The organism is Microseira wollei NIES-4236 (assembly GCF_020521235.1).
Taxonomy (GTDB): Bacteria; Cyanobacteriota; Cyanobacteriia; order Cyanobacteriales; family Aerosakkonemataceae; genus Microseira; species Microseira wollei.
Map to the genome: position 1 here is coordinate 1 of NZ_BLAY01000025.1, position 57,671 is coordinate 57,671.

Genomic DNA, 57,671 nt, shown 5'->3' on the forward strand with positions numbered 1-57,671 from the left:
TAATCAGAGAATCATTATTAGCAATATTAGTGGGAATGCCATCAATTAAAAGTCCTCGATCTCTGTAAATACCAATGCGTTTTCCACCCAAAACGGTTGCTACCGCTGTGTTTTCAGCTACACTACCCAAGCGATCGCTACCGATTGGTTCTTGTCGCACCTGAATTTTGAGGTCGCCGCTGGTTGATTCAACTAAAGTAAATTCACCCACCGCTTGGAAGTCGTGATATTGTTTGTCAATAGTTACTATACGGGGGTCGTTGTAGGTAGAACCGCCATCATCGGGTTTTTTGGGTTTTTCGTCATCGTCAATAATTATGCCTGTGGCATCAATTGTAGTAACGGTATCTTTGGTAGCAAAGCTGGAACCGTCTTGTTTCTTGAGCTTAACAGTAAAGGTTTCAGTTCCCTCATTCTGTGTATCTCCGGTTGTTGGCACAGTAATATCAGCGCTGATTTGTCCTGCTGGGATTGTTACTGTCCTTTGACCAGGGAAATAGTCTTCACCTGCCGTTGCCGTTCCCTTTTCATACTCAACTATCAAGTTGACTGCTTCATTTGATGGTTCGCGACGCGATACTGTGAATACTAGATTGTTTCCTTCTGTTGCACGCGCATCTGAGATTGAAAATGGCAGGTTGTAGGGAATTTCGTACTCAATTTCTACTATTAGGTTCTTAGGAGCATTTTGATCTGGATTTTTATCATCTTGTTCTGCCCCCTCTATTTCCTTAGTGTTAATTGTTTTCAAAATTTTTAATTTTGGATCGGGATCGCTAGGTTTTGTAGGAGGGCTACCTATTAAGGGTAATGGGTCGGTAGCAAAACCATCTTCTGGTATCTTCAATGATAAGAGGGGGCCAAATTGTGAACTACCGGATAATTTTCCAATTTCAAAACTTGCTCCTGCTTGAAGAGCGCTAACATCAATTCCACCTTGAATCACAGGGCCAATGTTATTTTTTACATTGCCGAAAAGCTCATACTTTGCTTTTACTTTTACAGTTCCGGAACCTTCAGAAGGAGCTTTAAATTCAAATTTATTATTTGGGTCGCCTAAAGCTCCCTTTTGCTCAGATTGTCCATCTACTGACATTGTGACTTCCACCCTGTCAGGATCGAACGTAAAGTCTTGCTGAAGACCCAATCCTATATTAGCCTTAATGTCTAAAAGATCGTAGCTTAATTTTGCACTAATTCTTTCTTGCGGCAGAGAAGCTTCTACTTCATTACCTAGCACTCTCAACGCAGGAAAAGAAAGAGCAAATATTCTGTCTAAATCTCCTTCTAACTTTACAAAACTGTCTGATCTACCAGAAGCAGCAATATCTGGTAGAAGCGGATCGCTACTGTCACGAGGAGTTTTGGGTTTTATTTCTCCGTCCTTAATTTTAGGTGTTGAAGCACTAATTGAACCTGTTCCATCAGGAAAGTCAAACTTACCTGATGGATATTTAATCACATCAAAACTCAGCTTGGCTTGCCCCCCGCTGCTTTCTATTCCTATATCAGGCTTAAAATCAGAACCAAAAGGATTTTTTATAGTAACATCTTTAAACGTAACTTTGTTTAGATTAGCCTCTAGCTCAAATCCGGCATTAGGCAACTCAAATCCTTTAGTTTTTTCCGTAAAATTTGCTTCTGAAGTTTTTACACCTACTCCTGGTATTATGGAAAAAGTTTCCCCTAAATCAATGTCTTTTGGTAATTCTACGGTTAGATCAATCGGATACTTAAAGTTAGCTTCTCCATAATTTCCTGGCGTTACAAAGACAGAACCTTTTAATTCAGACTGTAAGTCCCAATCAAATTTAACGAAAAGATTATCAACGATTCCCCCTTGGGGGTTTATTAGTATCGGTTTAAATAAGTCTGTTTGTATTCTGTTAGAGCCAATACCGCCCCAATTTACAATTTTTCCAGCAAAAAAATCAAGCGTATCTTTTTGAGTGGTCATTTCAGCCTGCTCAATCGCTACCACTCTCCCATCCAAAACGAGGACAACTGAATCATCCTCTGTCTGTAATTGCGATAGTTCAGGCAGAGTCAATTGTTTCCCTTGAATCAGATCGGAAAAAATTTCGCCTTCATCTCCAGCAGCATCAGTTGTATTAATCTGCGAATCTATATAATGACCGTATTCTTCGAGGAAAACAGATGCAACAGCTTTCACATTCCCGTTATTCTTCTCGACAAATTCTTGCGCTAAATAAATCGTGTTTGTAGCAGCGGCAAAAGCACCATTGGCTCCCGCGAGATCAAATTGCGATCGCACCTCAATCCCCGGCAATATTCCCAAGTCTCCATTTCTCCACGATTCTGCTAAAAATGCAGTTTTATTGCCATCTAAACTGTCGCCAAATGCTATTTGCATATTAGCAATCAAATCTGGCTCGTTCGCAAATGTTTTGAGCAAATTCTCAGCAGTTTGCAGCGCTGCTTGTAGAGTAGGCATCTCACCTTCCACAATGCCAGTTACAGGATCGTTGCTATCACTCTGCCAGTTTTCCCAAGAATGCTCGAATTGATAGCGATCGCTAAATGCTGCTGCTTCCCGATACTGCTTTAAGTGCAAACTACTATCGATACTCGTTCGAGGCGTAGAAAAGCCGAGCCGCTTTTGTTCCATATGCAGCGAAAGCGGCTCAAAAGATAATATTTCTCGATCGTTTTCACCTATGCCAAAATTCCCAATAGTTCCCCGTTGGGTGAGCGTTTCAAACCCATCCATAATCTGCTCCTGTATCAACTGTAAATTAAAAACCTTAGTAAGTGAAAGGATTGTAAGTAGCAATTTTTCGCTAGTCAATACCCATTAATAAAAATTAATAATTAGGCTCTGTGATAAGGAATGTAACAAAGCGAATTAGAAATAGTAGAATATCGGTTCAAAAATGCTGAAATCCTTGGTTAAGGCTAATAATTTTATCAGGATAATCGCCTCTAGCATCAACTAACAGCACTTCCGATTCAGTTTTAATTGTTCCAACAATGGCGGCTTTTTTATCTAATTTATTGACCAATATCTGAGCAAATTCGAGCGGAAGACACAAAACTAATTCAAAGTCTTCGCCGCCGTATAATGCCCAATTTAATGCTTGTTCTGCTGAGACAAAATTGAGTAAACTATCGGAGAGGGGAATATGCGTTCGCGTAACCACCGCCCCCACTCCACTCGCCCGACAAATCTGCACAATTGCATCCGCTAATCCATCGCTGCTATCCATTCCAGCAATGGGTAATTGGGAATTGGTAATAGGGCATTGGTAATTGTCTAGAATGTCCCACAAAATGGGTAAAACATCTAATCTGGGTTTGGGGCGTTGATGAGCTTTAATTAATGCTTTTTTATCGCTCTCTTTAAGATTTTGTCCTAATTCTGGGTGCAACAATAATTCTAATCCGGCGCGGGACGAACCGTGAACGCCTGTAACTACAATTGCATAGCCCGGTTGTGCGGCACTGCGGCGGATAATCCGATTGGGGGTAACTTCGCCAAACGCAGTGATGGAGAGGGTGACAACGGGCGATCGCACCACATCTCCCCCCACAATCGGGGTATTGTATTGTCCCAAACATTCGCTCATCCCCTCATAAACCTGCTCCACCCAACTCACCTCTGTATCCCCCGTCACAGCCAAACCTACGGTAATTCCCAGAGGAGATGCGCCCATAGCGGCTAAATCGGATAAATTAGCAGCAGCCGCACGCCAGCCTGTATCTTGGGGAGAGGTGGTGCGATCGCTAAAATGCACCCCATCGACTAACATATCGGTAGTAACAACAAGCTCGTACCCAGGCTGCAACGGCAGAACAGCCGCATCATCACCCACTATTTCAGCGGGACAAAACCGCTGCAATCGTTGCAATAACCCTTGTTCCCCAACATCCCTAATTTTCATAAACTGTTTGTAGTAGGGACTTTAGTTTCTCAAAGCCTAATAACCAAGGACGTTCGTCCTTACTACGAACTGAACTGAAAACCCCGATTTGATTGAGCATTTTAATGGTGGTGGCGGTGCCGTACTCTGCTGGCTAACGCACCCTACTACTAACAACCCTGCGAAATTTATTTCAGCGCTAATTGTGGGCGAATCAAATCTAAAATCTGCCATCTCAAATCTGAAATCTGAAATTATTAATCACCAATCTCCTTTTGCCAAAGACGGAGGTAAACGCAATTTAGGAAAGCGATAAAAAGGTTCGCCATCGCGATCGAATTCCAGAATTGCACCAAAAGTCTTAACCTGTAGATCCAGGTACTGCTTAGCCAACTGGGAATCAACAGTTGCAGCCGCAGCTAGCTGGATCAGGGAAATACAACTATCTTGCTCTTTTAACAACTCATAGAAAGCTACTTCTAGTCGCCGTTGCTTCTGCTGATCGCCAGTTGCCTTAATTATAAATAAGCCAGCCGTTCCAGCAAGCGCGAGGATTAATATAAACTCAACAATCGCCATGTCAGGTAAAAATCTAGGCTAATTTATATTTTGCAATATTTTACGATATCGCTCCCAGACAATAGCCTGAGAGCGAAATTTTGGGCAGATATTGCCCTAGGGCTTAATTTAAGCAGCTTGAGGCTGAACCAGATTTTCTGCCCCTCGAACTACCTTAGCCGATTCGATCGTATCGCCTGCCCGCAGCTTTTCCAACACTTCCTTCCCTTCCGTCACGTAGCCAAACACTGAATAGCGACCATCGAGCAAGTTGAGTCCGGCGGGAGTGAGTTCGGGTTCAAATAGGAAAAAGAAAAACTGAGACGATCCCCCATCTGGAGCGAATTCGGGACGCGCCATTGCGACAGCACCATAGGCAGAAAAGGGTAAAACCGGCTGTTCGCGGAAGCGTCCGGCATCTTCTAGGGTAATACCATAAGTCGGTGCCCGGTCGCCTTTAACCAGAATTTCTAGGGGAATGGCGCGGTATTTGCCAGTAGCTGGATCGATAAAACCTTGATCCGGGCCGGGTGGATCTCCAGCTTGCAGCACGTAAGATTCTTCAGCGCGAATAAACTTCATCCCGTCGTAAAAACCGCGCTCAACTAAATCTACAAAATTCCCAGCAGTCACGGGGGCGCTAAAGCCATCCACAATTAAGGTAATAGAGCCTTTATTGGTTGTCATTTCGATGGTGGCGCGACCTTTAAGCTGAGGCAAATTACTATATTCGGCGGGAACTTCATAGGGGAATTTCTGCACCATCAAATCTTCTAGATCCCCGACTAAATTCAGCGCCTTGGAACGCTCAACAGAAATTTGGTTTTTATCCTTGGCTTCCTTAGCGTTGGAGAGGGCGGTTAATTGCCCTTTCAGTTCCTCGATCAAAGCCTCAGCTTTTGCTTGGCGTTCTTCAGGGATGCTGGCTAGCAATTTCTCAGGACGGGAGAGAATCGAACCCGCTTTGCTAATATCGCTAGAAATAGCACTCCAACGGCGATTAGCGCGCAGTTGGTTGGCAATGTCTTCCAAACTCGATTGCAAGTCTCGCACCGGCTGATTGTCAATTGGTAGGGCATACCGCAATAGCGCTCTACCATCGGTGATAGGATTTCCCACAGGTAAACGGCTCTGGCGGTAGGCAGCAGAAAGCCCCAAAGAGAGCGTTACCAGCAGCAGCATCGCGATGCCGGTTAAGAGCCAGCGTTTGGCAAGCTCAAAGAATGGAAGACTAGAACGAGGCATAAATAAAGTTTTAAGTACACACAATCTTACATCTTGCCATAGAGGGGAGGACGCTCGCTTGGCGGGGACACTCTGACGCGGGAAATGAAGATAGGGAAAATGGGGAAGATGGGGAAGATGGGGAAGGTGATGCAGGTGATGAAGACGATCGAGATAGGGAAGATGGGGAAGAAATTACTTCTACTTCAATCATCTCCCTTGTCTCCCTTGTCTCCCTCATCTCCCCATCACCATAGCCCCCCTGCCCCTTTTGCCCCTGTTTGATCCCTAAGAGCGGTACAATCATTAAGCCGATCGTTCTGCCTGTGGGAAACAAGGTTCATGATTTCGAGTAACGATTTTCGACCCGGCGTATCAATTGAATGGAATAATGGCGTTTGGCGGGTCGTAGAATTCCTCCACGTCAAACCAGGTAAGGGTTCTGCTTTTGTGCGAACCAAGCTGAAAAACGTCCAAACTGGCAACGTGGTAGAACAAACCTTCCGCGCTGGTGAAACGGTGCCCCAAGCCAATCTAGAAAAGAGTACGATGCAGCATACCTATAAAGACGGCGATGATTACGTCTTTATGGATATGGAAACCTATGAAGAAGCGAGACTTTCTGCTAAACAGATTGGCGATCGCGTCAAGTACCTCAAAGAAGGCATGGAGGTGAACGTCATCCGCTGGAACACCCAAGTGATGGAAGTAGAACTGCCCAACTCGGTTGTATTGGAAATAGTTCAAACCGATCCTGGTGTCAAGGGCGACACCGCCACCGGCGGTAGCAAACCCGCTATTGTCGAAACGGGCGCGCAAGTGATGGTTCCCCTGTTTATTTCTATAGGCGAGCGCATCCGCATTGATACCCGCGAAGATAAATATCTAGGTCGCGAGTAAATTTTAGAGGTGAGATTTTAGATTTGAGATTGGGGAATGTCGTTCCCAGGCAGATCCGTGGGAACGAGGGTAATGGGTAATGGAAAAAACAATTACCACTTACCAATTACCCATTACCTGTTACCAATTACCTTCAAAACGAATTTAACGGGGTCAGACTTATTGTGGAATTGGACTTGAATGCACTCCGCGAACTCCTGGCGGTTTTAAATCAAACCGAGATTACCGAACTGACACTCAAAAGCGCGGACTTTGAATTGACAGTGCGTAAGGGTAGCTCATTGAGCGATCGCCCACCCGAACGCTTATCACCCCAAGCTTTAGCTTTCGACCAGGAGAGTCGCGCGATGCTCCCTGACCCGCCAGTGCGCCCTACAACGGCTGCTGCTGGCGCGGTAGGCAGTTTTGCTTCTGCTCCACCGGGATCGCCGCCACAAGCTGAGTCGAAATGGGTGGCAATTAAGTCCCCGATGGTGGGGACATTTTACCGCGCCCCCGCTCCCAACGAACCGCCGTTTGTGGAAGTGGGCGATCGCATCCGCGTTGGGCAAACGATTTGTATCATCGAAGCGATGAAGCTGATGAACGAAATTGAAGCCGAAGTCTCAGGACAGGTAATGGAGATCCTCGTTTCCAACGGCAATCCCGTGGAATTCGACCAAATTTTGCTGCGGATTAATCCAGACTGAACATTACTCTATTGCTATAGAAAAGGAACTGTTGACACTCGGCGACCTGAAGGTACGCAGATTCTTGCATCTACAGATTCCTCTCCCTGGGAGAGGAACCCTTCATCAAGTTTGGGGGTGTGCCAAGCACCCCATCAACTAGACCGGATGAAGCCATTACAGCACCATCCTTCTTTAGGTCTAGCTGACATGAGAAACCATCCCATTGTGCTAGGTTTCTCGCAGCATTTAAATCAGCGTTGTGGTAGTGACGGTTAGGGCAATTAAAATGATGTCCTTTCCTGGTGCCAATAGTGCCGCAAGTAGAGCAAGATTTACTGGTATAGGGAGCCGGACGCTTAATAAGTTTCAATCCTTTCAAAGCTAACTTATAATCAAGCTTTTGTTCCAAAGAATAGTACGCCCAAGAATGCCTTGATTCACCACTATCAGAACGATTTTTTTGGCTCTGCTTCATCGAGGAGCGACACCCTTCTAAGTCTTCAACCACTACATCAGCATTCAGGTATTCTGCAAATCGAACAATTCTTCTACTGATAGTGTGGTTAACGGCTTCCATCCACCTGCGTTCCCGCTTATTCCACTTCTTTAAGGCTCGAAATTTCTTGGCTGACTGCAAGGATTGACGGCGTTTTTGGAAATGGCGACGACGATGTTTAACTTCCTTGCCCTTAAAGAACTTTCCGAACCCCGATCCTGGTGCTACCACTGCTATATTGTTTTGCCCCCTGTCGCATCCAATTCTGTTAATCGTCTGCACTGAAGGAACTTCCAAGGTGACAGAGATGTAGGCATACCATTTCCGGCGATGACAGATGATTTTAGCCGAACCTTTATCAAGGAAAGTATCAGGATTTAGCAGCCTATCTAGTATAGCCTGCCAGTGGGTTGACGCCACCATTACAGGAACTCGTTTTATCCCCTTAATTGTTGGGAAACTCAAGCTATAAGTTTCCCCAAATTTGTGAATTTTCCAGTTCTGTTTATTTATTTCTGGAGGCAAGCATTTGTACTGTTTAATTTTTTTCCCAACCCCAGAAGTGGTATGCCGAATTGTTTGATTGGCGAGGGCAGACATGAGTGAAGTTTCTATCCCCGCTGTGGTTAACTTCCGTCTTTGGGGGAGAGGGATGGTTAACAACCAATTTGCCAAACGGGTGTTTTCCTCGGTCATCTCGCCAAACATACCTGCTTTGGCTTGATTGAGGTCAACAAATTTAAGTTTTAGCGTGATAGTAACTTGATTCATATTACGATCTTAGCATAATTCTTACCCAGATAGGTAAAATATGAATGCGGTTAAAACCGCTCCTGTCCTTTTTTATCCCCGCTTTAACAAGACGGGGCTTTCAACCTCCCGCTTCTCTTGGTAAAATTTTTGGGGATCGGTCCTTTTTGATAAATTCAATGAGACAAGCGCAACCTGTACCGCAAGAAGTTGTGCAACAAGTGGCTGAGTACTTCAGCATTTTGAGCGAACCAATGCGCCTTCGGCTGTTAAACTTACTTCGCAATGGCGAGAAATGCGTGCAAGAGCTAGTAGATGCGACGCAAACGAGTCAGGCTAACGTTTCCAAGCACTTAAAAGTGATGTTGCAGGCAGGTATCCTCAGCCGCCGCAGCGAAGGCACCTCCGCCTTCTACAAGGTGGAGGATGAGTTAATTTTTGAGCTGTGTAACCTGGTATGCGATCGCCTAGCTACCCGCATCGAACAACAAGCCCGCCACTTTCGCGATTTTAGCCTCGCCAGCAAACAATAGTTGGGTAATGGGTAATGGGTAATTGGTAATTGGTTGGAGTCTATACTTATCAGTTGAACCATTACCCATTACCGCTAAAGCTGAAAATCCGCGTCAAAACTTTGGCGAGTCATCGGTTGGTCGATGGTTAAACCTTCACCGCCTAACTCTGTCAAGGGTTTCCCCTCGACAGATATATACACTTTGGCTTTGGGGTTTAAACTGGTTGCGGTGTAAATCACCTGTCCCAAGCGGCTTTGCATCGAAGCCGTACCGCCGCCCCTCGTGAATTCTTGGGACAAATCGACGGATACGGTATCATTTTTAACCGCCAAGCTGCGGAGTTTGGTTCCCTGGGGAATGCTGGAAGAAACACCCGCATCAGCACCCGTAGATCCCGATAACAAGCGGTTAAACGCTGCTTCTAGAGACTGTTTTGGATTTTGGTTTCCCGTCTTGGTTGACGCTACCGGACGACCAACCAGGTGTATTTTATTATCCTGAGCTTCAACTAAGTAAACTTGAGCCGTCTGCTGTTGTTCTTGCTGGACAACAGGGGACGGAGTGAGAGTATTATTTGTTACCGTCTGGTTTTCCCTTCCACAACCAGTAACTAAAGCCAGGGTCACGACACCCGCAATGACGCTGCGAGGGATACGACAGAGTAGTTGTTGTTGCATGATGGGGTTCTCCTTCCAAATAAGCAGACTGGGTGTGAGGAGACCGAAATAGAGCTATGTGTTTGGCAACGGCTAGTTGTTGACCTTCTGGAGCGAAGGTGAGGGCAAAACTCGTACAAACGCCGCGATCTCCAGTTGATCTGGATTTATCTTTAATTGTAGAAGCCTTGCTGTAATTCCGGACTGTTCCAATTGACCGAGATCGAACTGTTCGGTTAAACTCTGGCTCAGCGGGCCAAGCAGAAAAGAAGGTATCTCGTTATTATCGATCGATGCACTTGGCTCGATTAATTGCAACCGCCGCCCCGATACAAAAGCTATCCCAGACTCAAGTCTAATCGGTAATTTCCTCCCATTGGCGGCATCGGTTTGGGTTTCGCCCTCCTGCTGTAACTCTACCTGGAACCGCAGGCGGTTGTTTGCCAAAAATTCTACCCTGGGATTGACGAAAGTGTAGCGTTGCGAACCTTGATTTAAAAAAGCACCCGCATAGCGGGTTACCAGGTTCTGCAACAGCGCCTTGATTCTGGGTGTCTGTAAAGCTTTGTTGATATCCCCTGCGGTTAAAACTAACCGCACCCCAGCTTGCAAAGGTTGGCGTAAAGCTGCGGTAGGCAACTGTCCCCGCTGTCTCAGACGCTGTATATTAACGTCAACGGGGTCGGTTTCTAATTCTAAAGCAGCGATGCGAGCTTCGGGGATGAGCCACAATCCGCGTCCAGCAATTCGCACCCGTTCTAGTTTACCTTGCACCAACTGGTAGCTGGGAACGTTGTCTACTCGGACTTGTAATTGTTCTACTCTGTCAAACTGGGAACGGATGGTATTTCTAGCAATACTCTCTACGAAAAACCCAGCCGTAGACAGCAGACCAAATACCGCAGATAAAAGATAGGTAATGATTTCCATTGGGAATGGCTAATGGCTAATTGCTCATGGCTCATTGTTAATTGTTATTGGTTTTTTGGCAATTAGCCATTGTTAAGAATAAATTTCACAGATGTAGGGGCACGGCGTAGAAGGATTTTTGGTTTTTATTAAAAGTTTGTCTAATGCTGTGCCCCTACTTTAGGATATCGCTGCCTCGATCCACTGCTTGAGCGTGGATACTACTTCATCGATGGGAATTTCTTGGGATTTGTGGGTAGCGCGTTCGACAACTTCGACTTTACCCGATTGCAGCGATCGCCCGGTGACAATCCGGTAAGGTATGCCAATCAAGTCGGCATCTTTAAACTTTACACCCGCTCGCTCGTTGCGGTCATCCAGCAGCGTGTCAACTCCCGCTTGATTTAATGCTGTATAAAGTTTCTCCCCGACTTCTATTTGTTGGGCGTCGGATACGTTGGGAATGCAGATAATCGCGTGGTAGGGAGCGATCGCTACAGGCCAAATTATCCCATCTTTGTCGTAAGATTGCTCCACCGCCGATTGTGCTAATCGCGACACGCCTACCCCGTAACATCCCATCACCAAAGGCATTTCTTCCCCTTGTTCGTTGGTGTAGGTAGCCCCCATTGCTTTCGAGTATTTTGTCCCCAGTTGGAAGATATGACCGACTTCGATTCCCCTGGCGCTTTGCAGGGTTTGTTCCGGGTTGTGGTTCGCGCGATCGCCCGGTCTAGCTTTCCGTATATCTACTATGCTTTCTGCTAACTTAAATTGCTCTCCCCAATTCGCTCCCACTACGTGATAGCCAGACTCATTAGCACCCGTGACGAAATTCTTTAAATCAACCGCAGTTTTATCAACTAAACGCAAAAACTTGGCTTCCACCCTTGGCCCCCCCAAGGCATTGGGGGGTTGGGGGGGATCCGAGGTAATATAATCGTCTGGGATATCTGGTGCAATATAGCCTAAAGGTAAAGACTTCGCCGCCCATTTTTGCTGTGCTTCCGCATCGGGTACTTGCAGCGCTAAAACCGTTTTAGCATTGTATCGCTCTGCTTGCCGTACTAACTCATTTTGCAGCTTAACATCATTAACTTCTTGGTCGCCGCGAATGCTGACCAATACCAGCACCGTAGTCCCGTTATCATAAACAGCTTGGTAGAGGACATTCTTGACAACTTGAGTCGGGGAACATTTCAGGAATTGGCAGAGTTTTTCTATCGTTTCGGTTCCCGGAGTTTCCCGTTTTTCATAACTATTAAACGGCGAAGGTTCTGCATCCGCTGGCAAAGAAACCGCCTTTTCTACATTAGCGGCATACTTGCCATCTTCGGTGTAGAGAACCTCATCTTCTCCCGCATCTGCGAGTACCATAAATTCTTGGGAACCAGACCCGCCAATTGCCCCGGAATCAGCTTCAACTGCGCGGAATTTTAAACCAGAACGCCGCAGCATATTGCTGTAAGCCTGGTGCATATCCTGATAAGTTTTTTTCAGGCTTTCCTCATCGGCGTGGAACGAATAGCCATCCTTCATGATGAATTCGCGACCCCGCATTAAGCCAAATCTAGGGCGAATTTCATCGCGGAATTTTGTTTGAATTTGATACAGGTGCAAAGGCAATTGCCGATAGGAACGAATCATCTCCTTAGCGACAGTTGTAATTACCTCTTCATGAGTCGGACCTAGTCCCAATTCCGTCTCGCGGCGGTCTACGAGGGCGAACATAATACCCTCAGCTTTAGTATAAGTATCCCAACGACCCGATTCTTTCCACAACTCGGCGGGTTGTAATTGGGGAAGGAGACACTCTTGCGCGCCTGTGGCGTTCATTTCTTCCCGGACAATTTGGGAAACCTTTTGCAGCACCCGCCACATCAGGGGCAGATAGGCATAAATACCGCTACCGATGCGACGGATATAACCTGCACGCAGGAGTAATTTATGACTGGGTATTTCTGCTTCTGCTGGGTCTTCCCGCAGCGTGACGAATAACATTTGAGACAGTCGCATCGTTTCTTCTCTTCCTTTTCCCGACGGGATGCTTGCTTTCTCAGTCTAGAACATTCGGGGGTTCAAATCTTTCAGATGATATAGCCATCTCATCCTTGTCTTTGACCTACTCCCCCATCTGAAGCAGGGGGATTCTCAAGCATGTTGTTACGAGGCGGTCTTAAAACGCGCCTCGTAACCTTTCTTCATTGGCTTGGCTGTGAACCGTAGTTTATGGTATCACCTAATTAATCGATTTTTCCGCCCAGCCTACCCAAAACATTGATATTATGGCAGTTTATCAAGACCGCGAAGCGTTCATTCCCTATCGTCGATCCGACCTGATCGAACTTTGCGTGGAATCCGGTCATTTAGCAGCCGCAGATGTGCCAAAGTTCCGGAATTTCTGCAAAATATTGTCGGCCTATTACCATTTTAATTCGCATCAAAAATTGGAGTTTTTAAAAGATAATTATGCTCCGTTTAACCCGGATGCAGATACCAAATTTATAAATGAATTGACACCAGACCAAAAGGCCAAGATGCCAGCCCAATTGTTGACTGTTTTTGAGAATATACTGACCCAAGCTAATTATATACCATTAACCCAAAAAAAGTTACAATTGGCGTTGCAGGAAAAGTCATTAATTGAGTTAAAAACACAGATTAATTTTGAAGACTTTGACCAAATCGTTTGCTACTACCGAGGCGACAGAAAACAAAAAATAATCGGCAAAAAACTCTGGAAAAATGTAGAAAAGACGATTCAGGTATTTGAGCGGGTAGTATTGTTGCTTAAATTCAAAAATTACAGATATTTTGAGGCGAAAAAAATCCAGATTAAAAAACTTAATTTTAAGCCTGGTAAAATATACATTTACTTTTACAAAAACATCCCCAAATATGACCTAGAGTTTTTATTTCCCAACATTAAGCTCAGCATGACATGGAAAGACCGTCTCCTGTTTGGCATTCCTGCGGTTGGGGCTGGTATTCCGCTCCTACTCAGAGTCATTCCTCAATTGTTTCTGATTGTAGGGGTGATATTATTTGTCTTTTTCGGTCAGTCGATCCTGGTAAAATATATCAACGAAGAGCAAGTCCGTAATATTATGCCCATACTCGTGGCTTTCTTGTCGCTAATTGTTGGCTTGGGCGGGTTTGCGTTCCGGCAATATAACAATTACAAGAATAAGAAAATCAAATTTCAAAAAGAGATAACAGACACTCTGTTTTTCAGAAATTTGGCTAATAACGCTAGGGTTTTTAGCTGTTTAATTGACGATGCAGAAGAGGAAGAATGCAAAGAAATTATCCTAGTATATTATCACCTAATGACGAGCAAAAATCCTCTAAATCCGGAACAATTGGATGACCGAATTGAGGCATGGATGGCAGAAAAATTTGGGACGAAAATTGACTTCGATATCAATGGCCCGCTACGCAATCTGGAAGCAATACGCGGCAAAATTGTCAAAGAAGGAGAAGCGGAAGCTAGTACGCCAGAAATACCGCTCCTGACTTACGATAACCAGGGATTTTGTCAAGTTCCATCCCTGGACGATGCCAAAACAATCGTAGATTACGTTTGGGACAATGCCTTTCTCTACGCCAAATGATGGCATCTGAGGAAAAGCCAGATGTCAATTTGCCCGGGGGATGAATTACCATAAATTGGGCAGTAAATATGATAATTTTTTTTAACAGAGGTGCGAACGCGAGTGCGTGCCTCCGGCATATCGTGACACCCCACACCCCCATTTGTAATCGCACCGTACACATATGTGAAAGCACTTGCACAAACCCGCCCGTACCTTAGTCCGCAGATTACCATTTACAATGCAGATCCTTCTGCTTGGTCAGAAACAAGTCTATGGGCAAAGTTCAAGAATTCCTGACGTTACTTGAGGAAAGACCAAGATAGCAAGGCTTTGGATTAAGGAATACCATTATGCGGTATCTTGCAGAAGTCCAAAAAATAGGAACGCTTGGCATTAAAACACAACTCAAGCTGCTAGCTTATCAGGAAAGCGAACAGATTTGGAGTCCCGTATCCGATGAAGAGACAATTTTATACGAGACAGCTAATAAGTACAAAGCTGGTGCTTTTGTGCTAGTTGAATTGAACAAAAGCAAACAAGTCCAACAAATTGAAGAAGCAGCACGTCCTTTAGTTGGCATTTTGCAAAGTTATGCCAATTTACCGAAAAAGTTACAGCGCCTAGAAGAAGACATAAAACTGTGGGAGCAGTCTTATTCTGAACAGAAAAAGATGCTGAATCGGCGCAGTTTAGCGCTGCAAAACCGAGAACAACAGTTGAAACAACAAAAAGAAGATTTTAGCCACAAGCTAGACCGACAACGCGAGCAACTTGACAGCGTGTGGGATGACCTCGATCGACTGCGCCAACAGCTAAATCTCGACCGTCAGAAGCTAACAGAAACTTTGCAGCAACTTTGACCTCTCCCCGCCATAAATGGACGGGGATTCTAAACTCTTGCTTCACCGAGGGATAAAAACAATCGGTTAGGCTTTTTAGTGTTGGTGGTGCGTTACACGACCTTAACGCACCCTACATTAGGTAAACTCAACCGATCTATTTCCCACGACTTGCGGCGCACCCGCTACCAAACGCAAATCGTCGCCATAAACAGATAGCCAAGGTTGACCTAAATTTAAACTAGAAAAAGGACTTTCTGCGGGGACTATCAATTTGCTGTTAATCAACCCCAAACGAGATTCAACCTCACCTTTAAACAACAGCAAATCTGTACCCAAACTACTCAAAACCGGGCCGCTAAACGGTATCGGCAACCCAAAACTTGGCTGACTGTAAGTGAGGCTGCAAAGTTGTCGATCTCCTTGGCGGATGGTAACGTTAGACTGCTCTCCCTTCACCCAAATAAACTCAGCCAATTCTTTTGGTAGACCCCAAATTTCTCGACCGCCTGCTACAGAATCGGAATTATCGACATAAATATGGGACACCCAACCACCGATTTTGCCGGAATAGTTCACCACACCAGCAACAACAATTAACTCGTTGTATTCCAGGACAGAACCTAATCCGTAGGAGGATACATAAACCCCGCCTAGAGTTTTTCCAGGCCATACAGAAATAATGTCTAATTCTTTTGGAATAAAAGGACGCGCTCTGTCAATATCGATTAATTGTAAAGTTTGAATCGCGTAGCCTTTGAGCGTCCACGGTGCTTGTGGATATGCCATTGAAATATTCTCCTGTTAACCCTTTTCCCTTTTTAGCGTAAGGTATCGAGCAGATAATCTGCCAAAAGGTGAAACCATTCTGCTAGCTAAACTCATTAATATTGCATATGATGTCTGGTAGATTACCCATAATTAGCAGCCGGGACACGGCACGATTAACGTTATCTGTTTGTCCGAGATATCTATGATGCCGTGTCCCTACGCAACGACTCTGTGAGGTTTTTTTATTATCGGCAATTCAACGTACATCATGTCATTTCAACTAAAGCGATCAAAAAAAAGAGGAGAGGATTGCGATCCCATTCCCCTCCACCCTTGTTATGACTCCTAGCCATTAGCCATTAGCCATTAGCCATTAACTAATGACTATTTCGTTTCAGAGAATTCGGCGTCAATCACATCATCGCCGCCAGAAGCACCAGTCGCACCAGTGCCACCCGTACCAGCATCGCCACCAGGTGCAGCACCTGCGCCAGCTTGTTGATAGATATTGCTACCAATGCTGTACAAGGTTTGTTGCAATTCCGGCATCAAGGTCTTGATCCGTTCGTCGTCATCCTTGGAAATGGCTTCCTTCAAGTCTTTGATCAAACCTTCAGCCTTGGTTTTATCCGCTGCGGGGACTTTATCTCCCAGTTCTTTAAGCTGCTTCTCAGCTTGGTATGCCAGAGAGTCTGCTTGGTTCTTGCGGTCGATCTTTTCGCGACGTTCCTTGTCTGCGGAAGCGTTGCGTTCGGCTTCTTTAACCATGCGCTCAACGTCATCTTTGGGCAGGGTAGAAGCGCCGGTAATGCTGATTGATTGTTCTTTACCAGTCCCTTTGTCTTTGGCGGTAACGTTCAGGATACCGTTGGCGTCGATATCGAAGGTAACTTCAATTTGCGGTACGCCACGGGGTGCGGGAGGAATGCCATCTAAGCGGAAAGTACCCAGACTCTTGTTGTCATTGGACATTTCCCGTTCGCCTTGGAGGATGTGGATTTCCACATTGGTTTGACCATCCACGGCGGTGGAGAACACTTCCGACTTCTTGGTAGGAATCGTGGTGTTGCGTGGGATAATCTTGGTCATAACGCCGCCCAAGGTTTCCACACCCAAAGACAGCGGAGTTACATCCAGCAACAGGATGTCTTTAACTTCACCCGCGAGGACGCCTGCTTGAATCGCAGCACCAACGGCAACTACTTCATCCGGGTTAACGGTTTGGTTGGGTTGTTTGGCTAGAACCCGCGCCACCAATTCTTGCACGGCGGGAATCCGAGTCGAACCACCCACCAACACGACTTCATCGATTTGCTCTTTATTTAGCTTGGCGTCGCGCAGGGCATTTTCTACCGGAATGCGGCAACGATCAATTAAATCCGAGCAAAGTTCTTCAAATTTAGCCCGCGTCAGCTGCACTTCCAGGTGTTTGGGACCTTCCTGAGTTGCGGTGATGAAGGGCAGGTTAATTTCGGCTTGGGTGACGCTAGACAGTTCAATCTTGGCCTTTTCAGCAGCTTCGGTGAGGCGTTGCAGCGCTTGTCTGTCTTTCCGCAGTTCGATGCCTTCGTTTTTCTTGAACTGTTCGGCGAGAAAGTCTACGATTTTCTTGTCGAAGTCGTCACCGCCCAGGTGGGTATCGCCGGAGGTTGCCAGTACTTCAAACACGCCGTCGCCGACTTCTAGAATCGATACGTCAAAAGTACCGCCACCTAAGTCGAATACGAGGATGGTTTCGTTGCTCTTCTTGTCTAAACCGTAAGCGAGAGAAGCTGCGGTGGGTTCGTTGATGATCCGCAAAACTTCAATGCCCGCAATTTTACCAGCGTCTTTGGTGGCTTGACGTTGGGAGTCGTTGAAGTAGGCAGGAACGGTAATAACAGCTTGGGTGACTTGTTCGCCCAGATATTTGCTGGCGTCATCGACCAGCTTCCGCAGCACTTGGGCGGAAATTTCTTCTGGGGCAAACTGCTTACCTTGAGAAGGGCAGTCAAGCTTGACGTTGCCGTTGACGTTGAGGACTTTGTAAGAAACTTCGGTTGCTTCGTGGGTGACTTCGGAGAATTTACGCCCGATAAACCGCTTCACCGAATAGAAGGTGTTTTCCGGGTTCATCACCGATTGACGTTTGGCGATTTGACCGACCAAGCGATCGCCATTTTTGGTAAACGCCACAACCGAAGGCGTGGTGCGAAAACCCTCTGCGTTAGCAATTACTGTGGGTTTGCCACCTTCCATCACTGCCACGCAAGAGTTTGTCGTACCTAAGTCAATTCCAACTACTTTTGCCATAAGAGTATTCTGGTTCTATGTCGCTACAAAAACTTTGGCCCTCTTTTGACCAGATGCTGACCAAGGAATTCTTAGTCTTCCACATCAGCAGCAAGTCTAGCTTCAATACCATTTTGGTAAGCTTACTGATCTATATAGTGAGGGCGGTACGGTATCTGTTGAAGGGGGGTTTCCCGAACCTAACCGAGGACGGTTAGGTTTGTTGGTGGTGTAGCATGTCCAGAGCCTTTTAGGTTCTGCTAATTGCTGCCACTGCAACTACTGTAGGTAAAGTAACGCGGTTGGGGTTGGGGGTGAACCGTATAAGATCGGGGGTGTTTGCCGTCTGGGGTGGAGTGCGATCGCAATTTATATTGCCAACGCATCAGTTGATCGCATTATGATTAATCTGGCAATCTGGCTGATTTAATTGTGGTAGATGGCAAAACTCTACTATCGAGGCATGGCAGAGGAAAACGGTAAACCCAAAGTAGGGCGTAGCGCTCGGTTGTTGGGAGTCTGACCCGGTATTGACATTGATGTCGAGCAAATGTCCAGAGATTGCTTGGATGAACGGGGATATTTGCGACCAGAAGCCGAACCCAATCCTTCAGGCGAGCTTGTAGCTGTAGCCATTAGAAATACTAAAGGAATGTCAACCTCGTTAACAATCGAAAGTTTACCAGCATGCCGCAGACCTGCAACATTTGGAGGTACGGGAAAAGATCCCCTCTGGCAAATTGAAGACAGCAAAATTACTGGATATCTCCAAGCCGTCCAAGACAGTCCCACCCACGTTAGTATTCTGCCAAGAACTACAATGTTGTTAGAGAAATACGAAGCAGCACTGGCAAATACCCAGAATGATTGGCAGAGAGTTTGACTCGGAGAACAGAAATGGCATGGATATTTAGCCTCTCGGCTGAATGTGGCGACCAACAAGCCGCCGCCGCACAATTTTCTCAACATTTTGACAACATTTCCTGGACGATCTCAAACGGTAGTCAGGCTCAATGTAGCGCAGAGATTTTTCAGGATATAGAAGAGAACTGGTGGTGTCGAGTTTGTCCAAGTAACATCAGCAAAGTTGGAGTCGATACACCGGAAACTGCTTATCTGATGACGGAATTAGGTATCTTGCTCTATCAACGTTTACAGTCTGCGCCAACTTTTCGCTATGCCTTGGTCGGTGTTGAAGTAGATGAATTTAGAACCTACAGTGAATTGCTCGAAGAATCTTCTAATTTGGCTGTTCCGGGATTGGTTTTAGCTGAAACTGTTTGGCAAGCAGTGGGATCGCCCCCAGCTTTTCGACGCTTCAGTTCGGCATATGTCTGGAAACCCTATGAAGGTGAGGTTTATAGACCGCTGATGGCATCGTTGGATTTGAAGAATAAGCTGAATGAATTGCTGATTGTACAATGAGTTGAGAAAGTGGTGCGCGCTCCTCATTGTAGGTTGTTTTGACCATAGGAAACCCAAGATTGTATGAGCGTTAATAAAATCATTTATCTAACCCTAGCGATTCTGGGAATTGTATTGCCTTGGTACTAACGCTTGTTGCTAGTTATCTTTTTAGGGCCCAAGACAGGCTAATGGCTAATAGCTAATGGCTAATGATAGAACCGAAAAATATTCCCATAAGCAATTAGCAAGCTGGCGATTAGCTTCTGCTGTGCAACCCACGATAGTTATAACTAGCAACTTGGGTTACTATAATTTCCAGTTTTTTGCCAATGCTGGCTGGCTCGACTTTGTTAACGAGAGTTCAGCCAATCTTGCGGCAAAATCTGTAAGCTTAGACCTATTTATTGCGACTGTAGCAGGCTCTACATGGATGTACCTTGAGTCAAAACGAGTGGGTATAAAGCTGGGATGGTTGTATATATTGATTGGCATCCTCGTTGCATTTGCGTTTGCCTTGCCACTTTTCTTTTTTAGGCGAGAAATAGATCTATAAAAATCAAGCGAATCATCGGATTAGTGCGGTCATCGCGCGTCGCGGTAGGTTGGGTTTCCTATGGTCAACCCAACCTTTTTATACAGTCATTGCAGCTCATTTGTTGAAAATATATTGACAATGTAAATACATTATACCTACACTATGAGGTATGGATGTGTATTTCGTGCTTAATGGTGTCACATTCGTTTGGAACGAGGAGAAGGCTCGGATCAATCCGATCAAACATGAAGGTGTAACATTTCAGCAAGCCGCAGAAGCCTTCTTCGATCCATTTTTAGTGGTTGTTGATGCAAGTCGCAATGACGAAGCACGAGATGCCATTATTGGTTTAGATAGGCGATGGAATCTTTTGTATGTCGTCCATATTGAACGTGAGGATGACATGATTCGCATTATTTCGGCTCGTAAAGCGACGCGCCAGGAACGTGAATACTATGAAAGCTGAATCTTTGAAAAAACGACTAGATCGAAATCGTCCAATGACAACTATAACGATTCGCATTCCTTACGATGTCATTGAGGATCTAAAGCGAGTAGCGCCATTACTGGGATTTTCTGGTTATCAGCCGTTAGTTCGTGCTTATATCGGACAAGGACTCCGAGCCGATCTTGAGCGATTGGAAGGTGATACTGTTTCTGCATTGATTGCTAGCCTCAAACGTCACGGTGTCAGCGATGAAGTGATTAATCAAGCACTCAGCGAAGTACGAGAGTAATAGTTATCTGTATCAGGACTGACGTAAAGAAACCGGGTTTCTATGAAGTCTTTAGCCCCCCAAGGCATTGGGGGTTGGGGGGATCGATACCAATCCTAAATTGCATCTGGATCTTCTCCTAACTCGCGTAACCTTTGAGCTAAGCGATCGGCACGTTGTTGTTCCGAGTCGGCACGTTGTTGTTCCGAGTCGGCACGTTGTTTTTCAGCTGCCTCTGGTAACAATACTAAATTGCCCGCTTGATCGTAAAACCTGAGCCAAATCGCTGTATCATCTTCTACCTGGCCTTCCCAAGTTCCCAACCACAACCCCAATCCCTGACACCACACCCAACCTTGGGGATTCGGGTCAATTGGTTGATAGCCGCGATCGCTATCCCAATGCCACCCTTGTAACGATTCTGACTTGAAGGGATGGAAGACAAAGTAATCCCTGGTCTTAAATACTCGTTCGTATAGCCGTTTCTTTTCCCCCAAATCTGCTGCTTCGGTGGAATCATACAGCAATTCAACTATTACATCCGGGTAGCGTCCTTCTTCTTCCCAGACAACCCAACCGAGTCGATTGGGGTTATGTTCAACATCAAGCACGACAAAAAAATCGGGGCCGCGAAAATCTCGATTGCGGACTTGTTTGATGCTGTAATAAATAAACATATTCCCGCCAACAAAAAAGTCGTTGCGGTCTGCCCAATGGTGTTTGAGGGAACGAATCAACAGATTCATCTCGATGCGGTGGCGATTGCTTTCCAAAGGCTCTCCATCGTCAAAAACTAAATCGGTTGGTGGCATAGGAGGCTGCCATTCTAAGTCAGCCTCAACAACAGACGAAGTATCAATGGGTGGTGTGGTGATTTCCTGTGGCATCGCATCTCAATTGAGCGGTGATATATTTTATTATAGCGCCCAAGTTGCTAGATTATGCATTTTAAAATAGCTAATTGCTCATGGCTAATTGTTGATAGAAATATCTTCTGGTTTTACCAGCGATTAAAGTTGCGATCGCTTAAGTAACCCCAGCACAATCTGGGCATTAAATAACGCATAAGTCCGGCGATTGTAAGTTCGGGACGGATTAGTTAGACACTTATGGAACAACAATCAAGGAGAAGAATGCTGTGGTCAAAGTCATTACGATCAACATTCTGTTTGAAATGGAAACATGGGCGCAGCGACGGGAACTCTTGGTGGAGGGTTTGGCAGCTCAACAGGCAGATTTAATCGGACTACAGGAAGTCAAGCTTCCAGAAGACAATAGCGCTTGGTTGGCTCAGCAGCTGAATATGCCTTACGTGCAGCTAGTACCTTACAAAGTAGGAGATTATGGAGCGGCAATTCTCAGCCGTTATCGCTTCACAGAACAAGATACTCTTGACTTGGAAAGTCAGGGACGGGTAGCGCAATACGTGCAGGTTGAAGTGGAGGGTCAGCCATTAGTATTTTGTAACGGGCATTATTACTGGTATCCAGGTGCCAATCCCGAACGGGTAAAGCAAGTGCAGTTGCTCCTAGACTGGTTGGGTAAGTTACCACCTGATATGCCAATAGTGGCTGTAGGGGATTTTAACGGAATGCCCGAAACACCTGCGATCGCGCTGATGCAGGAACGATTTACCTCAGCTTACGCCGCCTACCACGGTCGCGAACCAGATTATACCTGTCCCACACCCTTAAAAAAAGCGCCAGTTAGTCAAATACCTAGTCAATTCCTGGGTTCACCGCACATGGCGACCTTGGCGCGGTACCTTGGACTACATATTTATCAACCAGCACTTGCGGGTGCGCTATTGCCAACTCATTCTCACCTCCCCCGCTGCCAATGACCCCTTTCTGTATCCCTCCGACCATTTTGGCATTGCTGCTGAACTTGAAATATTCAGACAATCATCTTCAGCTTTCGATCTGACTCTAAAATTGCTTTGAGGCGCTGATTAACTCCAAAAGATAGGCAGGAGACATCTGCCTCCTGCCTCCTGCCTCCTTAACGGGATTCTCGCCTTCTTGTTAAGTTGAGAATCCTTTCGCTAGCTGTTCGCACGATCCGATTAATTTTTGTTTTTTGATTGTCGGAAAGACTTTCAATTGTATCCAAACTATCCAAGATATTATTTCCAGAGCGTCGCGCTTGTCGATATTGGGTTTGTTGCTCGGATGTCAGCAGTTTTTCAATCTCAGCTTCGGCTTCGGATTGTATCTGTTCAACCTGCAATCTTTGCTGCTGAAGTGGAGTGGAAGGTTGCGGACGACGCTGGGGTGGAGGAACGGGAATCGGAATGTCTTGAGCTAAACTAAAGGAAGAAGTTGCAGCCAAAGCGATCGCAACTAAGGAAATAATATTTAGTTTCACCATTTTCTTAACCCACAAATCTAGTTAAGCCTATTTAATAATAAGTTTAGGCATAACCTCAAATCACAAGTTAAACCAAATCCGCCGATTTTCTAGCTTCCCTGTCGCTTGTGTAAAGCGATTCGCGCTGCGGGCGTTCCGCTGCGCCGAATCCCGCCTAAAATAAAGAAAGCTAAACTGTTTCGACGTTGCTATGGTAACCCTATCTCCCACCCTCCAAACCAGACTAATGACTCCGCTTAGGATTGGCGGTTTTGCAGTCAAAAGCCGGGTGCTACAATCTCCCCTATCTGGGGTGACGGATTTGGTATTCCGTCGTCTGGTGCGCCGCTACGCACCCGACTCGATGATGTATACCGAAATGGTCAACGCGACCGGGTTGCACTATGTCAAACAGTTGCCCAAAATTATGGAGGTGGACCCGAACGAACGACCGATTAGTATCCAGCTATTCGACTGTCGCCCCGATTTTCTCGCAGAAGCAGCGGTAAAAGCGGTAGAAGAAGGTGCGGATACGGTTGATATTAATATGGGTTGCCCCGTGAATAAAATTACTAAAAACGGCGGCGGTTCTTCCTTATTGCGTCAACCAGAAGTCGCCCAAGCAATTGTACGAGAAGTCACGAAAGCTGTAAATGTGCCGGTAACGGTTAAAACTCGCATCGGTTGGTCGGATAAGGAAATTAATATCCTAGAATTTGCTAAGCGAATGGAAGATGCAGGCGCGCAAATGATTACCGTCCACGGTCGTACCCGCGCCCAAGGTTATAATGGCTCTGCGAAATGGGAATGGATTCGCCGCGTTAAGGAAATTCTTTCCATTCCAGTTATCGCTAATGGGGATATTTTTTCGGTTGAGGCTGCTGTAAAATGCTTAGAAGAAACAGGCGCTGATGGGGTAATGTGTTCGCGCGGAACTCTGGGTTATCCCTTCTTAGTAGGCGAAATTGACTACTTTTTGAAGACAGGAATCCAAAAACAACCACCCACGCCAGTACAGAGGTTGGAATGCGCGAAAGAACACTTGCAAGCTTTGTACGAATATAAGGGAGAACGGGGTATCCGTCAGGCGCGCAAGCACATGACTTGGTATGCCAAAGGTTTTATCGGTGCGGCAGATTTGCGGGGAAAACTCAGCGTTATCGAAACTTTAGAACAAGGGGTAGAGGTAATTGATAATGCGATTGCTCACCTTCTCTCTATTGACTATACCAGTTACAACTGGCAGGAAGATGAATCTGTCAACTCCCAAATGGTAGAAGTTTGAATCAACTACCCGCACCTACTAACTAAGGCAAGTTGCTAGTTAACGGCGTTGCTAATTGCTAATTGCTAATTGCTAATTGCTAATCTTGGATTTTTACTGATTGATATGATGTCAGGCTTTTCACCTATAATTAAAACTCAGAGCGTCAGAGTGTCCCCGCGGAGCGAGCGTCAGTCCTAATTATGGGTAATCAAACGGACATGATATGAACCATTAGCCATTAGCCATTAGCCGCTCTTCGAGAGATAACTAGCAACTTGAGTTAACTAGGGAATAGAGTATTAAGTTTCCAGCTTCTTTTTGGACAAGTCTTTTCTAAACAACCACAGATAAAAGCTCAGTAGCAGCACCAAGGTCACCGAACTAATTAGGGTGCCTATCCGTTCTACAACTGTACCTCTATACCAAATCCTGATGTCATAAGTTCCTGGTGATAATTTTAACTGCATACGCCCATCTTCAGCAGCCCGCAGCAGTGTCTCTTGACTCTGGTTGGTTGGAGGAGGGGTAATTTGAATTCCCCAACCTGGATAATACAACGTTCCGATGTTCACCAATACTGGTGTAACAGCATCGATCTTCAGCTGGCGTTGACCAGGATGCCAGTCTTTAATCGAAAATTTACCTTTTCCCTCTGGGAACTCAACCTGTTGATAGCGCCTTGGTGGTATTCTGGGAGCGAATTTCCGAGGAGGAAGCCAATTCTTCGTTTGTAATGCACTCGGTAAGTAATCCATTACATCAGCTTGGAAAAACTGCAAGTCACGGTCAAGGTAGAGAAAAATTCTCTGACCTAACTCGAAGTAGTGGTAATCTCCCAATTTGCTATTTTTAATCTGCTGTAAAACTTCAGCCGGAATTGCTGCTCTGTTGGTGACCAGATAGTCGATTGCTTTTAGATTTGTATTCTTAAAGTCAATCAGATAAAGATTGGCACTTTTGTATGTCAGGTACAAAACCGCGACGCAAATAACAATTAGACCAAATTGCTTCCTAGCTATTGAGAACTTCTCTCTGACAAATTCAATGGTGTAGGTAAAAATATATGGTGTCAGACAAGACGTAAGCATTAAGAATCTCCAGGGAAACTGGATTTTCTTAAACATGGAGATATTTTCATAGATAAATAGGGACGCATCTGTCATCATAAAAATGGCAAATGCCACCATTATTATTTGTTGAGTTGCCAAAATGTGCTTGGGTTCTTTTGAACGCCAATATCTTGTAAATAAGACAGCAATAATCAGAATTGCTAAATTTAGAAAAAATGTTCTTGAAAGACTCTTTTCCCAGTCTAGTTGCACCAGGCTGAACCGAAAATTTAAGATGCCATTTATAAAGAACTTATCACTAATTATCAGATGGGTATCAAAAAGAACGGGCAAAACAAAAAAAGCATCCAGAGCTATGGCTAAACACAGCGGCGAAAACAAAGAGGTCAAAGCTCGTTGCCACTTAATTTGACCCAAGGCGATTAGAATGCTGACAGATAGCACATAAGATGATACGAAAATCAGCGAGGAAGGAAGATGGGATAAAAATAAAGCAGCAAACCCTAACGTTAGCAGTAATAATTGTCTGTTATTGAAATTTATTATACCTAGATAAATGCCGATAGTTAGCCAAGGTATTAAAGCTATGGCAACAGTTTCAGGAAAAGCCCCGCGTTTGAATATATCAATTATTAAATAAGGGTTTAATATCCCTAAAATTATTGATATATAACTGGATAAAGAGTTTTTGCCAAAGAGCAGTCTAGATAATTTTATGACTCCAATAGCATTTAAAATTAAGACAATAACGATAGCACCTTTAATTTGTTGGCTTGGTGATAGGTGCAAAATGGCAAAGGGAAGACTGAGCAATCTGAAGAGCGGTGGATAAAACACAAATGTTGGCGTTCCTAGTCCACCAAATGCTTCTTCAAACCATTTGGGATAAATCCATCCATCAAGGATTTGCTGATTCCAGTAATACCCCCAGGTCAGATGCCAAAATCCATCGTGATTCGATATGACGTTATAGTTAAGAACTGCGCTCGCCAATCCTACAGTAATGATACCTCCGACCGCGATATCTAAATATCGAGTCAAGTTGAATCTAGCATTTATAATCATATTTTTATATTCCTATAAACCAGAACAAGGCTTTGCTGTATAGCTTTCCCGTATCTATTGGTTGACAAATTACACCCTGAGTATTTTCTGGCAAGTAGTCAAATTCTATTTTTCCGGGGTAAAGTGCGCGGTTAACTAAGTACACAGATTTTTGCTTCTCTAGAACCCGCTCCAAGATCCCACCCGGTTTCACCTCTGGATTTGTCCCAAAATCCCGCAACGCAGGAGGACTTTATATTTATAACACACGAGTAGCGATCGCGTCACTGTATTTTAGGACTTACGCAAATCAACCCGGTTTTTACGAAAAATTCCCATCTACGAAAAAACCGGGTTTCTGCCCCCGCGTGCGTCCGTCCTGTATTTGTTAACAATGCCATGCCCAGAAAAGCCAGTTCCGTTTTTACTCCTTCGAGCTGACTGTCAAATTTAATAAAGTTTGACATTAAAAGTTAAAAGTTATTCATGATACAGTTAACTTAGAGAGATAAAAATTTACTTGACAAAAAAAATACAAATGAGTAACGCTGACATATCTAAGAATCCAGGGACGACTTTAGACTATGGCGGGTTGTTGCATCGGATCGTCAATCGCATCCGCCAATCCCTAGAGTTAAAGGAAATTTTATCGGCAACGGTGGCAGAAACCCGCTCATTCTTACAGACAGACCGAGTCAAAGTTTATCGCTTTCATCCGGATGGTAGCGGGCAAGTAATTGCCGAGTCTGTTTATCAGAATCGCCTACCGAGTTTGTTGGATTTGAACTTTCCCGCAGGCGATATTCCCCCTGGTTCACGGGAAATGTTGATTAAAGCGGGACAGCGCTCGATTGTGGATGTAGCAGCGCAGCAAATCACCCTCAGCCGCCTGGAAGATCCAATTACGACGGGAGACTTGACAATTGGAGAAGTTTATCGCCAACCGATTGCTGATATCCTCAAGCGTCCGGTAGACCCCTGCCATGTAGAATATTTAACCGCAATGGGGGTGCAGTCTTCTTTGGTGGTGCCAATTCTCTACCAAAACAATCTTTGGGGTTTGCTGGCATCCCACCATTCTCAACCGCAAGCTTTTTCAGAGGAAGCACTGGCAGTGGTTCAATTGGTTGCAGATCAATTATCGATCGCGATCGCCCAATCCGAACTGCTCGCTCAAACCCGCGAACAAGTGCGTCGGGAAGCGATGATTAATCAAATTTCCAGTCTGCTGCACTCGCCGCGCAACATGGAAGAAATCCTGCAACTCGGACTGGAAAGAATTGTCAGAGCGGTTCAAGGTTCCGGTGGCAGATTATACCTGATGCCAAGGGAAAGCACTGCACCCGTCCTCTATACCTGCGGCGCTCAAACTGCCACTATCTTAAACGGCGACCAACCCAGCTTGCTGGAAGAAACTCCTTTCTGGCAACAATTGATGGCAGGGAAAAATCAACCGGGTCAAACAGGGAATCACAAGGGTCTGCAAGTTATTACCGACCTCTACCAAGAAGAAGAACTTAAATCTGTTACTTGGATTTTCGGACGCACCCGCATTCGGGGATTGCTCGTCATGCCTCTCCAGTACAGTCAAGAATCTATCGGTTGCCTAACTATTTTCCGCGATGCAATTGATACCGAAATTAACTGGGGGGGTTATTGGGAGAAGGATGAACGGCAACAGCTACCCCGCAAATCTTTCCAACTCTGGCGAGAGCAAAGAAAGAACCAACCCCCGAAATGGACTCGCGAAGACATCGATTTAGTTCAGTCCCTGGGAATTCACCTAGCAATGGCGATGATGCAAAATCGCCTTTACCAAGCACAAAAGCACAACTTGGAACTCAATGCCGCTCGCGCTGCGGCAGAAGAAGCGAGCCGACTGAAATCAAATTTTATCGCCACGACCAGCCACGAATTGCGGACGCCCCTGACTGCTGTGCTAAACTTTCTGCAACTGCTAAAGGAAGGTTACTACGATAACGAGGAGCAGTTAAAAAAATACATTCAACTTGCCCATCAATCGGCTAACAATTTAGTCAATATCATCAACGATGTCTTAGACATTGCCAAAATAGAAGCAGGTCGCATGACGGTTGATTTAGAACCAGTCAGTCTGATGCCGTTGTTGGAAGAGCAGCGAAACCTATTCGGTTTGGAAAGCCAGCGTCGGGGAATTAAACTGGTTATTGAGTGTGAATGCGACCGCGTCTTAGCTGACAAAGATAAACTCAGACAGGTTCTCATCAACCTACTTTCTAACGCCTTTAAGTTTACCCAAACAGGTGAAGTTCGAGTCAGCTCGCTCAAACGAGCAAGGGAAGCGATAGTTGAAATTTCAGTAACCGATACCGGCATCGGCATTACTACCAGCGAACCAGAATCTTTATTTGAGCCTTTTGTTCAAGAAGATAGCTCAATCAAACGACATTACGGCGGCACAGGTCTGGGTCTAGCTATTTGTAAACGCTTAGTTGAACTGATGGGAGGTCAGATTTATCTCAAAAGTCCTGGCAAAAACGAGGGAACGACGGTAACATTCACGCTACCTGATGTGGAAGGCGAACTAACTGCCTAAAAAGAGGTGGAATTTGAACATTCTGCTGGTGGAAGACGATATTATCCTAGCCGAGTCTACAGCTTGCTTGATTCAACGGATTGGCGGTCATCAAGTCTATATTACAGATGAGCCAACTGAAGTTTTTCGGTATTGCCAATCTGGAACAATAGACGTAGTGATGATGGATGTTAATTTGCCAGGAGCCGCGTGGCAAGGTGAATTTGTTAGCGGAACAGAGCTATCGCAATTGCTTAAAAATCAACCGGAAACAGCAGATATTCCGATTGTTTTAGTCACAGCCTACGCCCTGGCAAACGAACAGCAAAAACTCCTGGAAATATCCAAAGCAGATGGATTATATGCCAAGCCGATTACTGACTTTAAAGCCTTTTTAGCAATGTTGGTTAAGTTGGGTACTAAGAGCTAATTGCTAATTGCTAATTGCTAATTGCTAATTGGTAATTGCTAATTGCTAATATAGCATTTTTCCCGCTCGCTCCATTAGCCGAGCTTTTGAGATAACTAGCACCTTAAGTTAATTATTATTATTTATTCACTGGGTGCAATCTTCTCTACTTCCCACGGTCGTTCGCAGAGAAGACTGGCAGATCTATCAATTAACAATTAGCAATTAACAATTAGCAATTAGCAATTATAGAATCCCGATAACTCATGGGAAACCGGGATTCAGTAGCCATTCTTTACTTCTCGGTCAAAGAGTAAACGCCATCCCAATCATCGGGTGGGGGATTTTTGAGATACTGCTGACAGCGTTCTAGATACAAAGATGCGGCTTTGTCTTGAGCAATATCTTCCAGAATCGTGCCAAACTCGCCCATCGCGCGGGTAAACTTGCGATTCAGGTAATACTCGCGTCCTCGATGGTAAAGTTCAATAATCTGTTGCTTCTTTTCCTCCAAAGGTTCGGATTGCAACCCCACGAGTTCGTAGATTTTCACGGGTTGGGTTTTGCCTTTGACGCGAATTTGGTCGAGTTCTCTGTACCAAATTCTCTCCGCGCAGGGGTGGAAAGTACTTTCGCTAATTACAATATCGCAGCCGTATTGTTTGCTAGCACCTTCCAAGCGAGATCCAAGGTTAACGCCGTCGCCAATCGCGGTGAATTCCATGCGTTTGCTGGAGCCAATATTACCGCTGATCACGATATCGGAGTTAATGCCAATACCGATCTTTATTTCTTGCTTTTTGGCTTCTCGACGGCGCTGGTTAAATTCTGCCAGTCGATGGCGCATTTCGATGGCAGTTTGTACCGCGCACCAGGCATGATCTTCCAAGGGTAATGGCGAACCAAACACTGCCATGATGGCGTCGCCGATGTATTTATCGAGAGTCCCTTTGTGCTTGAATACAGCATCGACCATCGATTCAAAATATTCGTTGAGCATTTGCACCACTTCTTCGGCTTGCATACTTTCGGTTAAGGTGGTGTAGCTGCGAATATCTGAGAATAAAACCGTTACTTCTTTGCGATCGCCTCCCAGTTTAGCATCGCCGCTAGAGAGCAACTGTTCTGCCAATTCCTGGGTCATGTAGCGGTACATCGTACTCTTGAGGCGTTTTTCGTCGCTGATGTCATCCATCACCACCAAGGCGCCACTCACCTTACAGGGGTCGGTGACATCCGCCATCGTGTTGATCGACAAGTTAATGCTATGTTCTTCCACTCCGGTAGAAATTAAAGTGCGATCTGGGTAATACTGCTGGCGTGCTCTTTCTTCCTCTGCTGCTAAAGCGCTGCCGAACCATTTGTCAAAGTCACCTTCTTTGATTTTGATGATTTCCCGCACCGACTTACCTTCGATGCGATCGCATTCGGCAATTCCCAGCAATTTTTTGGCACTTTCGTTGGCGGCGATTATATTGCCAGCTTTATCGGTGGAAATTACCCCATTAGTCAAGCTGCGAAGAATATCGCGCTGCATTTGTTCTTGTTGCTTGACTCTTTCAAACAACTTGGCATTTTGCAGCGCTACCCCTGCTTGAATATTAAAAGCTTCCATGAAAGCTTCATCGGTTTGATTAAAACTCGCCCGCCAACATTCTGGTGCATTAGGCCAATCATTCGGGTCATAATTCGGATGGTCGCCTTGCTTTTTCTTATTCACCAATTGCGTCACGCCTATTAACGTACCATCTGAATTAAAAACCGGCATACAAAGCAAGCTGCAAGTGCGATATCCCGTCGATTTATCGAATTTTTTAGAATTAGCCGAATCTGGATGAAGGTACAGGTCAAATCCAATATTGAGCGTCTGACTTGTTTGGGCGACTTTGCCTGCAAAACCGACGCCGACGGGAACGCGCATTTCTTTTAACGAGCCATCTGCTTGGGGAATTTTCGTCCACAAATCGTTGCGTTCTTCATCTAACAACCACAGCGTACTGCGGTCTGCATTCATCAGTTTTTTGGCTTCATCCATCACCCGTTTGAGGGTTTCTTCTAAGTCCAAACCGCACTTACTGAGCGACTCGGTTGCATTAATTAGTGCGTCTGCTGCTCGTTGCCTTTGCGTCGCCATGTAAAAGGCGCGGGAACTTTCTAAAATCAGGCGAATCGAAGGAGCAAATTCTTCAAAAACTCTTTGGTCTTCTTCGGTAAAACCTGCCAGGTCGATCCTTTCTGCTAAGGGCGATGCCGGATCGTCGTTGGGGAATTTTAACTTATTGAGTAATTGAACGACTGCGACTAAATCTCCCTCTTGGTTTAACAACGGCAACACCAGCATCGTGTAGGTGCGGTAGCCGGTTTCTTGGTCTTTTTTCTGAGCAAAAGTCGAGCGCGGGTCATCGTAGAAATCGTAGGGAATATTGACGACTTTTTTGTAAGTTGCTACCTCCCCTGCAATGCCTTTGTCTGCGGGAATTCTCAGTTCTAACGGTTGACCGTCTTCCCCTTCTGCTACAATTGACCAAAGTTGATTTTTTTCTTCATCCAATATGAAGATTGTCGAGCGGTCTGCACCTAGTAATTCCCTTGTTTTTAGGGTAATGGCGCTTAACATTTCGTGGAGGATGTTATCAAACCCTGATGGTCCTAGCAGCATCGACAGGGTTTGATTGACCACCTGGAGCCTTTGTTCAACGTCGGTGACTACCCTTTTGAAACTATCTTGGGTTAAGGGAGCCAGAAACGCGGAGAACGTCCCTTTCGGCGTTGTTACTAATGCTCCGCCTGCGTTAGAACTTTGATGCAGGAGGCGATCTTTGGTTTCTTTTGGGGTATCATCAATTACCGTGGCAGTCGTTGCTACAGTGGTTCGATGCGAGGATGAAGCAGTCATAGCTGTTGCCGTTACACAATAATTTTGGCTATTTGGAAAAAGACAAAAAGTTTAATTTACCGATTGAGCGAACTCGGTGGGCAAATTCATGACGACTCCTGTGCTTACTCTGTTAGTTATGGTTGAGCATGGGAAAAATGCTGTAGCAGAAACTACGAAATGCCTTAATTTAATATTCTGGCATTTTAAGCTGAAAGTTATGTAATTATGCCTACCAATTTTTAAAGTTGTCCGCAGTAGGCGATCGCAAAAGGTTGGAAAAAACACTTTAAAACTCCATTAGGGTAAAATTATTAACTATTGTTTAAATTTTTACCATTGGTTGCTTCAGTTTGAAAGGGTTGACGCCGGGAAGCTGCTTGTGTCAAAAGCGACTGGGCCCAGGCGATCGCTTCGGCGGCATACTGTCCCCCAGCGAGTTGTGCCAATTCCTGACGGCGTGTCAGAATATCCTCTAAGGCAGACACGCGGACAACGGTGCGAACCGATGGGTCAGGGATTGGTTGTTCGGTGTCAGTTGCAACTAACTCGGTGGCGATCGCTTGTTTATCGACGCGGAAATGACAGTCAGCCATAGCAGCAATCAATGGTTGGTGAGTGACGCATAGAACTTGATGGTGGTAACTGAGTTGGTGGAGTTTTTCAGCGATGGCGGCGGCGACTCGACCGGAAACCCCGACATCGATCTCATCAAAGATTAGCGTTCCCACCTCGTCTACGTGAGAGAAACACGACTTAATCGCGAGTAAAAATCTACTCATTTCACCCCCCGATGCGGTTTCCGTTAATGGTTTTAACGGTTCACCTGGATTGGGGGTAAATAAAAATGTTATGCGATCCCCACCAGAAGCACTAGGTGCGATGGGAGCAATATCGACTTTAAACTGAACTTTTTCCATCGCCAAAGGCTTGAGAGCTTCCACCAAACGAGCTTCTAATTGAGCCGCAGCAGCTTTTCTTAACTGCGTTAACTTTTCGCAAACTTGTAACAAAACTTGATGTCGTTCAGTGTAAATCTGCTCTAGAACTTCGATCGACTGCTCGTTATCTTGGAGTTCTGCCAATTCCGCTTGGATGCGCTGAATGTAGGCGATCGCATCCGATAGAGTCGGGCCATATTTACGACAAATCTGCTTTAATTCCTGGACGCGCTGCTCTACGGTTTCCAAGCGCTCTTGATCTGCCTCTAAACTCTCTCCGTAAGCGTTTATCTGCCGTCCTGCTTCCTCTATCTGAGCCAAAGCCGTACTTACCATATCCAGGAGCGGTTGCAGGCTAGCGTCGTAGGCTACCATGTCGCTTAAGAGCGCTTCCCCATGACCTAAAAGGTCGGCGGCGGCGTCGGCGTCCCCATCGTTTTGATAAAGCGTCTGATAAACTTTATAGCTTTGCTGTTGCAGTTCCACCACGTGGGAGAGGCGAGAGCGTTCTTGTTGAAGCATCTCTAACTCATCGGGATCGGTCAAACAGGCCCCGCTCAGTTCCCGCACTTGAAATTCGAGTAAATCGATTTGTTGCAGCCGCTGGCGTTCCCCGATGCGCCGCTGTTCCAGGGTAGAAAGCGCCTGTTGACAAGCTTGATAAGCCGCGAATACTTGCCGCCGCTGTAAGAGCAACTCCTCCCCGCCAAAGTTGTCGAGCCAGTCGCGCTGAGTTGCAGGCTGTCCCAACAAGACAGATTGACCTTGGGCGGTAATTTCCACCAAGCGATCTCGCAGCCGTTCCACGATTTGTCTGGTCACCAAAACCCCATTGATCCGCGAGCGACTGCGGAGCGTGCCTTGACGCACCGCCAATTCCCGACAACAGACTAATTCACTTTCATCAATTAAGTCAATTTCACAGCAAGCCAGCCAAGCCGCCAATTCCGGTGAAAGCCGAAAAGTTGCTTCCACTACAGCCCGTGGGGAACCCGCGCGAATCAATCTACTGCTAACTTTGCCTCCCAAAGCAGCATCGATCGCATCGAGAATAATAGACTTGCCCGCGCCCGTTTCGCCAGTTAAAACATTTAGACCCAATCCAAATGTCAACTCTAGGTGGTCGATCAGGGCAAAGTTTTCGATCCGCAGTCCGAGTAACATGGAGTCAAATTCGCCTTGAGGAAAGATGCATTACCCTGCGATCCCAGTCGCAACTGGTAAGGGTTACAAATCATAGCCCATCAACGGGCTTCCCTGGCGCCGGTCAAGGGGGGCTACCACCCTAAGTTTAGTGTGTGTTTACCCGTTCGCCACCTACTCAAGCCAGAATGCGCTCTGTTACGGTGCAGTCGTTCAATTCATCATTGTTACAATTATTAACATAGTCACCCCGACTCAGTTTTACCGTCAGCAACCCGCTCTCCCATAGGCGGGGCATCATGGCTCAAATCTTTGGGTAAGGGAAGGTGCTGACCAGCCATAGTCCCATTAACGGGGAAACGAAGTTATCGGTAAGCGTTTAAATTCCTATCAGGGGATGCTGCCGCCAGTTCCCTGACGGCAGTCGCTCATGGGGGTTTCCCCCTCTGGCGGCGCTGCCTCCTCTAGAACCTGATAGTTAAACAGTTTTACTCGGGGCAAGACAGTGCTATCAGGATAGTACCGACCGATAACCTTGGCGAAAGCGTTGCGGAACGCGCTAGGGTTCGGCTAACTTCACCCCAGAAATGGGTGTTTTGGGGACAACCATCCCCACAGAGGGGCAACCATACCCCTCTAACCCGAAAGGGGCGGCATTTAAAAATGCCCTGTCACGTTCATCCACCACTTAAAAGATGGTGGTTTCCACGTTAGAGTGAGGTTTTACCATGTATGTAAAAACGCCTGATTCGATCAACGCTGCAACCTCAGTCGCCGTGGAGGATGCAGCAGTTTATGCACCGAAGATAGCGGTGAGTGAAGACTCCGCGCCGGAACTGGCGCGCTCTGAAGCGGGCGAGTTTGTCGCTTACGCAAAAGAAGCGATCGCCCAATATTACCGCAACCGTCCGCTACAGGTATGGGGTAGATTTTTAGCCATATTGTTGCCATTTGTCAAATTTGGCATCAGCCTTTGGAGCGATCGCCGTCGGGGTCGCTTGGCAAAAAATGAGCAGCGACGCGCGGTACAATTGCGCGAACTCCTAACTAACCTGGGACCTGCGTACATCAAGGTAGGACAAGCGCTTTCCACGCGCCCGGACTTGGTACCGCCCTTGTATTTAGAAGAGTTAACGCGCCTGCAAGACGCCCTACCGCCGTTTCCCAACGAAGTCGCCTACCAGTTTATTGAAGAAGAACTAGGCGCAACACCGGATGAAATCTACGCCGAACTATCACCCGAACCTTTAGCCGCCGCTTCTTTGGGACAAGTTTACAAAGGCTTGCTCAAAACCGGCGAAACCGTAGCTGTAAAAGTACAACGCCCCGATTTAGCGCAAAAAATTACTCTAGATTTGTATATTGCCCGTCGGTTAGCAGCCTGGGCCCAAAAAACGTTTAAAGGGCGGTTAAAAAGCGACCTGGTTGCCATTCTGGATGAATTTGGCAGCCGCATCTTTGAAGAGATGGACTACATCCACGAAGGCAAGAACGCAGAGCGGTTTGAGCTACTCTACGGCTCGCTCAAGGATATCTACGTTCCCAAAATTTACTGGCAATACACCAGGCGGCGCGTCTTGACAATGGAGTGGGTCACCGGGACTAAATTAACCAACCCAGAGGCGATAGAGGCGCAAGGAATCGACGCCCGCTATCTGATTGAAGTGGGGGTGCAGTGTTCGTTACGCCAGTTGCTGGAACACGGCTTTTTCCACGCCGATCCCCATCCAGGTAACCTGCTAGCCAGTCCGGATGGCAAATTAGTGTATCTCGACTTTGGCATGATGAGCGAAGTCAAGCCTTATCAGCGGTATGGCTTGATCGAAGCCGTCGTCCACCTAGTCAACCGGGATTTTGAAGGATTGGCGAAAGATTACGTCAAGCTGGAGTTTTTGACCCCCGATGTTGACCTGACGCCGATTATCCCAGCATTTGCCGCCGTATTTAACGATGCCCTGGGCGCGAGCGTCGCCGAATTGAACTTTAAGAGCATTACGGATCAGCTATCGGCTTTGATGTACGAATATCCCTTCCGAGTGCCTGCCTACTACGCTTTAATTATTCGCTCCTTGGTGACGTTAGAGGGAATTGCAATTCATGTCGATCCGGAATTTAAAGTCCTCAGCAAAGCTTATCCTTATATTTCCAAGCGCTTGTTGACCGATCCCGCGCCCCAATTGCGAGCATCTTTGCAGGATCTGCTGTTTAAAGAAGGGCAGTTCCGCTGGAATCGCTTGGAAAACTTGTTGCGGAATGCCCGTAACTCTCAAGACTACGATTTGAATAAAGTGCTGGATCAGGCGAGCGAGTTTCTGTTTTCCGAACGGGGAGACTTTATTCGCCAGCGCCTGGTAAATGAAATTGTCAACAGCGTAGACTCCCTAACGCGCAATGCTTTCGAGAACCTGAAGTATCGGTTTAGCGAACGGCTGGGTTTAGCCACAGTCAACGAAGCACCTGTAGCAACCGACACGCCGCCTACTTGGGAGCATATCAAGCGCATATGGGAAATTTTGCAAGAAACTCCCGGCTTTGACCCTATGACAGTGTTACCTTTGATACCAAAATTGTTGGTGAAGCCGGAAACGCAACAATTTGGTCAGCAAGTGGCTAGTGGGTTAGCACAACGAGCGATCGCGCGCTTGATCCGCGAACTGCTGCTAGAAGAAGATCCTGACGCGGCCAACTCATCCCCCAGATTAGCGTTACCAGGCACAAGGTGAGCGGGTGAGCAGGTGAGCAGGGGAGATGGGGAGATGGGGAGATGGGGAGATGGGGAGATGGGGAGATGGGGAGCTCCAGGGGAATATAGATTCAAATTTCTCTGTGTGCCTGGAGCACCTGGGCCCACCTGCACGTCTGCCCACCTGCACCTGGGCCCATCTGCACCTGGGCCCTATTCTTCCTTATGGTCCTGATCGCGCTGCTCTAGTAAGCGTTGAATTTCTTCCCGACGGGCTTCGAGTTCTAGAGTTTTGCGGGCTAGCTCCTGCTTTTCCAGGGTAACCGATTGTAGCCCTTGTTCAATCCGTTCCTTTTCCTGGGCTAAAAACGCCGGGGTGACTCCACTGCTAAGGTAGTCGCTCACCAGGGAGACTACCCATTTTGTAGCATCTTTAACGCTCAAAACCTGCTGCGTTGGAGAAAGATCCACCAACACCAACATGCCATCATTCCAATCACCTGCCTCTGACGACGGAATTACAGGGGTTTCAGCTATGACGACCCAAGCAGTTTCAAAGTCTTGGCGAGCCAGTAATCGTAGCTGCGGTTCACCGGAAGGTTCCTGCTTTTGTACTTGGGCCAAATGTAGCATTGGTTTATTTGTTACTATCTGACATCAATTGATAATATCCTTGTCGGTTCAAGGCAGATCGGTAAAATAGGCAGAATTTGAGTTGCTCCCACCGCGCGATGCGAGTACCGAGAAGCTGGGATCTGAGCAACGACGGCGTGCAATAGCCATACGCCACGCCCCAACTCCCGCAGCAAGTCGAGCCTACCAATGCCAACCTACCGATGCAAACATATAATTCCCCCAAATGGCTAGACCGCAAACATATCGAGGGATTTTTTGGGCTAGCCCTGGACAATTTTATTCAAATTATGCCGAGGGTGAATCTGTCACAAGAGGTTCGATGGCTTTCCGGCGACAGTTTACAGACCGATCCTACCGAGCGCTGCCTTGAGTTTAATCATCAGTAACTTTTATTACAACAGTTTACTGGCTTACCAACAAAGACAACGGGAACAGCGCTTAGGATATCACTGCTTGACCCTCTGGGATCAACATAGTCAGTTTAAATGGTTGTATTTTTTGGCTAATGCTGCTGCTGCGGCTGGCAGCGATGAAGATATTTACTATAAAACAATATTTTTGTCAAGATACTTTTTGGTGTTTGAAAAACCCGGTAACTTCTGCGAAACCGGGTTTCTTATGTTTATTGCTCTGGAGTGAAGGTTACTTGCTTGACAGCTCCAAGTTTTCCTAAAGGTTGCGCTTCCTTTTGATTAACAGAAACCAATACAGCACCCGCATTACCCGATCTTATAGTCAACTGTTTTTCAGCTGAAAAGCTTTGCTGCATTCCCTTTTGTAAGATGCCCTCAAATAAAGTTTTGCCATCTGCGGTTACTCTCACCCAGGATTCATCTTGAATATTTAGAGTCACTTGAATCGGTAAACCCCCCGAAGTGTTAATCGCGGGTGTATCTGTGGGACTCGGTTGAATTGCCAGTTCCGTGGGACTAACTGTGGGACTCGGTTGAATTGCCAGTTCCGTGGGACTAACTGTGGGACTTTTGGAAATTCTTGTGGATTCGATTGGATTTGGGCTAGATGTTACTGGTGACGCAGAGACGGGTTGAGAGACGGGTTGCTGTTTTTGAGCAGCAGATTCTGGCGTGCGCGGTTTATTGAATGCATAAACAAGTGAAACAAGGGCGGCTACCCCTAATATGATGTAGGCCAAATAGGGAGGGATGGTTTTGGCGGGGGGTGGTGCAGCATGGGTATCGATTTCTGGTGGTTCTGACGGATCTTCAATAATATTAGGCTCATAAATTTCAAGCTCTGCTTTTTTAGCTGTAGAATTTCCTAATATTGCTTGGGCATCAAATTCTACAGGTGGGTAATCGGTAGAAAATGTTTTCGCTAAAGCATTCCCATCCAGTCCTAAAAAATCACCATAGCGACGGATAAATCCTTGAATATAAATTGGCTCCGGTAAATCATCTAATTTACCTTCTTCTATAGCTTTTAACATCCTTAATCGAATACATGTTTTAGCCGCTACTTGTTCTATAGATATAGACTGCTGTTGTCGTAATTTTTGGAGATGCGTTCCTATTTCCCTGAGTTGCTCTTCTTGAGCATTATTTAAAACCGCCACAATATTGCTCCTTTTTTCACACTTTAGTTTTTATTTAACAAAGAAGTTAACATACCATACTGCTTACGTATAGACAAATCGTTAAATAGTTTTTGAGCGGGTGGGGGTTGCCCACCCGACGGATTTTAGCCGAGTTGGTTGAGGCGAGATCGCAATATTTCTGCTTGTTTTTCCACCTCAGCCAAATTATCTCGCGCTCCTTGCACTACTTCAGGTTTGGCGTTTTCCACAAAAGCCTGATTGTTAAGACGCCCTGACAGAGCTTTAATTTCCCCTTCCAGTTTAGTCAGCTTCTTCTGAAGTTTAGCGCGGTACTCTGCCACGTCGATGACCCCGGCGAGGGGAATTAGCACTTGCACCGTACCCACCACGCCAGCAATAGTTTGATCTATTTCAGTTTCTAATGCTGAGGTTATGGTGAGATTATCAACCTTGGCTAAGTCTTGAATATAAGACTGACCTGCCGATAAAATTTGGCGTTCCTTGTCGCTTTCGCTTTGCAAGATTGCCGCTACTTTCACCCCTGGTTTAATATCCGCTTCAGCGCGTAAATTGCGAATTGTTCGGATTGTACCAAACAGCAGTTCAAATTGTGCCTCTAATTCTGGACTAATTAGATCTGTATCTGCTGCGGGATAAGATTGCCTTGCCAAGGTTTGATCCTCCCCGGTTTGAGTCAGAGTGTGCCAAATTTCCTCCGTAATGTGAGGCATGAAGGGATGGAGTAACTTCAAAATCCCTTCCAGCACGTAGGCGAGAGTTTGCTGGGCTACCTTTCTAGATGTAGCAAAAGCATCCTTCTGCAAGCGGGATTTGACTAATTCGATGTACCAGTCGCAGAAGTCGCCCCAGATAAATTCGTAAAGACCCTTCGCAGCTTCGCCCAAACCGTAATTTTCGATGTAGTTACAAGTTTGCTGCACCACTTGATGATAGCGCGAGAGAATCCAGCGATCGCACAACTCCAACTCGGAGATCCCCCCAGAGTCCCCCCTTGCGAAGGGGGGATTAAGGGGGGATTGGTCCCCCCTTGGCAAGGGGGGAGAACCCAAATGCTGAGGTGTTTGTCCGCCCAAATTCATCATCACAAACCGGGACGCATTCCACAGCTTATTCGTGAAATTGCGCGACGCCTGAACCGTCGGCGACTCATCCTTTTCCCGGTCATATTGAAACCGGATATCTTGTCCCGCGCCAGCGACTTCCTTCACCAGAGTATACCGCAGCGCATCCGTACCGTATTTATCAATCATCAACAGCGGATCGATGCCATTACCTTTAGTTTTAGACATCTTTTCGCCATTTTCATCCAGCACCAACCCGTGGATATAAACATCCTGGAACGGCATTTTATCCGTAAAGTATCCTGCCATCATCGTCATCCGGGCGACCCAGAAAAAGATGATGTCAAACCCAGTCACCAGAGTCGTAGTCGGGTAGTAAAATTCTAAATCCGTTGTTTTTTCAGGCCAACCCAAAGTAGAAAAAGGCCATAACCCCGAAGAAAACCAAGTATCCAGCACATCTGGGTCTTGAATTAACTTGACATTTTCCCCAAATTGTGCTTTTGCTTTTTCTTTGGCTTCAGCTTCAGTGTGTGCCACGATAAACGGCGTCGAGTCGGTAATTTCGCCCTTCGTTTCGCTGACGGCGTACCAGGCGGGAATTTGATGACCCCACCAAAGTTGCCGGGAGATGCACCAATCCTTTAACTTCACCAACCAATCGCGGTAAACCTTAGTCCAGCGGTGGGGGACAAACTGGGGGGAATTTTCCTCATCGAGGCATTTTAAAGCCTTCTGACCCAGGGGGGTAATCTTGACAAACCACTGAGTCGAGAGGAGAGGTTCAACCGGGACCTTACCGCGATCGCTATAAGGCACAGTATGCTTATAGTCCTCAACCTTCACCAAAAAGCCATCATCATCCAACCGCTTGACCACATTTTTCCGTGCTAAAAAACGGTCTTGACCTTGGAACGGCCCCGCATGTTCATTCAGCGTGGCGTCCTTATTCATAATATTAATCATCGGCAAACCGTGCCGATTTCCGATCTCAAAATCATTAGGATCGTGTGCTGGCGTCACCTTGACGCACCCCGTCCCAAAACTTGGGTCAACCAATTCATCAGCAATAATCGGAATTTCCCGATGCATAATTGGCAGCATTACAGTCTTGCCAATCAAATGCTGATAGCGGTCATCATTCGGATTCACCGCCACCCCTGTATCGCCCAACATTGTCTCAGGACGAGTCGTCGCTACCTCCAAAAAACCGGAATTATCAGTCAAAGGATAGCGGAAGTGCCATAAATACCCATCAAATTCCTTGTTATCCACCTCCAGATCCGACACTGCAGACTGAGTTGCCGGACACCAATTCACCAAATAATTTCCACGATAAATCAGCCCTGCCTCATACAGCTTGACAAAAGCTTCCACCACCGCCTTAGACAAACCCTCATCCATCGTAAAGCGTTCCCGCGACCAATCCACCGATAAGCCCAAACGCCGGATCTGGTTTACAATAGATCCCCCAGAATTTTCCTTCCACTGCCAAGCACGTTCTAGGAACTTCTCCCGCCCCAAGTCATAGCGAGTTTTGCCCTCTTTTTGCAATTGTTGTTCCAAGATCACGTGTACCGCAATACTGGCATGGTCAGTTCCAGGTAACCATAAAGTATTGCGTCCCTTCATCCGGTGGTAGCGGACAAGGATATCCATGATAGTTTGTCCCAAAGCATGTCCCATGTGCAAACTACCCGTCACATTAGGCGGCGGAATCATGAGACAATAGGGTTCGCCCTCCTGCGAGGGGTCAGCCTGAAAGAATTGACGTTCTTCCCAAAACTTTTGCCACTTCGCTTCAGTAGCAAAAGGATCGTATTGACTTGGCAGGGAGGGGATAATGGCAGTCATGGACAAAAGAAATGCTGAATACTTCTTTGATCTTGCCACAGGCAGGGTAACTTAGGCTTTAGGCAAAGGCGTCACGGGTTTAACATCAGCATTGAGGTAGACGAAATAGAGTTCGATGTTGAGATCCGGGTAGACTTCGCGAATAGCCCAATAAGCCCGACTTAAATATTCTGCATGAACTTGCCGCTCTTTTACTGGGTCTTGACTTAAATTAGGGTCAATTTTATCTGCATAAGCAGAACAGTCTTCGTGGTCGAGAATAATTACCTTGCGGATGTGGTGCAGCCGATAGGATAAGTCTAATTGATCCCAAAAAGCTTGGGCATCGGCTTGGTGGGGAATTCCGCTTAATGCGAGGGAAGCTCCCGCTAGTGCGGTGAAATCGTATTTATTGGTGAGATTTTGCAGGGATAAAAAGTAGCGTTCTGCTTCTAGGATTTCAAAATCAATGCAGCTGAGGACTAAAGCTTTAGCAATTTTTTCAGCTCTGGCTGGTTTGGGGGCTGATAGGATAGCTAGAGATAGAGATGCGGGGAGGAGTCGCAAGAATTGACGGCGATGGATACCCGCGCAGGTTGGACAGTGTTTCATGAGATATCAGTAAGAGAGGAAGAAAAAATGAACCGCGAAGACGCGAAGAGCGCGAAGGAAGAGGAGAGAAGGATGAGGCAACTGAGTGAGGAGGTAGAGCAGTTGGCTTATAGGGTGATTGGGGCGGCAATTGAGGTGCATCGGGTGTTGGGGCCGGGGTTTTTGGAGTCGGTTTATCATAAGTCTTTAAAGCAGGAGTTTGAGCTTTGCGGGATACCTTGTGAATATAAGAAGACGATACCAGTTAAATATAAAGGTTATCAGGTTGGTGAGTGTGAGTTAGATTTTCTCGTTGCTAATGTCCTCATTGTTGAATTGAAAACAGTGGAAAGGTTAGCCCCTATTCACGATGCCCAAGTCATCTCTTATCTTAAAACGACCAAACTTCCTCTTGGCCTTCTGATCAACTTCAACGTCCCCGTCCTCAAAGATGGCATCAAACGCATCATCCTCTCTTCTTAACTCTTCCTTCGCGCTCTTCGCGTCTTCGCGGTTAATTTCTTCAATTACTCTGGGGTCAAGAGCGATCTTCTTTCAATACTATCTAATTGTATTCGATTCAGCCGCCATGATAATTTGACTAATTAAAGGATAACATGACAGAACCAGCACAGATAACTATTGAACAGATTGACGAGCAATCTCCCCATCTGCCAACCGTCATAGAACTTGGTGATGCCCACAAAAAAACTCAGAGTTTTTTCCCAAAGGGTGCTTTTATTGAACATGCAGCTCGTCGCCAAATAATTGTAGCTCTTGAGCCTCATCAAACAGGATGTATTGGTTATCTTTTATATAAAGCATCAGATAGGGTTACCTTTGGTAACTTCTAAAAACCTGTGTTGATATGATGAACTTTTAGCAGAGTGGACTAATGGCTCAGGTAAATTGTGCTTACTTAGCACGATGAGAGAGAACCGCATGACATAGTTCATCCTTTCCCTAGCCCCTCCGTTTCAGACTTTGTGAGGTAAAAGTCCTCAATCACGAGAGTTTGGACATCCTCTTTAGTCGAGTAGATCTCCAATACTTCCTCTGGCTTGTGGACTTGGGGTTGACCCGCCACGTTCAGAGATGTATTGCACACCACAGGAATCCCTGTCTTTTGGTAGAACCAATCGATTAAAGACCAATAAATGCCATCTTGATCTTTTTCCACCAGATGAGAATGGGTTGTAAAATCAACGTGGACAACAGCGGGAATCTTTGTGCGCCATTCGGGTCGGATCTTTGCCACCCCTAACATATAGCGATGCAGCCCTGGTTCCAGCGGACCTTCCAGCACAACCTCTGCCTTTTCGCTCAGAATGCTAGGAGCTAAAGGACGCCACATTTCTCGACCGGTAAGAAACGACCCCTCTCAATCCCAACCGTGCGCGACAGAATTGAACAGGCAATAATAGTAAATTCACTAGAACCCGAATGGCAAGCCGTGTTTGAACCAAACTCCTATGGTTTGGGACCTTGAAGAAGTTGTCAGGACCCTATTAGGCAATAGCCGTGTGAGTGCGAAAGTCTCATGCACGGTTCTTAGGGGAGGGGAGAGCGGTGACGCTCGAACCTTACCCGACTTCTCCGGAATGCTTGAGAAGCCTACACCTACCCGGAACGGGAGGTGTAGGAGCGTCACGCAGAAAAGGCCGATCAAAAGGCGAATTACCCTATACTTAGGGGTTGACAAATATTAACGCATTTTTCTCTATATTACTTAATTTTATATGTTGAAAAAATAAATAAATTATGAAAGAATATTTAATGGCTGTTTGTAACACGCCCAAGTTATTAACTTGATGAATTGTCCATAAGATTCAGCGTCAGTATAATAAAGTGTGCTGGTGTCAACTTACAAATCCCGTACATGCCTAAGGCTTATGCAACCTATAGCAGAGAAGAAAACTTGTCTGGAATAAACAGTCTTGGCATTTAGCAAACTAAGCTAACGGAAAGTTACGCTCGGAGACGATTGCGTTTCAGCCAGAGGTGAAGAAGCGTCAACGCTATAGGAACTAATCTGGCACATGCTAATACCCAAAAACGAGAAGGTAACTCTCAGGAAATGGCGAAAAATGTTATTGTTTTTGTGTCAAACCCGCAGTATGCACCTGCCCAGCAGTTTGTCAATCAGCTAGTAACTGAGGGTAGCTATCGAGTGCGAGGCTTGAAAAAACCCAATGCCGTTACAATACCTTCGACATCAGAAAGAGTTCATTGGTCGAGTGCTAAGTTAACTTCTGGACAAGAAGTTAAAGATATTTTTCAGGGGTGTGAAGCAGCATTGATGTTCATCACTCCAGCAGACTTATCAGAAGCCACTAGCCTCACTCGCTCTTTCTTATAAAGAGCGAGTGAGGCTGGTATTCGGCGTTTGGCATGGGTAGGTCCTGCCTGTCCCGAAAACAGTGAGTTGGGAAAGCCTTTAGCCCAAGCAGAAGCACTGGTGCGCTCCTCAACCCTAGAAACTTTAGTCCTGCGCCATGCGCCTCTATTCTCTGACCTGCTCGACCAGAAAAAAGAGTTGCAGTTCCGCCGCACCCTTTCCTTGCCGCTTGGTAACAACGCTTTGCCTTGGTTAGCCCCAGAAATAATTGCCCAGGGACTATACAAGTGGGTATTGGGGGAGGTCAATAACCAACCTCCAGATGTCCTGACAGGTCCTATGCAGTTAACCGGAGACGATATCGCCAAGGGACTTAGCGAAGTTCTCAGACAAAACCTCAACGCTTACAAGTTTGCCCAGCGTCGTTTCGCGGCAATTGACCTCGACGCTAGCGGACAAATCGATGGGGAAGAACTTTTCCCCTATTTGTTGGAACTTGGATATAGCAACGATGAAGCTCAACAAATTTTAGAGGAAGCTGATAAAGACAAAAGTGGGACGATCGACTTCGAGGAGTTCATCGCAGGTTTGGAAGGACATCTCAACAGAATCCTGGCAGACGTTGCCACAGAAGTGCAGTACGTTAACGTTCCTAAAGCAACTGCCCTCTATGACTTGATGACCGGGGGATTAGACGAAAATACAGCCAAATGTCGGCTTGACTTAATCTCTGTACTCAATCAGTATGGCTTGCCTGAGAAAAAGCACGAACTATCTCAGTGGCTGGGGCGACCTAGTATGTCCGTCACCGAATGGGCAGACCAGCACATCCTAGACTTGATTAACGTATACATTCTTCCCGGACGGGGGATTTTAACCATCAATCAAGGAAACCTCGATGGTCATCCAGCATTGATTACCCGTCTCCTACAAGCCAATAACCGAATGCTGATCAGTCAGCGCACCTTAGATGGTAAGGCAGCAGAGTTGCAATGGGCTGATGAAGATACGAGTAATGTGGCAGTTGTCAGTTACCAGCCTGAAGGAGGTGGAGAGCGGGTTTTGAAGTTGAACGAAGGACGGCTTGTCGGGTTATCAGCGCGGGGAAGTTGGCCCGGACGCCGACTGGCAACTCAGTTATTCTTCGAGGATCGGCCCCTACCAACCTGGCAAGTGGCTTTGTTCCGAGAACTGGGAGAGTTACAGATGGAGGAGGTTTCCACTACGGGAGCCCCTGATGAAGTGGTTTGTAACTGCACTCAAGCCAATTGTGGCAAACTGCAAGAGCTGATCGATAGCGGTTACGATACGATTGACAAAATTGCCGACCTGACTCAAATCACGAGGATCTGCGGCGGTTGTCAAGCATTAGTGGAAGAAATGCTTGGTTCTTCCAGCCTCTTTGTGGCAGAATTGGTGGAAAAGTACAACTTAGGTCGGGGCATAGTCAGATTTGAGTTCCGCCCGGTAAATAAACAGGTCGTAGCCTCGAAGCCGGGACAGCACCTTCTGATTCAAGGGCGGGTAGATAACCGATGGGTGACACGCGCCTATACTTTGAGTTCTCCAGCAGATCAAACTGATGCCTACGAAATTACAGTTAAACGAGAAGAACTGGGACTGTTTTCCCGCTGGCTGTGCGATCGCGCTGACTCACATTCCCTATTTCGCATCTCTGACCCCCGTGGTGAGTATGTCCTAGCAGACGAAAATCCAGTGGTGTTCTTCGCTGGGGGGATTGGTGTGACGCCTGCGATCGCCATGATGCGGACACTTGCTAACCGGGGAGATAACCGCAAGTTTCACTTAGACTATTGCGCTCCCTACGCCGAAGATTTGGTTTTCCAACCAGAGTTAGAACAGCTCGCTGCCGCACATCCTAACCTCACTTTCACCCTACGACCAACCCGAACCCAAGGCAGACTGACTGTTGAGGAAGTCCTACGTCAATATCCTTACACCGAAGGCGCTGTCGCCTTTATGTGCGGACCCGAAAGCTATATGAAGACTATCCGGGGCTATCTCAAGGAGGCTAACTGGCCAAACCCAGCCATCCGGGAAGAGCTATTTTCCTCCAAACTGGATGAGGAAGGAAAAGCCCAGAAACCTGTCACTAAGCGTCCAGCCGTACAACTGGCAGGTGGCATTACTCCTGTAGAACATCACAGCTTCGATGTTGGGCCAGTGGGTTCAGTAGCGGAAGAAGCGGAAGCTTTCTTGAAGCAGTGCTACCTAGAACAGGGCTTGAATGCCGTCTTCCTGCCTCGTTGGCAAGAAGTGAAAGCAGCCATCGATCGCACAGGAACCTACGAACACACCTATGACGAACTGGCTTATGGCGCACGTTTAGCATGGCGCAACAGTTCCCGTTGCATTGGACGCTACTTCTGGCAGAACCTTCAGTTGCGGGATATGCGACACCTGGAAACAGAAGAAGAAATGTTCAGGGCCATCCTCGATCACATCAAATACGCCACCAACAACGGGGATTTGATCGCAACAATCAGCATCTTTAAACCCGATGGGCGGCGTTTATGGAATCCTCAGTTAATCCGTTATGCTGGCTATCGTCAGGCAGATGGGACGATTTTGGGAGATCCCGCTAACGTAGAGTTGACCGAACAAGCATTCAGGCTTGGCTGGCCTGGTCCTAGTCAGCGGACGCGCTTTGACATTCTGCCGCTGATTATCCAGCTTCCTGGCAAAGAGCCTCGCTGGTTTGAGATTCCTCCTGAACTTAACCTAGAGGTGCCCCTATCCCATCCTCGCTATGAATGGTTTGAGGAGTTGGGACTGAAGTGGTACGCGCTGCCTGCTGTTTCCAGTATGGTGTTTGACATTGGCGGGATTCAGTACAGATGTGCGCCTTTCAATGGCTTCTACATGGGAACGGAAATTGGCGGTCGCAACTTCAGCGATACCTACCGTTACAATATGCTGCCCCCGATCGCGGAAAAGATGGGGTTGGATATGAGCGATGACAGTACCCTCTGGAAGGATTTTGCCTTGGCGGAACTCAATCTCGCTGTCGTCCATTCCTACAAGAAGCATAATGTCCGACTGCTCGACCACCATACCATGGGCAATTACTTCATCAAGTTCATGGACGAAGAGCAGAAATGCCAGCGTTCCCTCTACGCCGACTGGGGCTGGATCATACCGCCCGTATCCGGCTCTACATGCCCGGCATGGCCGATTGAAATGGAAAACCGGATACTCAAGCCTAACTATTTCTATCAGCCCGATCCTTGGAATACTGCAAGTGAACAACCACAAGGAAAGTGCCCCTACCACAATTCCTAGTATTTATGTTTGGTACTAAAGAGTTGGGTGAAGGCAGTTCATAGTTCATATGTCAAAACTAAGTATTGGCTTCCAATCCGAAATCGAGACGAATAGTTGGAGATCTCCCCATCATCAGAAAATTTGGGTTTGAAACCCCGTCGTTCTACGACGGCTTGATTATTTAGTGTAGCATCCTTACAAAGGATATGCTAAAATGTGAGACATGGAGAAAGCCTACAGTTACCGATTTTACCCCACCCCCGAACAAGAGTAGCTCTGGCGGCGCACCTTGGGCTGCGTGAGATTGGTTGACAACAAGGCTCTCCACGAGAGAACACAAGCTTGGTACGAGCGGCAAGAGAGAATTGGATACAGTCAGACATCTTCGATGCTGACGCAATGGAAAAAACAGGAAGACCTCGAATTTCTTAACGAGGTAAGTTGTGTCCCCTGGCAACAAACTCTTCGCCATCTACAAACCGCTTTTTCTAACTTCTTCTTTGCGGGTAGAGCCAAATACCCCAACTTCAAGAAAAAAAGAAATGGTGGTAGTGCCGAGTTCACCAAGTCCGCTTTTAAATTTAAGGATGGACAGATTTACATTGCCAAGTGTAGTCAGCCTCTATCTATTCGTTGGTCAAGGCAGATTCCCACGGGTGGAATCGAACGGAGTAGTATCACGATTCGATTCCACCCGTCCGGACGCTGGCACGTTTCTATCCGATTTGACGACCCAACAATTAAGCCTCTACCGGCAATAGATAAAGCGGTAGGGCTGGATTTAGGAATTAATAGTCTGGTGGTCACCAGCGACGGGGAGAAAATATCTCAACCCAAATATTTAAACAAATACTACCGTGGCTTACGTCAAGCGCAGAAAAGTCTTGCTCGCAAACAGAAAGGTTCTAAGAATCGGGATAAGGCAAGAATCAAGCTCGCCAAGATTCACGCTAAAATCGCCGACACCAGGAAAGACCATATTCACAAGCTAACCACTCGACTGGTGCGGGAAAATCAAAGGATTGTTGTTGAGGATTTAGCGGTGAAAAACATGGTCAAAAACCCTAAAATAGCACGGGTTATATCTGATGCAAGTTGGGGTGAAATAACCCGCTTTTTAAACTACAAATGTCGTTGGTACGGCAGAAATTACATCGAAATAGACCGCTGGTTTCCCAGTTCTAAGCGTTGTAGTTGTTGCGGGCATATTTTAGATAAGTTACCCCTCAAGGTCCGTGAATGGGATTGTCCTGATTGTGGGACACACCATGACAGAGATGTGAACGCGGGTAAAAATATTTTGGCGGCAGGACTTGCCGTGTCAGTCTGTGGAGCGACCCTAAGACCCGAACAGAGTAAGTCTGTGAAGGCGGGTGCATGGAAGCAGAAACCCAAATCGTGAGGTTGAGGAATCACCGTCCGTTTACGGCGGTGAGGATGTCAACTACCGTTATAACACCGGATACGATGCTCGTGTAAAAGTCATAACCCCTGACCAGGGTTTCCAGGCAAAAAACTGTAGCGATCCCAATGGCAATAATTACTATTATTCTTGAACTCAAATTTTTGAAAGCTATCCCCATGAGCGGCAATTTGTTCACGATATGAGACAGATTTAATTACTATAACAGGCTGTGGTTGAGGTGTAAAAATAATTACATAAACCGATGCTGGGTCATGGGATTTTTGCCTGGCGAGGTATTGGTATTTCAAAATATAAGTTCCTAAATGATAAACCTTTCCTATTGCTTGGGATTAAGCTAAAAAAAGGGACGCTTTTTGCGCCCCCCAAACCTTTAACCAAAACCAGTTCTAAACACTTGCAGTAGCTGCAATCCTGGCTTCCTTAGCGGTCAAACGCTCGTAGGTCGCCCGCATTTTTAGACCTGTCAGCACTTGGAATAATCCGGTACCGTTGTTCGAGCCAGGGTATTCCTTGTGCTGGAGTACCAGATGGGTTAACTCGCCGTGGTACTTGGTAGCGGTTTTGCTCATATGGCTCTCGATGTAGATGACTTGCTCGAGATTCTCGAATTCTCCATCCACCTCTAGAACCGAGACGGGGTGACCATAATAGGAATCTGGGCCATAGTGCATCCGGATACCGGGGTAGGAGCAGGTGAGCTTGGTACCGCAGGGTATCCAATCGATTGTTGACCCTTCGTCAAACAGGTACGCAGGCTCAAAGCCATCGACGCCTAGCCGCTGGATTAGGCGCACGCGCAGGATCTTGCCTGTTTTCTCTTCTTTGAGTAATTGAGTGGGTAGCACCTGGATCACAATATCGGCGAACTCTCGTTGTGGCTCGATGTAGGCGCTAAAATCGGGGCGGCGAGCGTTTATAGCAGCCATCACGTCGTCGTAGGTGTGACCCCGTTCGGACATGTCGCGCTGGATTTTCCAGGCTATTTTAACTTCGTCGCTGATGTCTAGGTAAACGCTGAAGTCGATGAGACTGCGTACTCGTTCGTCGTACAAAGGATGTAGACCTTCAACCACGATAATGTGATTCGGCTCTACTATCTCTGGGGGGTCAATCATGCCGGTTTCGTGATTGTAAATCGGCTTGTTGATCGCCTGACCGTGCTTGAGCGCTTTGATTTGCTCGTACATCAGGTCAAAGTTGTTTGCTCTGGGATCAAGCGCGGTAATCCCCGTTTCTTTACGCTGCTTTCTGTCTAAGCAGTGGTAATCGTCTAGGCAAATCACCGTGACGAATTCACTACCGAATAAATCGGTCAAGCGGCGCAAAAATGTGGATTTACCGCACCCTGAGTCTCCTGCAACGCCAATTAGAACCACGCGATCCGGCTTACTGGTCATAGCTTCCTCTATCGATTAAAATTGTTTCCTATCTGGCTGGTTAAGCGAGCGAAATCCACAGCCTGGAGGCTGCCCCCGGTATTGGAAAGACAACTAACCCCTATGTCAACCGCCCGATATGCCTGGGGCAGGACGGGCGATCTCATCTCAGTGCTTGTTTCTTGCCAATCCCTGTCACAGTCTGGCGTCTGCTCTTGAGGGAAGACTCAAGCCCTTGAGTAAGTATTTACTACTAGCTTTTAATCAAACATCTTACCAGAGTGGGGTTGCACCTACAAGGCATCCTGGGTTGGGATCATTTCGCTCAAGTATTTATGCTAATGTTAGTTGAGCATTTTTAATAAAGAAAAAATTAAACTGACTCGCTCGTGACACTTTACAGGGGATTTCCCTTGTAACGTGATCTTAGGTGTCGGTTTTTCCTTTCCTGCCGTCTCGCTAGGAGTGCATCGCGACTTTTGATAGCGATCAACCCAATAGCAAGGCAGGCACGTCAGCACCCCGCTCTAAAGAGACAAAGCTAGCAAGCCTCTTCCTTTAGGTAGCTGACAAGCCATAGTCCCAGCAATGGGGAAACGAAGTTATCGGCAAGCGTTCAAGTTCCTACCAGGGGATGCTTCCGCCAGTTCCCTGCTCTAGAACCAAATAGTTAAACAGTTTTACTCGGGGTAAGACAGTGCTGTTTGGATAGTACCGACTGATAACTTTGGCGAAAGCGTTGCGGAATGCGCTAGCGTTCGGCTAACTTTACTGGAGTAGCAAGGCGATTCCCGGCATACAGGGAAAAGATGGACACTACTCCTCTGTCCATCTTCCCCAAAGGGGGACGGCATTAAAAATGCCGCGTTGTGTTTCCTCCGTGGTCTAAAGACACACGGTTTCCAGACTCCCGGAGATTTTTAGATGAACAATCCTAGCGTCGCAGGTAGCCGCGTCTTTGTTTATGAAGTGGTCGGTCTGCGTCAGAACGAAGCAACTGACAAAACAAACTCTCCCATCCGTCGCAGCGGCAGTGTGTTTATTACGGTGCCCTACAACCGCATGAATCAAGAAATGCAGCGGATTGCGCGCATGGGCGGCAAAATTGTCAGTATCCAGCCTTTAACCTCTGAGAACGGAGCGAACGGAAAAACCACACCGGGAAGTGGACTCCCAGAAACGAAGTTAGAGGAAAATCCCAAGCCAATGACTCAAGCGAAGGAAAAAACGGAACACAAAAAAGACATTCCCGTTAATCTTTACCGCCCGAATGCTCCCTATATTGGCAAATGTTTGTCGAATCAAGAGCTAGTGCGCGAGGGCGGCGAAGGTACCGTCCGTCACTTGAAATTCGACCTCTCTGCGGGTAATCTGCGGTATCTAGAAGGCCAAAGTATCGGGATCATCCCAGAAGGAACCGATAAAAACGGCAAACCTCACAAAATTAGGCTGTACTCGATCGCCTCGACTCGTCACGGGGACGATCTCGATGACAAGACTGTATCCCTCTGCGTCCGTCAACTTGTATACAAGCACCCGGAAACTGGGGAACAAGTCTTCGGCGTCTGCTCTACTTACTTGTGCAATTTGGAACCAGGGGCTGATGTGAAAATCACTGGCCCGGTCGGTAAGGAAATGCTTTTGCCGGACGATCCAGAAGCCACTATCATCATGATGGCAACGGGGACTGGTATTGCTCCTTTCCGCGCTTTCCTGTGGCGGATGTTTAAGGAAAAGGAACAAAACCCAGACTACCAATTCAAGGGTTTGGCTTGGATGTTCTTTGGTTGTGCCTATACTCCCAATATCCTGTACAAGGATCAACTCGAAGAGTTGACGCAGCAGTACCCGGATAACTTCCGTCTAACTTATGCCATCAGCCGCGAACAAAAGAACGCCAGCGGTGGCAAGATGTATATCCAAGACCGGATTAAAGAAAACGCAGACCAATTGTGGGAGTTGATCCAAAAACCCAATACCCACACCTATATCTGCGGTTTGAAGGGTATGGAAGGCGGTATCGACGAAGGTATGTCAGCCGCCGCTAGCAAGTTCGGCGTCAACTGGGCAGATTACCAGAAGCAGCTGAAGAAACAAGAGCGCTGGCACGTTGAAACATACTAGGGATTGACACTCCCCATGCCTAAAGGCGAGGGGATTTTTGGTTCATTGAGGCTTCTTGCTTTTGCAGGTCTGGCGACCAACAAAAGTAGAGCAAGCCTCTCCCCAAGCTTTACGTCCCCAATGCCCGACCGTAGATTTTGCTTGTAATGAGGTGCAACAGCTACAGTTTTACTGTTGAACTTCAAAGCAAAATATTCAATCCAACGACGAAAAATTCCCCTTTTCTATAGCGATTACTCCCTTTAACTTTTCTGGCAAGTTGACGTTGTAATCTTGTTAATAGCGCTCTGGCTCTTTTTAAGGCTTTTGGATTGACAAAAACCACTCCTGTTGATAAAGTCGCTAAAGTTTTTATCCCTAAATCTACCCCGACATAATCTTATTCCTTATCGGTGATTAGGGGTGATATTTCATAGGCACAAGCAATGTACCAATCGCCCGCTGTTTGGGATATAGTCACCTTTTTGGTTTTTGTTTGAGGTAAAGATTCATAAGTTGACACCCATCCAATCGTCGGTAATTTAATCCGAAATCCGCCCAGAGCAATTGGTTTTCCACCTGCATTTATTGTAAAACTCTCCTGACAGCCTTTCTTTTTAAATTTGGGATACTCTGACCGCTCGTCGAAAAAGTTTTTAAAGGCTTTCCCTAAATTATCAAAAGCAAATTCCGTAATTTCTTGACAAATACCTTTCTCTTTAATCCAGGTTAAAACTGGCTTAACTTCTTTGTTAAAGAATTTCTTTAAACTTAGCCTGTGCTTTAGGGGAAGGCATCCCCAAAGTAACGATCTCCGGAGTCGAAACCTATACTCTACTTGGGGAAACCAAGGCACGAGCAAGTTTTGACTTCGGAGTAGAGAATTCCCGTGTCAAAAGACCGGGGAGTGTCAAGCAACAGTTCTAATTACGAGGGACAGGGTAAATTCCTCACTTGCTGGATTGGTTCTACACCAGACGCCAACCAACCGCGCAACAGGTAGTAAACCGATGTCCAAAATTCGTTGACGACGCGGGTGCTGATAAACAGCGAGTCCGCATTGGAGATAAAGTCAGCAACTCTCAACTGGCGAAGGTCGCGGATGGTAATCGTTGATACATCTTTGCAAGTTGGATTTGGGAATACATCTACCAATATTTTAGGGATAGCCCCAGATTGGAACGATAAGAACCCGGCAGGACTGGGAATAGTATCAATTCCTAACAGGGCAAACGTTTGTCTGGCGCGTTGCATCCCCAAAGCAGGGGTGACCAGGATAACCCGATCTGGAAGTTCTCCTCGAGCTACAAGGCTTTTGACCGCTAGGGCGCTGGTACGAAAATCACTGCCACTCGGTTCGAGCAGAATCCTTTCTCTGGGGACGCCCAGGCGGACTAATAACCGACCAATATCCCTTGCCTCTACCAGATTAACTTCTGTGGGAGTCGCGGTGTTGAATCCCGGTCTTGCACCCGCACTGACAACTACAATCGGATCGCTACCCAAGGCGCGTTGGCGCAGATATTCTTCTGCCGTTTGCAGGATGCGAGCGCTGGTATCGGTGAGTTGTAATTGCCTGGGTTCGAGTAAATTCAGCTGGGTTGCCGACTGCCCTAACAATACAATTGCTCCAACGGGTTCGTTCCGTCGCGCTGCTAGCTGTGCTGCGTTAAGCGCTTCCAGTTCCCCTTGCTGCGCCAACCAAGAAGCTACCAGCGGTTGACTGAAAAACACCAAGATCAAAAACGCCGACCAAAGATAGTTGGTTGCTTCTTTTGTTATTCCACCTTTTTGGACTCCGCCCAAGGCTAAAAATAACAAAAACAGCGATAGCCCCAAGGGTTTTAACGGGAAAGTAAACAGCGCCCCAAAGTCTACGACCGAGCTTGTGAACGGCGATACAAACGCGACTAAGATGAATATCAGTATAATGAAAGCACCTACCCAAGCCAGGTAAGCCCTGGGTTTCACTTTGTCGCCTGCTTTCCGGTCAACGAGAACGTTCCAAACAATGTAAACGAGCAGCCCTAAAAGTATTAGCTGGATTATATTTAGAAACATGGGGTCACTTCCTCACTTAAAATGTCCAAGGCCAAAGATTTTAGATTAAAAGGGTTCCCTAGAATCTTGGCAATCTAAAATCGATAGGTTGAAAGTTGTTACCGATGTACCTATTTGCCTTTCAGCTTTTGCCCGATCGCCTGAATTACCGTCTGAATTACCTTAACACGGGCGTAGTACTTATCGTTAGCGGGTATTAGCGTCCAAGGTGCTGTCGGCGTGCTGGTGCGCTGTATCATTTGATTCACGGCAACTGAGTATAAAGGCCATTTATCTCGATTGCGCCAATCTTCTTCTGTGAGTTTATATTGCTTAAACGAGTCGTTTTGGCGTTCCATAAATCGCTCTAGCTGTTTTTCCGGACTGACGTGCAGCCAGAACTTGACCAAAACGTAACCGGCACCTGTAAGTTGGGCTTCAAACTCGTTGATTTCTTGATAGGCGCGACGCCATTCGGTGTCGGCGGCAAATCCTTCGATGCGCTCGACTAATACTCGTCCGTACCAGCTGCGGTCAAAAATGCCGATGCTGCCAGCTGTTGGTAACCGCCGCCAGAACCGCCAGAGGTAGTGATGGGCTTTTTCTTCATCGCTGGGTGCGGCAAAGGCATGGACTTGATAACTGCGGGGATCTAGTACGTCGGTGAGTCGTTTGATCGCACCTCCTTTTCCCGCAGCGTCCCACCCTTCAAACAATACCAATACGGGGATTTGATCTTGGTGGATGTTCAGCTGGAGTTGGCGCAACAGCACCTGTTCTTTCCGTAACTGGTGTTTATAATCCTGGCGCGACAGTGCGGCTGTTAAATCTACTTGAGCCAGGTAATCTGGTTCGGCTGGCGTTAGGTGTTCTTGCGGAGGTAACAAGGTCACCGGCGCGCGCGAGTGGAGTCGGTCGAGTGATTCGGTGAGGGTGGCTGCCAGTTGGGTGAGGACTTTCACTTTTGTCCAGCGTGGGCAGTTCCCTTCCACCAACGTCCAAGGGGCGGGTCCGGTGCTGGTGTGGATCAGCATTTCTTCGGCTAGGTTGACATATTGGTCGTAATGTTTTTGTTGCTGCCAGTCTTCTGGGCGCACACGCCAGGATTGTAGCGGATCGTCTGCATATTTTTTCAGGCGGCGTTTTAATTCTTTATGACTTAAATGAATCCAAAATTTAGCGATCGCCGCCCCATCATCCACTAACTGCCGTTCAAAGGCGTTGATCTGCTGCATCACCATCGGCACTTCCTCTGGTAGTACGCGCTCAAACAAGCGGTCTTCTAAAATATGGATGTACCAGCTGTGGTAAAAAAACCCGATGCTGCCCCGTCGCGGCAGTTTCCCCCAAAATCGCCGCAAGAAGGGGTATTTCATTTCCTCTGGACTGGGAGGCCAAATCGGGTGGACGGCAAACCCGCGCGGGTCCATGTAGGCGACCATTTTTTTGACTACAGAGCCTTTTCCCGCCGCCGCCCATCCTTCCAGCACCACGATCGCGGGCAGTTTTTTTTCCCAACACGCTTGTTGCAGACTTCGCATCTGACGCATTAACGCTTCTATCTGCGTTGCGTAGGTCGTTTTATCCAGGGTCAGTTCCAGATCGAGGGTATCTAGCATAAATAGCAGCTACAAGTGCAGTTTTATTACGTTTTTTATCAGAGAGTTTGGTTTTGTAGAGCAGCCAACCCCTCAAATTATCCAATTCTCTACCTTTTTAAAGTAGCCAAAACTACGTCATAGCATCTTTAAAAACGATTTTTCCGTGTAAATACGGTTAATTATAAAATAAATCTTAAAAATACTTGACAAATTGATTTTTTTCTTAAAACATACCGGCGGCAAACCAGAGTAATATCCATATGGGTCAAGCGGTGATGGGTCATGGGTAATAGGTAAAAGCGGTAATGGGTAATTGGTAATTGGTAATTGGAGTAACAGGCTTTGGCAGTATTGACAATTACCCATTACCCATTACCAGCACCGCTCGATGTAACTAGCAACTTACGTTAGGTAGATTTTTCAAGGGTAAAACAGTACGGACTGGAGACTTCGCATTATGCAAGTTAGCTATCTGCTAAAACTTTACGAAATGGGACACAGAGATTTTGCCGGTGTAGATCTGCGAGGCGCAGACCTGAGTGGAATAACGTTAATCGAGGTGAATTTCTCCGGCGCAAATCTCACAGGAGCTAATTTAAGCCGAACTTTCCTCACCAAGTCAAATTTGAGCGGAGCGTTTCTCAATTGGGCAAATTTAAGTTTTGTTAAACTGAGCGAAGGTCAGCTAACCGATGCAGATTTAACAAAAGCCAACCTCAACGGCGCTTTTATGGTGAAGTCAAACTTAACCAAAGCCAAACTCAGCGGTGCAAAT

General features: G+C 46.5%; 47 protein-coding genes and 4 pseudogenes (1 of these 51 running past the window's edge). 23 read left to right on the forward strand and 28 right to left on the reverse strand.

Features of this window, described 5'->3' with window-relative positions; genetic code table 11:
• From MiSe_RS10180 to MiSe_RS10195, 4 genes are all read right to left on the reverse strand, one after another.
• A partial coding sequence (locus tag MiSe_RS10180) for a Calx-beta domain-containing protein (RefSeq protein WP_307731324.1) occupies window positions 1-2,731 on the reverse strand: 2,731 nt, incomplete at its 3' end.
• A gap of 157 nt (window positions 2,732-2,888) precedes the next feature.
• Window positions 2,889-3,902: a thiamine-phosphate kinase gene (gene thiL, locus MiSe_RS10185; protein ID WP_226578354.1), complete on the reverse strand. Its 1,014-nt coding sequence runs from the start codon at window positions 3,900-3,902 to the stop codon at window positions 2,889-2,891.
• Window positions 3,903-4,142: 240 nt separating this feature from the next.
• Window positions 4,143-4,460, reverse strand: a complete 318-nt coding sequence (locus MiSe_RS10190; RefSeq protein WP_226578356.1) for a hypothetical protein — start codon at window positions 4,458-4,460, stop codon at window positions 4,143-4,145.
• Window positions 4,461-4,568: 108 nt separating this feature from the next.
• Window positions 4,569-5,684, reverse strand: a complete 1,116-nt coding sequence (locus MiSe_RS10195) for a peptidylprolyl isomerase (RefSeq protein WP_226578359.1) — start codon at window positions 5,682-5,684, stop codon at window positions 4,569-4,571.
• A gap of 321 nt (window positions 5,685-6,005) precedes the next feature.
• Here MiSe_RS10195 and efp point away from each other — a divergent pair, with 321 nt between their 5' ends.
• Both efp and accB read left to right on the forward strand, forming a co-directional pair.
• A complete protein-coding gene (efp, locus tag MiSe_RS10200) occupies window positions 6,006-6,563 on the forward strand; it encodes an elongation factor P (protein WP_226578363.1) in 558 nt (185 codons plus the stop codon).
• 164 nt (window positions 6,564-6,727) lie between these two features.
• Window positions 6,728-7,252 carry an acetyl-CoA carboxylase biotin carboxyl carrier protein gene (gene accB, locus MiSe_RS10205; protein WP_226578365.1) on the forward strand — a complete coding sequence of 175 codons (525 nt, stop codon included), beginning with the start codon at window positions 6,728-6,730 and terminating at the stop codon, window positions 7,250-7,252.
• A 70-nt stretch (window positions 7,253-7,322) separates the two neighbouring features.
• Here the strand turns inward: accB and MiSe_RS10210 are convergent, their stop codons facing one another.
• A complete protein-coding gene (locus MiSe_RS10210) occupies window positions 7,323-8,501 on the reverse strand; it encodes an RNA-guided endonuclease TnpB family protein (RefSeq protein WP_226578367.1) in 1,179 nt (392 codons plus the stop codon).
• A gap of 158 nt (window positions 8,502-8,659) precedes the next feature.
• Between MiSe_RS10210 and MiSe_RS10215 the strand changes: the two genes are divergently transcribed.
• Complete coding sequence (locus MiSe_RS10215; protein ID WP_226578369.1) at window positions 8,660-9,013, forward strand: ArsR/SmtB family transcription factor; 354 nt, start codon at window positions 8,660-8,662, stop codon at window positions 9,011-9,013.
• 74 nt (window positions 9,014-9,087) lie between these two features.
• On the opposite strand, the gene MiSe_RS10220 is transcribed toward MiSe_RS10215, so the two are convergent.
• From MiSe_RS10220 to proS, 3 genes are all read right to left on the reverse strand, one after another.
• Window positions 9,088-9,672 (reverse strand): GerMN domain-containing protein, encoded by a 585-nt coding sequence (locus MiSe_RS10220; RefSeq protein ID WP_226578371.1) that lies wholly within the window; start codon window positions 9,670-9,672, stop codon window positions 9,088-9,090.
• A gap of 72 nt (window positions 9,673-9,744) precedes the next feature.
• The gene (locus tag MiSe_RS10225) at window positions 9,745-10,581 is read right to left on the reverse strand and encodes an LmeA family phospholipid-binding protein (RefSeq protein WP_226578373.1); all 837 of its coding nucleotides are present in this window, start codon (window positions 10,579-10,581) and stop codon (window positions 9,745-9,747) included.
• A 159-nt stretch (window positions 10,582-10,740) separates the two neighbouring features.
• On the reverse strand, window positions 10,741-12,576 hold the full coding sequence (proS, locus tag MiSe_RS10230) for a proline--tRNA ligase (protein WP_226578377.1): 1,836 nt from the start codon (window positions 12,574-12,576) through the stop codon (window positions 10,741-10,743).
• Between the two features lie 269 nt (window positions 12,577-12,845).
• Here proS and MiSe_RS10235 point away from each other — a divergent pair, with 269 nt between their 5' ends.
• Both MiSe_RS10235 and MiSe_RS10240 read left to right on the forward strand, forming a co-directional pair.
• On the forward strand, window positions 12,846-14,174 hold the full coding sequence (locus MiSe_RS10235; protein ID WP_226578380.1) for a TMEM143 family protein: 1,329 nt from the start codon (window positions 12,846-12,848) through the stop codon (window positions 14,172-14,174).
• Window positions 14,175-14,506: 332 nt separating this feature from the next.
• A complete protein-coding gene (locus tag MiSe_RS10240) occupies window positions 14,507-15,016 on the forward strand; it encodes an HmpF-related protein (protein ID WP_226578383.1) in 510 nt (169 codons plus the stop codon).
• A gap of 117 nt (window positions 15,017-15,133) precedes the next feature.
• On the opposite strand, the gene MiSe_RS10245 is transcribed toward MiSe_RS10240, so the two are convergent.
• Together MiSe_RS10245 and dnaK are read right to left on the reverse strand one after the other, a co-directional pair.
• Window positions 15,134-15,784, reverse strand: a complete 651-nt coding sequence (locus MiSe_RS10245) for an acetoacetate decarboxylase family protein (protein WP_226578386.1) — start codon at window positions 15,782-15,784, stop codon at window positions 15,134-15,136.
• A 366-nt stretch (window positions 15,785-16,150) separates the two neighbouring features.
• Window positions 16,151-18,058, reverse strand: coding sequence for a molecular chaperone DnaK (gene dnaK, locus MiSe_RS10250; RefSeq protein WP_226578389.1), 1,908 nt, complete (start codon window positions 18,056-18,058; stop codon window positions 16,151-16,153).
• Window positions 18,059-18,476: 418 nt separating this feature from the next.
• On the opposite strand from dnaK, the pseudogene MiSe_RS10255 reads away from it, so the two are divergent.
• The 5 genes and pseudogenes from MiSe_RS10255 (at window position 18,477) to MiSe_RS10275 (ending at window position 20,716) form a co-directional block, all read left to right on the forward strand.
• Window positions 18,477-18,920, forward strand: a pseudogene (locus MiSe_RS10255) (Tse2 family ADP-ribosyltransferase toxin).
• A gap of 14 nt (window positions 18,921-18,934) precedes the next feature.
• Window positions 18,935-19,462, forward strand: coding sequence for a hypothetical protein (locus tag MiSe_RS10260; protein ID WP_226578395.1), 528 nt, complete (start codon window positions 18,935-18,937; stop codon window positions 19,460-19,462).
• Between the two features lie 184 nt (window positions 19,463-19,646).
• The gene (locus tag MiSe_RS10265) at window positions 19,647-19,997 is read left to right on the forward strand and encodes a DUF2834 domain-containing protein (RefSeq protein WP_226578398.1); all 351 of its coding nucleotides are present in this window, start codon (window positions 19,647-19,649) and stop codon (window positions 19,995-19,997) included.
• A 151-nt stretch (window positions 19,998-20,148) separates the two neighbouring features.
• Entirely contained in the window at window positions 20,149-20,445 is a 297-nt protein-coding gene (locus tag MiSe_RS10270; protein ID WP_226578401.1) for a BrnT family toxin, read from the forward strand.
• Complete coding sequence (locus MiSe_RS10275) at window positions 20,435-20,716, forward strand: hypothetical protein (protein WP_226578403.1); 282 nt, start codon at window positions 20,435-20,437, stop codon at window positions 20,714-20,716. The genes MiSe_RS10270 and MiSe_RS10275 overlap by 11 nt, the downstream gene beginning before the upstream one ends.
• 95 nt (window positions 20,717-20,811) lie before the next feature.
• On the opposite strand, the gene MiSe_RS10280 is transcribed toward MiSe_RS10275, so the two are convergent.
• Window positions 20,812-21,582, reverse strand: a complete 771-nt coding sequence (locus tag MiSe_RS10280) for a Uma2 family endonuclease (RefSeq protein WP_226578406.1) — start codon at window positions 21,580-21,582, stop codon at window positions 20,812-20,814.
• Window positions 21,583-21,833: 251 nt separating this feature from the next.
• Here MiSe_RS10280 and MiSe_RS10285 point away from each other — a divergent pair, with 251 nt between their 5' ends.
• Window positions 21,834-22,538 (forward strand): endonuclease/exonuclease/phosphatase family protein, encoded by a 705-nt coding sequence (locus tag MiSe_RS10285; protein WP_226578408.1) that lies wholly within the window; start codon window positions 21,834-21,836, stop codon window positions 22,536-22,538.
• Window positions 22,539-22,696: 158 nt separating this feature from the next.
• Here MiSe_RS10285 and MiSe_RS10290 read toward each other — a convergent pair whose 3' ends face one another.
• Window positions 22,697-23,065, reverse strand: coding sequence for a hypothetical protein (locus MiSe_RS10290; RefSeq protein ID WP_226578410.1), 369 nt, complete (start codon window positions 23,063-23,065; stop codon window positions 22,697-22,699).
• 190 nt (window positions 23,066-23,255) lie between these two features.
• On the opposite strand from MiSe_RS10290, the gene dusB reads away from it, so the two are divergent.
• Window positions 23,256-24,329 carry a tRNA dihydrouridine synthase DusB gene (dusB, locus tag MiSe_RS10295; RefSeq protein ID WP_226578412.1) on the forward strand — a complete coding sequence of 358 codons (1,074 nt, stop codon included), beginning with the start codon at window positions 23,256-23,258 and terminating at the stop codon, window positions 24,327-24,329.
• 281 nt (window positions 24,330-24,610) lie between these two features.
• Here dusB and MiSe_RS10300 read toward each other — a convergent pair whose 3' ends face one another.
• Together MiSe_RS10300 and MiSe_RS10305 are read right to left on the reverse strand one after the other, a co-directional pair.
• Window positions 24,611-26,446: a putative glycosyltransferase family protein gene (locus MiSe_RS10300; protein WP_226578414.1), complete on the reverse strand. Its 1,836-nt coding sequence runs from the start codon at window positions 26,444-26,446 to the stop codon at window positions 24,611-24,613.
• Between the two features lie 55 nt (window positions 26,447-26,501).
• A pseudogene (locus MiSe_RS10305) lies at window positions 26,502-26,719 on the reverse strand (cofactor assembly of complex C subunit B); the annotation flags it as partial.
• Between the two features lie 244 nt (window positions 26,720-26,963).
• Here MiSe_RS10305 and MiSe_RS10310 point away from each other — a divergent pair.
• Both MiSe_RS10310 and MiSe_RS10315 read left to right on the forward strand, forming a co-directional pair.
• Window positions 26,964-29,000 carry a GAF domain-containing protein gene (locus tag MiSe_RS10310; protein ID WP_226578416.1) on the forward strand — a complete coding sequence of 679 codons (2,037 nt, stop codon included), beginning with the start codon at window positions 26,964-26,966 and terminating at the stop codon, window positions 28,998-29,000.
• 13 nt (window positions 29,001-29,013) lie between these two features.
• Entirely contained in the window at window positions 29,014-29,409 is a 396-nt protein-coding gene (locus tag MiSe_RS10315; protein ID WP_226578418.1) for a response regulator, read from the forward strand.
• A gap of 274 nt (window positions 29,410-29,683) precedes the next feature.
• Here the strand turns inward: MiSe_RS10315 and MiSe_RS10320 are convergent, their stop codons facing one another.
• The 4 genes from MiSe_RS10320 to MiSe_RS50855 all read right to left on the reverse strand — a co-directional run bounded on the left by MiSe_RS10320 (window position 29,684) and on the right by MiSe_RS50855 (window position 35,032).
• Complete coding sequence (locus MiSe_RS10320) at window positions 29,684-32,284, reverse strand: adenylate/guanylate cyclase domain-containing protein (RefSeq protein ID WP_226578420.1); 2,601 nt, start codon at window positions 32,282-32,284, stop codon at window positions 29,684-29,686.
• A 293-nt stretch (window positions 32,285-32,577) separates the two neighbouring features.
• Complete coding sequence (gene recN, locus MiSe_RS10325; RefSeq protein WP_226578422.1) at window positions 32,578-34,368, reverse strand: DNA repair protein RecN; 1,791 nt, start codon at window positions 34,366-34,368, stop codon at window positions 32,578-32,580.
• A 157-nt stretch (window positions 34,369-34,525) separates the two neighbouring features.
• Complete coding sequence (locus tag MiSe_RS50850; protein WP_264196431.1) at window positions 34,526-34,648, reverse strand: hypothetical protein; 123 nt, start codon at window positions 34,646-34,648, stop codon at window positions 34,526-34,528.
• A gap of 258 nt (window positions 34,649-34,906) precedes the next feature.
• Window positions 34,907-35,032: a hypothetical protein gene (locus tag MiSe_RS50855; protein WP_264196432.1), complete on the reverse strand. Its 126-nt coding sequence runs from the start codon at window positions 35,030-35,032 to the stop codon at window positions 34,907-34,909.
• Between the two features lie 43 nt (window positions 35,033-35,075).
• On the opposite strand from MiSe_RS50855, the gene MiSe_RS10330 reads away from it, so the two are divergent.
• Window positions 35,076-37,070 (forward strand): ABC1 kinase family protein, encoded by a 1,995-nt coding sequence (locus MiSe_RS10330; RefSeq protein ID WP_226578424.1) that lies wholly within the window; start codon window positions 35,076-35,078, stop codon window positions 37,068-37,070.
• A 173-nt stretch (window positions 37,071-37,243) separates the two neighbouring features.
• Here the strand turns inward: MiSe_RS10330 and MiSe_RS10335 are convergent, their stop codons facing one another.
• Window positions 37,244-37,663, reverse strand: a complete 420-nt coding sequence (locus MiSe_RS10335) for an HmpF-related protein (protein ID WP_226578426.1) — start codon at window positions 37,661-37,663, stop codon at window positions 37,244-37,246.
• A gap of 369 nt (window positions 37,664-38,032) precedes the next feature.
• On the opposite strand from MiSe_RS10335, the gene MiSe_RS10340 reads away from it, so the two are divergent.
• Window positions 38,033-38,305: a hypothetical protein gene (locus MiSe_RS10340; protein WP_226578428.1), complete on the forward strand. Its 273-nt coding sequence runs from the start codon at window positions 38,033-38,035 to the stop codon at window positions 38,303-38,305.
• Here the strand turns inward: MiSe_RS10340 and MiSe_RS10345 are convergent.
• The 3 genes from MiSe_RS10345 to MiSe_RS10355 form a co-directional block, all read right to left on the reverse strand.
• Window positions 38,289-39,239: a helix-turn-helix domain-containing protein gene (locus MiSe_RS10345; RefSeq protein WP_226578430.1), complete on the reverse strand. Its 951-nt coding sequence runs from the start codon at window positions 39,237-39,239 to the stop codon at window positions 38,289-38,291. The genes MiSe_RS10340 and MiSe_RS10345 overlap by 17 nt on opposite strands.
• Window positions 39,240-39,364: 125 nt before the next feature.
• Window positions 39,365-42,157 (reverse strand): valine--tRNA ligase, encoded by a 2,793-nt coding sequence (locus MiSe_RS10350; RefSeq protein WP_226578432.1) that lies wholly within the window; start codon window positions 42,155-42,157, stop codon window positions 39,365-39,367.
• 51 nt (window positions 42,158-42,208) lie between these two features.
• Window positions 42,209-42,748, reverse strand: coding sequence for a carbonic anhydrase (locus tag MiSe_RS10355; RefSeq protein ID WP_226578435.1), 540 nt, complete (start codon window positions 42,746-42,748; stop codon window positions 42,209-42,211).
• 27 nt (window positions 42,749-42,775) lie between these two features.
• On the opposite strand from MiSe_RS10355, the gene MiSe_RS10360 reads away from it, so the two are divergent.
• The gene (locus MiSe_RS10360; RefSeq protein ID WP_226578438.1) at window positions 42,776-43,210 is read left to right on the forward strand and encodes a GxxExxY protein; all 435 of its coding nucleotides are present in this window, start codon (window positions 42,776-42,778) and stop codon (window positions 43,208-43,210) included.
• Window positions 43,211-43,344: 134 nt separating this feature from the next.
• Window positions 43,345-43,581 carry a hypothetical protein gene (locus MiSe_RS10365; protein ID WP_226578441.1) on the forward strand — a complete coding sequence of 79 codons (237 nt, stop codon included), beginning with the start codon at window positions 43,345-43,347 and terminating at the stop codon, window positions 43,579-43,581.
• Window positions 43,582-43,679: 98 nt separating this feature from the next.
• Here the strand turns inward: MiSe_RS10365 and MiSe_RS10370 are convergent, their stop codons facing one another.
• Window positions 43,680-44,081: a carbamoyltransferase C-terminal domain-containing protein gene (locus tag MiSe_RS10370; protein WP_226578444.1), complete on the reverse strand. Its 402-nt coding sequence runs from the start codon at window positions 44,079-44,081 to the stop codon at window positions 43,680-43,682.
• Window positions 44,082-44,828: 747 nt separating this feature from the next.
• Here MiSe_RS10370 and MiSe_RS10380 point away from each other — a divergent pair.
• The 3 genes and pseudogenes from MiSe_RS10380 (at window position 44,829) to MiSe_RS10390 (ending at window position 49,752) form a co-directional block, all read left to right on the forward strand.
• Window positions 44,829-45,086, forward strand: coding sequence for a hypothetical protein (locus tag MiSe_RS10380; protein WP_226578447.1), 258 nt, complete (start codon window positions 44,829-44,831; stop codon window positions 45,084-45,086).
• Between the two features lie 27 nt (window positions 45,087-45,113).
• Entirely contained in the window at window positions 45,114-48,368 is a 3,255-nt protein-coding gene (locus tag MiSe_RS10385) for a nitric oxide synthase oxygenase (RefSeq protein WP_226578450.1), read from the forward strand.
• 205 nt (window positions 48,369-48,573) lie between these two features.
• Window positions 48,574-49,752: pseudogene (locus MiSe_RS10390) on the forward strand (RNA-guided endonuclease InsQ/TnpB family protein).
• A 410-nt stretch (window positions 49,753-50,162) separates the two neighbouring features.
• Here the strand turns inward: MiSe_RS10390 and MiSe_RS10395 are convergent.
• Window positions 50,163-51,173 carry a phosphoribulokinase gene (locus MiSe_RS10395; protein ID WP_226578453.1) on the reverse strand — a complete coding sequence of 337 codons (1,011 nt, stop codon included), beginning with the start codon at window positions 51,171-51,173 and terminating at the stop codon, window positions 50,163-50,165.
• Between the two features lie 903 nt (window positions 51,174-52,076).
• Between MiSe_RS10395 and cpcD/petH the strand changes: the two genes are divergently transcribed.
• Window positions 52,077-53,276, forward strand: coding sequence for a bifunctional rod-capping linker CpcD/ferredoxin--NADP reductase PetH (gene cpcD/petH / locus MiSe_RS10400; RefSeq protein ID WP_226578456.1), 1,200 nt, complete (start codon window positions 52,077-52,079; stop codon window positions 53,274-53,276).
• A 181-nt stretch (window positions 53,277-53,457) separates the two neighbouring features.
• Here cpcD/petH and MiSe_RS52605 read toward each other — a convergent pair.
• The 4 genes and pseudogenes from MiSe_RS52605 to pap all read right to left on the reverse strand — a co-directional run.
• A pseudogene (locus MiSe_RS52605) lies at window positions 53,458-53,637 on the reverse strand (transposase); the annotation flags it as partial.
• An 18-nt stretch (window positions 53,638-53,655) separates the two neighbouring features.
• Window positions 53,656-54,111, reverse strand: a complete 456-nt coding sequence (locus tag MiSe_RS10410; protein ID WP_226578459.1) for a hypothetical protein — start codon at window positions 54,109-54,111, stop codon at window positions 53,656-53,658.
• Window positions 54,112-54,182: 71 nt separating this feature from the next.
• Complete coding sequence (locus MiSe_RS10415) at window positions 54,183-55,316, reverse strand: YdcF family protein (protein WP_226578461.1); 1,134 nt, start codon at window positions 55,314-55,316, stop codon at window positions 54,183-54,185.
• A 110-nt stretch (window positions 55,317-55,426) separates the two neighbouring features.
• A complete protein-coding gene (gene pap / locus MiSe_RS10420) occupies window positions 55,427-56,914 on the reverse strand; it encodes a polyphosphate:AMP phosphotransferase (protein ID WP_226578464.1) in 1,488 nt (495 codons plus the stop codon).
• Window positions 56,915-57,353: 439 nt separating this feature from the next.
• Between pap and MiSe_RS10425 the strand changes: the two genes are divergently transcribed.
• Window positions 57,354-57,671, forward strand: the 5' portion of a protein-coding gene (locus MiSe_RS10425) for a pentapeptide repeat-containing protein (protein ID WP_226578467.1). The gene runs 621 nt beyond the window's last position; only the first 318 of its 939 coding nucleotides appear in the window; it begins with the start codon at window positions 57,354-57,356; its stop codon lies off the right edge, out of view.

What these genes read in the sequence shown, in the direction of transcription:
- MiSe_RS10215 (WP_226578369.1), top strand. Translation starts at nt 8,660, where the DNA reads ATGAGACAAGCGCAACCTGTACCGCAAGAAGTTGTGCAACAAGTGGCT.
- MiSe_RS10320 (WP_226578420.1), bottom strand. Translation starts at nt 32,284, where the DNA reads ATGACTGCTTCATCCTCGCATCGAACCACTGTAGCAACGACTGCCACG.
- MiSe_RS10310 (WP_226578416.1), top strand. Translation starts at nt 26,964, where the DNA reads ATGAGTAACGCTGACATATCTAAGAATCCAGGGACGACTTTAGACTAT.
- MiSe_RS50850 (WP_264196431.1), bottom strand. Translation starts at nt 34,648, where the DNA reads ATGATGCCCCGCCTATGGGAGAGCGGGTTGCTGACGGTAAAACTGAGT.
- MiSe_RS10245 (WP_226578386.1), bottom strand. Translation starts at nt 15,784, where the DNA reads ATGGCATATCCACAAGCACCGTGGACGCTCAAAGGCTACGCGATTCAA.
- MiSe_RS10330 (WP_226578424.1), top strand. Translation starts at nt 35,076, where the DNA reads ATGTATGTAAAAACGCCTGATTCGATCAACGCTGCAACCTCAGTCGCC.
- MiSe_RS10415 (WP_226578461.1), bottom strand. Translation starts at nt 55,316, where the DNA reads ATGTTTCTAAATATAATCCAGCTAATACTTTTAGGGCTGCTCGTTTAC.
- thiL (WP_226578354.1), bottom strand. Translation starts at nt 3,902, where the DNA reads ATGAAAATTAGGGATGTTGGGGAACAAGGGTTATTGCAACGATTGCAG.
- proS (WP_226578377.1), bottom strand. Translation starts at nt 12,576, where the DNA reads ATGCGACTGTCTCAAATGTTATTCGTCACGCTGCGGGAAGACCCAGCA.
- MiSe_RS10235 (WP_226578380.1), top strand. Translation starts at nt 12,846, where the DNA reads ATGGCAGTTTATCAAGACCGCGAAGCGTTCATTCCCTATCGTCGATCC.
- MiSe_RS10270 (WP_226578401.1), top strand. Translation starts at nt 20,149, where the DNA reads ATGGATGTGTATTTCGTGCTTAATGGTGTCACATTCGTTTGGAACGAG.
- MiSe_RS10195 (WP_226578359.1), bottom strand. Translation starts at nt 5,684, where the DNA reads ATGCCTCGTTCTAGTCTTCCATTCTTTGAGCTTGCCAAACGCTGGCTC.
- MiSe_RS10240 (WP_226578383.1), top strand. Translation starts at nt 14,507, where the DNA reads ATGCGGTATCTTGCAGAAGTCCAAAAAATAGGAACGCTTGGCATTAAA.
- cpcD/petH (WP_226578456.1), top strand. Translation starts at nt 52,077, where the DNA reads ATGAACAATCCTAGCGTCGCAGGTAGCCGCGTCTTTGTTTATGAAGTG.
- MiSe_RS10350 (WP_226578432.1), bottom strand. Translation starts at nt 42,157, where the DNA reads ATGACTGCCATTATCCCCTCCCTGCCAAGTCAATACGATCCTTTTGCT.
- MiSe_RS10280 (WP_226578406.1), bottom strand. Translation starts at nt 21,582, where the DNA reads ATGCCACAGGAAATCACCACACCACCCATTGATACTTCGTCTGTTGTT.
- MiSe_RS10360 (WP_226578438.1), top strand. Translation starts at nt 42,776, where the DNA reads ATGAACCGCGAAGACGCGAAGAGCGCGAAGGAAGAGGAGAGAAGGATG.
- recN (WP_226578422.1), bottom strand. Translation starts at nt 34,368, where the DNA reads ATGTTACTCGGACTGCGGATCGAAAACTTTGCCCTGATCGACCACCTA.
- MiSe_RS10335 (WP_226578426.1), bottom strand. Translation starts at nt 37,663, where the DNA reads ATGCTACATTTGGCCCAAGTACAAAAGCAGGAACCTTCCGGTGAACCG.
- MiSe_RS10225 (WP_226578373.1), bottom strand. Translation starts at nt 10,581, where the DNA reads ATGGAAATCATTACCTATCTTTTATCTGCGGTATTTGGTCTGCTGTCT.
- MiSe_RS10190 (WP_226578356.1), bottom strand. Translation starts at nt 4,460, where the DNA reads ATGGCGATTGTTGAGTTTATATTAATCCTCGCGCTTGCTGGAACGGCT.
- MiSe_RS10365 (WP_226578441.1), top strand. Translation starts at nt 43,345, where the DNA reads ATGACAGAACCAGCACAGATAACTATTGAACAGATTGACGAGCAATCT.
- MiSe_RS10265 (WP_226578398.1), top strand. Translation starts at nt 19,647, where the DNA reads ATGGCTAATGATAGAACCGAAAAATATTCCCATAAGCAATTAGCAAGC.
- MiSe_RS10260 (WP_226578395.1), top strand. Translation starts at nt 18,935, where the DNA reads ATGGCATGGATATTTAGCCTCTCGGCTGAATGTGGCGACCAACAAGCC.
- efp (WP_226578363.1), top strand. Translation starts at nt 6,006, where the DNA reads ATGATTTCGAGTAACGATTTTCGACCCGGCGTATCAATTGAATGGAAT.
- MiSe_RS10220 (WP_226578371.1), bottom strand. Translation starts at nt 9,672, where the DNA reads ATGCAACAACAACTACTCTGTCGTATCCCTCGCAGCGTCATTGCGGGT.
- MiSe_RS10395 (WP_226578453.1), bottom strand. Translation starts at nt 51,173, where the DNA reads ATGACCAGTAAGCCGGATCGCGTGGTTCTAATTGGCGTTGCAGGAGAC.
- MiSe_RS10275 (WP_226578403.1), top strand. Translation starts at nt 20,435, where the DNA reads ATGAAAGCTGAATCTTTGAAAAAACGACTAGATCGAAATCGTCCAATG.
- MiSe_RS10300 (WP_226578414.1), bottom strand. Translation starts at nt 26,446, where the DNA reads ATGATTATAAATGCTAGATTCAACTTGACTCGATATTTAGATATCGCG.
- dnaK (WP_226578389.1), bottom strand. Translation starts at nt 18,058, where the DNA reads ATGGCAAAAGTAGTTGGAATTGACTTAGGTACGACAAACTCTTGCGTG.
- MiSe_RS10355 (WP_226578435.1), bottom strand. Translation starts at nt 42,748, where the DNA reads ATGAAACACTGTCCAACCTGCGCGGGTATCCATCGCCGTCAATTCTTG.
- dusB (WP_226578412.1), top strand. Translation starts at nt 23,256, where the DNA reads ATGGTAACCCTATCTCCCACCCTCCAAACCAGACTAATGACTCCGCTT.
- pap (WP_226578464.1), bottom strand. Translation starts at nt 56,914, where the DNA reads ATGCTAGATACCCTCGATCTGGAACTGACCCTGGATAAAACGACCTAC.
- MiSe_RS10210 (WP_226578367.1), bottom strand. Translation starts at nt 8,501, where the DNA reads ATGAATCAAGTTACTATCACGCTAAAACTTAAATTTGTTGACCTCAAT.
- MiSe_RS10370 (WP_226578444.1), bottom strand. Translation starts at nt 44,081, where the DNA reads ATGTGGCGTCCTTTAGCTCCTAGCATTCTGAGCGAAAAGGCAGAGGTT.
- MiSe_RS10290 (WP_226578410.1), bottom strand. Translation starts at nt 23,065, where the DNA reads ATGGTGAAACTAAATATTATTTCCTTAGTTGCGATCGCTTTGGCTGCA.